We start from the raw sequence: 52,282 nt of genomic DNA, 5'->3' as shown, positions 1-52,282 counted from the left end.
GAAAATACCAATGGTCTTCTGAGGCAGTACTTCCCGAAAGGGATCGATCTGTCGGTCTACTCTCAGGCCAAACTCAACGCCGTGGCAAGAAGGCTGAACGAGCGTCCACGCATGACACTGAATTACGAAACGCCGGCTGAACGGTTTCAGAAAACTATTGCATCGATCGGTTGAATCCGCCGGTCGGTGCGGACGTTTCAGTGCCCGCTGTCAAGCGGTACGTCAACGACCGAAATTGGCCGAGAGCGCCAGATCGATAAACGTTCTACAGAGCTAACGGCCAAGCCGTCCACATCACGTTTTCTCCGACGTACGGCACGAACTTCATTACCAATCTTCTCCAGACGTTCCGGCATACTCGGGCTATCGACGTTTCAGCGGATTGGTATTGAGAGCCGCAACGCGGAACTTAAAAGCTCACCGCGCTGTGCACCACGTACCAGCCGTATCACTCGAACAACGCGATTTTCAACGGCCTGTTTGAACTCGCCAGCCATGTTGACCGCGACAGGATTCGCGTGCTTTGGCAGAACAACTCGACCGGACCGACCCGCATACGCTGCTTGAGCACCCGCAGGCGCGCACCATCGCGCAGCACCCCGCCACATTCCCACTACAAGGTCATGCGCCGCGACGGAACGTCCAACGCGCCGCCGAGCCCGCCTCCACGGGGCCGACCGCCCGGCCAAGAACCCGAGCAGCCGGCCTCTATTCACTGCGCCTATTTCCCGACCGACAACCCCGTATTCAGCGACAGGTTATCCGACGCATCGCCCACCAGCACCTGATACTGTCCGCCCGCCGTCTTCCACTGCTGCGAGGCCGTGTCCCACGTACCGAGCGGATGACTCGCCGCGTTCGGATCGATGACGATCTGCACCGTCTTCTTCTCGCCCGGCGCGAGCATGACCTTCTGGAAGCCGACGAGGCGCTTCGGCGGTTGCCCAAGACCCGCCGGCAAAGACAGATACACCTGCGGCACTTCCGCGCCCGCGATCTTGCCGCTGTTCTCGACATCCACCGACACGGTGACCGGCTTCGTGCCGTCCGACGACTGCGGACTTACCTGCAGGTTCGACATCCTGAAGCTCGTGTACGAAAGACCATGCCCGAACGCGAACAACGGCTTCACGTTCTGCGCGTCATACCAGCGATAGCCGATCTGCAAACCTTCCGAATACGTGACGGTGGGCTGGCCGTTGACGGTCACGCCCGGATATTGCGCTGGCGTGTTCGCGGGCCAGTCGCCCGCCTTCTTCGGGAACGTGACGGGCAGCTTGCCCGATGGATTCGTCATGCCGAACACGAGATTCGCCATGATGTTGCCGTCCTCCTGCCCCGGGAACCAGGTCTCCAGCACGGCGGGCACCTGATCGATCCACGGCATCAGCGCGGACGCGTTGTCCTTCATGACGACCGCCGTGCGCGGATTCGCCGCCGCGACCGCCGCGATGATCGCGTCCTGATTGTTCGACAACTCGATGCTCGGACGGTCGGCGCCCTCCTCCGCGATAGTGCCGGCCAGCACGATCACGACATCGGCTTGCTTTGCGGCATTGACGGCCGCCGCGAGGTTGCTGTTGTCGTCGGCGACGACCGTGAGGCTCGCGCTCGCGGCCGATCCCGCTTGCTTCAGCGCGCTCTGCACGCCTTCGAGCGGCGTGACCGTGTAAAGCGGAATCACGTCCGAGCTGCCGCCGCAGCAGCCCGACACCGCCTTGTTCGCATACGCGGCCTGGCCGATCAGGGCCACGGAGCGAATCGCTTTCGGATCGAAGGGCAGCAAGTTGTTGGTGTTCTTGAGCAGCACCGCGGACTGCTCGCCGATCGCGCGTGCGATCGCGCCGTCGCCTGCCTGATCGATGGCGGTCTGCGTGACGGGTCGATCGAAGATGCCGAGCCGGAACATCTGCGTGTAGCGGCGGCCGAGCGCGGTGTCGATATTCGACTGCGCGATCTGTCCCGCCGAAAGCGCGGCATTGATTTTGGCCGGCGTCCACCAGGTCGTGAGCGGCGCGACGTCGATGCCCGGCATTTCGTTGTCCAGGCCGGCGAGCATAGTGTTCGCCGTGCTGTGCGCCGCGAAGAAGTCGGACTGCACGTAGCCCGTGAAACCCCACTGCCCGCGCAGCACATCGGTGAGGATGTGCTTGTTCTCGCACATCGACGCGCCGTTCACCGAGTTGTACGAGCACATGACGGAAGCCACCCCGCCATCCTTCACTGCCATTTCGAACGGCACCATGTAAAGCTCGTGCAGCGTCTTGTCGTCGATGTTCTCGTTGATCGTCATGCGATTCGTTTCCTGCTCGTTCGCGACCAGATGCTTGGCCATCGCGATCACGCCGTGCGACTGAATCGCCTTGATCTCGGCGACGCCCATCGTGCCGCTCAGGATCGGGTCCTCGCCGAAGTATTCGAAGTTGCGCCCGAGCGTGGGATTGCGCGCGAGGTTCATGCCCGGGCCTTCGAGCACGTGCAGCGCGAGATTGCGCGATTCGCGGCCGATCACGTCGCCGAACTGGCTCGCGACGGCCGTATCGAACGATGCGGCTACCGCCATGCCCGAAGGCAGCGCGGTCGCCTTGGCCGATGCCGGGCTCGACAGCGACGAAAGCGGCAATCCCGGCAGATCGGGCGACACGCAATCGTTCTGCCCGACGCCCACGGGGCCGTTGGTCACGCGCAGCGTGGGAATCTGCAATTCCGGTATGCCGGCGATGTGCCGCGCGCCATAGCACGACGGAATCTCCGGCACCACGCCGGGCGTGCCCGTGAGCTGCGCGATCTTCTGCTGCGGCGTCATCGCGGCGAGCAGGAGCGCGGTGCGCTGCTGCGGCGGCAGCGAGGTATTCATCCACGCACGCGCATTCGACACGGGCGGCGTGCCGCCATTGTCGTCGTGCCCGCCTCCGCAACCCGCGGCGACGAACATCGCCATGACGGCGCTCAGGATCGTACGGTTTCTCATCACTTCGCTCCTCCTGTTGGAATCGATCATTTATCAACCTATTTAATTCGGCATCCTTATCGATTAGACCTCTTTGATCCGCGCATGCGGACCGCTTGATTTACGCCCGCCGAATCTCTATATCTGTATCAGCGCCGTCCGGCGTCGTACACTCGATGCATTCGCGCGGCGCATCCGCGCACGTCTACCCGATTAAACGTTTTCACATGAAAAAACCCTCGGCGACCATCCGCGACGTCGCAGCGCTGTCCGGCGTTTCCGTCGCGACCGTGTCCAAGTACATCAACGGGACGAAACGTTTCACCGAGCCGGTCGAGGCCAAGCTCAAGGCCGCGATCGAACAGCTCGGCTATCAGTCGAATCCGCTCGCCCGTTCGATGGTGACGAAGCAGACTCGCACCATCGGTCTCACCATTCTCGACATCAGCAATCCGCATTTCACCAACGTCGTGAAAGGCGCGAATCGCGTGGCGCTCAGACACGATTACACGCTGCTGCTCGTCGATGTCGAGGAGACCCAGGCGCGCGAACGGCCGCTCGTTGAAGCGCTCGCGCGCCGCGTCGACGGTTTAATCCTCAGCTCGCGCCTGCCCGAGGAGGAGTCGCAATGGCTGCTCGACCTCGACAAACCCGTGGTCCTGCTCAGGCGCAGCGACAAGCTGCCCATTCCGAGCGTCGGCATCGACAACCGACTCGCCACCTTCATGCTCACTCGTCATCTCCTCGATCTCGGTCATCGCAACTTTGCGTATCTGGGCTTCGGGCAGGCGCGCATCAATGACGAGCGCATTGCCGGCGTACGCGATTGCCTCGCCGAAGCCGGGCTCGAACTCGACGTGCACGACGCGCACGCGCCGACCACGCGCGCCGGCGAACACGCGTGTTCTCGCGTGATGCTCGGGCCGCGCCGTCCGCAGGCGGTCATCTGCTACAACGATCTCATCGCGCTCGGCTTCATCAAGGCGGCGACCGCGCTCGGCATCAACGTGCCGCGCGACGTCGCGGTGACCGGCATCGACAACGTGCCCTACGGCGAAATCTCCGCGCCTTCGCTCACGAGCGTCGATACGCAGAGCGAGACCATGGGCGAGATCGCGATGCAAAAGCTCATCGACGCGCTCTCCGGCAAGGAAGAGATCGAGCATGTGACCATTGAGCCGTGCCTGATCGTGCGCGAATCGACGCACGCCGCGTGAGTAATGCGTGAGCGCTTTTTTAAGGCATGAGTCTCTCCGCACGCCTCGCGCGAAGCGCCAGGCGTGTGCATTAGATGAAAAAGGGAAGGTCCCAATATGTGTTTGGGAAAACGGTTACCCAGAGTAACGAGTTTTGAGATAGCTGACTATTTTTTTCTTCTAAGGGGTTTCCCGTAAAGGCGCACTTGCCTCTCGCGTCCTCCGCAGATGACGCAGAACCGGCACCCGCCCTTCCCTGCGCGACGAAAGAACTATCGCGGCCTACCCGACTCGATCGTGTATTTCGCCATCGCCGACCAGTCTCTTTCGCCCATCCCCGCCGCGACCGTTTCGCTCATGCGCCCATGCACCGCATTGAGCATCGGCAACGTGCGGCCTGCGTCCGCGGCCGCTTCGGACGCAAGCCGCAAATCCTTCAACCCGAGGGTCGCCTTGAAGCCCGGTTCGTAGTTCGCATTGGCGATATTCGCCGAGTACACCTGATACGACCGGCTGCCGAACAGCGTATTCAGAATCACATCGAAGAAGCGCTCGCGCGGCAAACCGTTCGCTTCGGTGAGCACGACGGCTTCGGCCATCGCTTCGATCGCCATCGTGATCATCATGTTGCAGGCAAGCTTCGCGGCGTTCGCGGTCGGCGCTTCGTCGCCCATGTCCCAGATGCGTCCGCCGATCACGTCGAGCAGCGGCCGCACCTTTGCGATTGCTTCCGGCGGTCCGGCCGCCAGCACATTGAGTTCGCCTTTCGCCGCGACATCGGGTCGTCCGAGCACGGGAGCGCCCACGTAACCGATGCCCGCCTCCGCATGGGCCGCGACCAACTCGCGTGCGAACGCGACCGAGATCGTCGATGTGACCACATGCACGAGCCCCGCCTTCGCTTGCGCGAGTACGCCGGATGCGATCAGCGTCGAGCGGATCGCGGCGTCGTCGGAAAGCATCGTGAAGACCGCGTCGCCCTGAAATGCTTCCACGGGCGATGCAACCATCGTCACGCCATCCACCAATCCACCCGAGCGGTTCCACGCTTTTACGTCATGTCCCGCGTGCGCGAGGTTGCGTGCCATCTCGCGTCCCATCGCACCCAGTCCGATGATGCCGATTTTCATGGTTCTTCTCCTTGCAACGAATCAGACGATGCGTGATGCATCACAGTCTGACTTGATAAGTCATCCAAATCGTTACTTATAACGGCATCGCGCGTGAGCGATGCGCTGCGAGATCGGTGAAATGCGGAAGGTCGGCCATTACTTCGGCTGCTTCGGGCGAAGCGAACGCCGCATCGACCGATGCCATGTCGCAAAAGCGGCATTCGCAGATGGCGAGCGTTCCCGCCTGCGCCACCGTCGGAAAAAACGCCGCGACACTTCGCAAACCGTATTGCGACCAATGACGCATCACGAGCGGCAGATGATGATCGACGTAATACGCGCGATCGAAACGGGCACCAGGTTCGCCTAGGTAAGTCACGTAGATCGTGACGCCGGATTGCTGAGACATCGTTTCCTCCTCTGTCTGATTGAGCGCGACATCAGCCGATTGTGCCGTGCGCCGCGCGATGAATCGACTCGACGATGCTCTCGTAACCCGTGCATCGACAAAGATTGCCGCTGATGGCGCGCCGAATCTCATCGCGACTCGGCGAAGGATTGTTCTTCAGCAAGTCCGCCGCCGCGACGATCATCCCGCTCGTACAAAAGCCGCACTGAAACCCGTTCTCGGCGATGAACGCCTCCTGCAACGCTTCGATGCCCTCGATGCCTTCGATCGTCCGCACATCGTTACCGCTTATCGACGCGGCCAGCACGAGGCAGGATTTGCGCACCTCGCCATCGATCAGCACCGTGCACGCGCCGCAATCTCCGGTCAGGCAGCCGATGCGCGTGCCCTTCGCGTCCAGCACATCGCGAATCAGTTCGACGAGCAACTGGCGCGAATCCGCCTCTGCGACACGCGGCTCGCCGTTGAGCGTAAGTCGCACCTCGATGGTTCGTTTCATGACTTCGTTCCTGTAAGCACGCTTCGCAGGTGCCGCTTCACCACACCCGGCAGGATCGCGCAGCGGTAACGTCCATCCGCGAGTTCATCGCTCCAGCCAACGCCCACGAGATCCAGCGCGCTCATCGCCGCCTGTTCGATGAAGGCATCGGGCGCACGCAGCGTGGCTTCTTCGATCACGAATCGCCGGTATGCAGGCCGCCGCCCCGCCGCGCCGACCGCGAGCCGCACGCTCACCTGTTCGCCCCGATGCAGCGAACACGCGACCGTCACGATCGGCCACGAACTCGCGCTCGCCTTGTACTTCTGATATTCGCAGGCGACGAGCGTCGCATCGCGCGGCACGCGAATGCCGGTGAGGATTTCGTCGGCCCGCAGTGCGGTGCAAAAGGCGTCCACGAAAAAATCGCATGCCGCGACGTGGCGCACGCCACGCGACGAGCTCAGTTCGAAGATCGTCTCCATCGCCGCGAGACAGCCCGGTGCATCCGACGACGGATTCGCGAAGCTCGCGGCCCCGCCGAGCGTGCCCTGATTCAGAATGGACGCACCACCCGTGACCTGCGCGGTCATCGCGGCGAGCAGCGGCGCATGGGTTGCGACGAGCGGCGAGGCAAGCAAGCGCGCATACGTCGTCATGGCGCCGATATGCAGATGCGTGTCGTCCAGCGCTACCTCGTTCAGGCCGAGCGCCGCGAGACCGATCAGATGCACCGGCTGCGCGAGATTCGCCGACATCGAGGGAACCAGCATCGTGCCGCCGCCGAGCACGGATGCATCGTCACCAAAGCGGGCCAGCAGGGCGCAGGCATCGTCGAGTGTCGCTGGCTGATGAAACTCGAAGCAGTGTCCGATCACGTGCATCGCTCCTTCAGAGCAGCGATGACGCGCGCCGGTGTCGCCGGTACGTGTTCGAGGCGCGCGTCGTCGCCGAGCGCATTCGCCACGGCGTTGCTGACGGCCGCGAGCGCCCCGCCAAGCCCCGATTCCCCCGCGCCCTTCATGCCGAGCGGATGGAACGGATTGAGCGTGACGCGATGCCCGACGCGAATCGGCGGCAGATCGTTCGCACGCGGCAGCAGATAGCTCTTGAAGCGGTCGGTGATCATGCGATGCCGGTCGTCGAATCTGATGAGTTCCCACAACGCGACGCCGATCCCCATGACGATAGCGCCGCGCAGTTGCGCTTCGACGAGCGCGGGGTTGATCATCGCGCCGCAGTCGTGGACGACGGCATAGTCGAGCAGCTTGCTGTTGCCGGTGAGCATGTCGAGTTCGAGCGCCACGGCATGCACGGAATAGGAAAACGTCGGATACGTGGCGATGCGGCCCTGCGCGTCCGGCTCCACGCGCACGTTTTTCGGCGCGAAGCTGCGTGTCACTTCGAGCGGCAGTGTCACGCCCGCCGCCACTGTGAATGGCCGCAGATGCGCACCGAGCGCGAGTTCGGCCACTGCGATATTCGCGCCGTCCGGCACGCGCCACGCGTGGCCGTCACGGAGCACGATATCGCCGGGCGCGCCGCCGAGCATGTTGGCGGCGCATTGCCGGAGCCTGTCGCGCAACTCCTGCGCGGCCAGATACGCGGCGGTCCCGCCGTACATCAGCGCGCGGCTGCTGGCATTGCCGGTGCCGAGCGGCGTCACGTCGGTGTCGCCTTCGATCACGCGTACCTGATCCGCGCGCAATCCCAGTTCGCCCGCGACCATCTGCGCGATGCCGGTGTCGCTGCCGCTGCCGGGCGATGTCACGCCCGTGAGCACCTGCACATCGCCCGAGGGCATCACGCGCACGGTCGATGTCTCGTAGCCGTTGGGAAAGTTGCCGGGCCGCGCGCCGCCTTCCGGCGTCAGTTCGAACGCAACCCCGATGCCGATGCGCCGCTCCGTGTCACGCGCGGCCCGCGAGCGCGCCTGCCATTGCGGATAATCGAACAGGGCCAGCAATTGATCGAGGCCGCCCGGATAGTCGCCGCTATCCACATTGAGCCCCGAGGGCAGCAGACGCGGCAAGGCTTCGCGCGCAACCAGATTGCGCCGCCGCAACTCGACCGGATCGATGCCTGTCTGACGAGCGAGCAGATCGACGGCGCGCTCCAGCACGAGGTTGCCGATCTCCTTGCCGTAACCGCGAATGGCCTGCCACGGCGGCTGGTTGGTGATGGCGAGCGAGCATTCGACATCGCAATGCTCGATGGTATAGACGGTCGGAAACACGGCCGGCGTGACGAGCGCCATCGCCCAGCTGTGACCCGCGCCGATGATGCCTACATCGACCAGCATCCGGTCACGCCAGCCGATCAGCCTGCCATGCTCGTCCGCCGCGATCTCGAAGCTGTGATGTTGCGAGCGCGCGCCCGCGAGCAACGTTTCGCGCCGCTCCTCGACCCACGCAACCGGGCGCTTCGTAATGCGGCTGAACAGCGCCACCAGCACTTCCTCGGGATGCCCCGCCATCTTGAGCCCGAACGTTCCGCCGATGCGCGGCGCGATCACCCGCACCTGCGACTCCTTCACGCGCAGCGCCGCCGCGATCAGCCAGCGGCTCGTATGAGGATTCTGGAAAGTGCCGGTCAGCACGTAACGCTCGCCGCGTGCGTCCCATTCGGCGATATAGCACAGTGTTTCCATCGGCGCGCTCGTCGATGCGCCGATCGTCAGTTCGCCCCGCGCGACGTGCGCCGCGCGCGCGAAGGCGGCATCGGCATCGCCCGCACGGATGCGGTCGCGCACGAGCAGGTTGGTGTCCCAGCCGGGCTGGACGATCGGCGCACCTTCGCGCAAGGCGTCGCGCGCGTTCGCGGTCGGCGCGTGCACTTCGTATTCGACGCGGATCTTCTCGAGCGCCGCCTGCGCATCATGGACCGATGTCGCCACGAGCGCCGCGACCGGCTGCCCGAAGTACGTCGCGTGGCCCAATGCGAGACAGCGGCTCTGCAGCGGACCGCGCGCGCTTTTGGCGGGCAGATCCATCGCGGGCGGCATGGCATCGGAGAGACGCGCGGCGTCTTCGCCCGTTAGCCCCGCCACGACGCCGGGCATGGCGAGCGCACCGGACAGATCGATCGAAACGACGCTCGCGCAGGCGTGAGCGCTGCGCAGGATCGCGAGGTGGAGCGCGCCTTGCGGAATGAGATCGGCGCTGTAGTCCACCCGCCCCGACACGAATCGCGCGCCGTCCAGCCGGGCGACGCTCGCGCCCAGCAGACTTCCCGGCGATGCATCCTTGAAGGTCTGTTCCATGTGTGCCGGCTGCGATTGCGTCTGGTTCGTCGCTTCGTTCGTCATCCGTTTGTCCGTGCTCCGGCGCGCATGCACAGCATGGCGCAGGCGCCGAGTGCGAGCAGCGTCGTCATCAGATAGAGGCCGCTGTTCAGCGTGCCGCTCAGCGTCTTGAGCCAGCCCATCGCGAACGGACTGGCGAAGCCGCCCAGAAGACCCAGGCTGTTGACGAACGCGATGGCAACCGCGGCGGCCGGGGAGCCCGCGAAGTAGTCCGACGCGAGCGACCACAGCAGCGGAATGGTGACGAACACGGTGATCGATGCGATCGTCAGCAGCACGATGGTCGCAGTCAGATCATGCGCCAGAAGCGGCAGCAGCGAAAGCGCGATGGCTCCCGCAAAGGCGGCCAGCGCACCGTGCCAGCGGCGCTCGAGCAGGCGGTCCGAGCTACGGCAGATCAACACCATGCCGATGGCCGCGATGCCGTAAGGAATCGCCGACAGCCAGCCGATGCGCTCCACGCTCGTCGCGCCCGCGGCCTTCAGCACCGTCGGCAGCCAGAAACTCAGCGCATACGTGCCGCAGATGAACGTGAAGTACGCGAAACTCATGAGGTAGACCTTCGGATCCGCGATCACTTGCCGCAACTGGCCGGCATGTCTCGCGCCCGCGTCGTGGGCTTCTTCGCGCAATGCGTGGCGCAAGGTGTCGCGCTCCGGCTCGGTGAGCCATCGGGCGCGCTCGATATCGTCCGACAGCGTAAACCACGTCACGATGCCCAGCAGCACCGCCGGCACCGCTTCGACGATGTACAGCCACTGCCAGCCCGCAAGCCCCGCGATGCCCGCGAGATGCGACATCGCCCATCCTGAAACGGGACCGCCGATCATTCCCGCGATCGGGAAGCCCGTCATGAAGAGACCGAGAATCTGCCCGCGCCGGCTGCGCGGGAACCACTGGCTCAGGAAATAGACCACGCCCGGAAAGAAGCCCGCCTCGAACACACCGAGCAGAAAGCGCAGCACATAGAACGCGCCGGGACTCGATACCGTCGCCATGGCGCAGCCGGTGATCCCCCACAGCACCATGATGCGCGTGATGGTCTTGCGCGCGCCGATACGCTGCAAAAGCAGATTGCTCGGCACTTCGAACAGAAAGTAGCCGATGAAAAATATGCCTGCGCCCAGACCGTACACGGCGTCGCTGAAACCGAGCGCCTCCTGCATCTGCAGCTTGGCGAACCCGACGTTGATGCGGTCGAGATACGCAACCACGTAACACACGATCAGAAACGGCACGAGCCGAACGGCGACCTTGAAATACAGCGCGCGCTGCGTGTCGTCGGGTGTTGTCATTGGAGCGGGGGCGTTGGCGTCGAGAGCGATTTTGCGCGACATGGCGGCCCCTCTCAGTGAAGGTTGGGAAAACGGCGCGTGGACGACGGAAAGCGTTTCATGAAGCTGTCTCCTTGAGCCTGCCGGCGCGCGGCCGGGCCGGCGGCATGGGCTTTTGTCAGGGGCTGCGTGGATCCGGTCGAAGAACAGCGGATCCGCAGGAAACGAAAAACTGATCGATCGAACAGTCAGCACAGTAGCGGACGAGCGAACGGGTGGTCAACCGGAAACGCGGGCGGAATTTCCCTTGTTGACTGATCGATCAGTCAGGACTAGTATCGGCGGCTGAAACCCTTGCCGGCGACATGTCGCACCCGAGCGACCGTCGCCAGCGCGAATCTTCATCGTTAAGCAAAGGACAGAGCCGTGAGCCATTTCGACGAATACGCAGACAAGTTCGAGACCATCCGCATGACGCGCAGCGACGGCGTACTGGAGATGCACTTTCACACGCACGGCGAGCCGCTCGTGTGGAACCTCACGGCTCATCGCGAGTTCGAGCAGGCCTTTCTCGATGTCGGCCGCGACCGCGAAAACGACGTGGTCATCATGACCGGCACGGGCGATGCGTTCAGCGGCCCGGCCATCGCGCCCGGCATGCACCAGAACCGCAATTCGATGACGCCCACGATCTACGATCCGATCTACTGGGAAGCGAAGCATCTGCTCATCAACCTGCTGAATATCGAGGCGCCGGTGATCAGCGTCATCAACGGTCCGGCGGTGCGGCACGCGGAGATTCCGCTGCTCGGCGACATCGTGCTGGCGTCCGACACCGCGACCATTCAGGACACCGCGCATTTTCAGGGCGGCATGGTGCCGGGCGACGGCATGCATCTGATCATGCCGTTGCTGATGGGCCGCGCGCGCGGCCACTATTTTCTGTTGACCGGACAGGAGATCTCCGCCGACGAAGCGCTGAAGATGGGCCTTGTCAACGAAGTGCTGCCGCAGACGGACCTCTTGCCGCGCGCGCGCGAACTCGCGAGGCTGATGCTCAAACAGCCGCGTCTCGTGCGACGCTATACGCGCACCTGCCTGAATCAGGAACTGAAGGCGCGCCTGCATGACGTGCTCGGTTACGGACTCGCGCTCGAAGGCATCGCTCGCATGAAGGAACCGGCTGTTTGAACCATCGAACCCATTTACATCGACAAACCAGGAGGCAGCATGACAGTCAGCAGCATCACGAGACCGATCGACATGGTAGGTTCGGACATCGACGTGGTCGATTCCTCGCCCGACGTGCTCGGCGAATCGATCATCTGGGACGAGAAGACGCAATTGCTGTGGTGGGTGGATGGCATCGGTCAGGCGATTCATCGCCTCGACATTTCGAGCGGCGCCAAGAAAAGCTGGCCGATGCAGGAAGAGATCGGCAGCATCGGCCTGCGCGCCAAAGGCGGCCTGATCGTGGGCATGCGTTCGGGCTTCTATTTTTTCTCGCCCGAGACCGGTGAACTGAGCGAAATCGCGCGTCCGGATGCCGAACGCCCCAGGAACCGTTTCAACGACGGCAAGTGCGATCGTCACGGACGCTACTGGTCCGGCACGGTCGAAGCCGCCGCCTACACGCCGCGCGGGCGCCTGTTCCGTCTCGATCCCGATCTGCAGCCGAAGCTGATCATGGAGGGCATCACTTGTATCAACGGCATCAGTTTCAGCCCCGATAACCGGCTCATGTACATGACCGATTCGTTCAGTTGCCAGATCGACGTATTCGATTACGACTCGGTAGACGGCGCTATCTATAACCGCCGCAAATTCGCGGACGTGCCGCTCGGACGCGGCATTTGCGATGGCTCGACCGTCGATGCCGACGGGTGCTTCTGGAGCGCCAACATGGACGGCTGGTGCGTCACACGCTACGACCCGCGCGGACGAATCGACATGGTCATCAACCTGCCCGTGCGGCGCGTGAGCAGCCTGTGCTTCGGCGGCCCGGATCTCGACACGCTTTTCATCACGACGGCGCGTCGGCGCATGAACGAAAAGGAACTCGCTCAGCAACCGCTCGCGGGCAACGTGCTCGCAGTGCGGCCCGGTGTGAAAGGATTGGCGGAGCCGGAATTCCTCGGCTGACGGCGCTGGCTCATCGGCGGACCGCTGCGCCCTGAGCTACGCGGTTCGAACCGGGCGAGGCACGCCGCATGGCGGTCGCGATATACTGACTGATCGATCGAATAGGACAATGCCGGAGCGTTTGAACATGAAAACATCGCGTGAGAAGAAGCGGTCCGGAAACCCGGGCAACCATGCTCAAGAAACCGAGCGTGCACCTGGCTCGCGCCTCTCCGCGATCCTGAACGCAGCGGAGCGGGTGTTCGGCGAACATGGTTACGCGGGGGCGAGCATGCGCAACATCGCCGACGAGGCCGGTGTAGCGCAGGCGCTCGTCCACTATCACTACGCCAACAAGGACAAACTCTACGAGGCAGTCTTCGAGCGCCGTTCATCGGCGATCAACGATCACCGCGGGAAGCTGCTCGACGCCCTTTTCGAGAGCGACCGTACCGCAACGGTCGAAGACGTGCTGACGATCGCCTTCACACCGTTGTCGGAGATTTTTCACGGTGAGGACGCCGCGAACCTCGCGCTTTACGTTCAACTCGTGGCGTCCGTCAGCCTGGGTAGTGACGAGCGGTCTCGACGTATCCGCGAGACATACTACGATCCCATCGCGGAGCGGATCATCGACGCTCTGCACACGGTCATTCCCGGCATCTCGCGGGAACACGCGACGTGGGCCTATCTTTTTTCCGTCGGTGCCCGGCAGCAGGCGCACGCGCTCAACGGCCGCGCCGAGCGTCTCGGCGCTTCCTCCCGAACGTCGAGGTCTACTGCGCATTATGAGCAGCTCGTCAAATTTGCGGCAGCCGGTATCCGGGCGCTGGTCGGCCCGGCGCCGGGCGGGAAAACGGCGAAGTCTGCAGCGAAAGCCTCGGTGTCCAAACGCTCCCGTCGGGCAGCCAGCGTTCAGCCGGAGTGAATTTGCCCCGGTGCATCTATCTCGCAGTTTTCAAGGTCGTCGTGAGGCACCAATGCGAGGCGCAAAATGCACATCGTTTGAGACCGTTGTGAAGCACATGCAGCAGGTTGTCGGGCCGGCTCTGCGCCACGCTGGTATTGAGGCCCATCAGCGGTCTCACGCCCAGATGCCCGACGCCGCCCGATGCCCCGTGGCACACTGCGCATGCGGTCTCGAAGGTTTTACATCGGACTCCGGCAACCCCAGGACGGCACGACCTCACCGCGCTCCTTCACGACCTTCGTCACGACGTACGTGAAGTAGCGCTCGATGCCGAGACCTTCGGTGAGCAGGCCATCCATGAATCGCTGGTAGTGATCGATGTCGCGGGAAACGACGTGCATGACGTAGTCCAGCCCTCCGCCCGTTGCATCGCATTGCGTGACCTCCGGCGAGCGACGCACGCGATCCTCGAATCGCTGCAGGTCGGCGGCGGTATGGCGCGCAAGCGTAATCTCGACGATGATCCGGCTAGCCTGAACGACGCGGGTCCAGTCCAGAGACGCGTAGTACCCGCGAATGACGCCGGCGGCTTCGAGGCGCCTGACACGCTCCCATGCGGGCGATATCGAGAGATGGATTTCCGCCGCCAGCCGGGATTTCGTCATTCGGCCGTCCCGGGCCAACGCTTTCAGGATCGCGATGTCGAATCGATCCAGTTTCAGCATGACCGGCCCGCATGGAACGCGTCTTCTGTCTGCATGCTCAGTAGCCCCGCACGATATCGACGTTGCCCGGAATGCGTCCCGACAATCGGTACTCCCGGATATTTGCGGCGATGACTCGCGCCGCCGTCTGCTGATCCGTGGGCGCGGAGATATGCGGCAACACCGTCACGTTCGGGTGTTCCCACAGGCCTGAAGTCGTCGGCAGCGGTTCGATGTCGAAGACGTCGAGCACCGCATGCGACAGGTGCCCTCGATCCAGCGCCGCGACGAGATCCTGCATCACGACGATCGGCCCGCGCGAGAAGTTGATGAGTCCCGCGCCCGGCTTCATCGCGTGCAATCGCTTCGCGTCGAGCAGACCGGCCGTCTGCGCCGTCAAAGGCATCAGACTCACGACGACGTCGCTGCTGGCCAGCACTGCATCGAGTCCCGCCTCGCCCGCGAACGTTTCGACGCCCGGCGCCGTCCTGGGCGAGCGACTCCAGCCTCTGACCACGAACCCCGCGTTGACGAGCGCCCGGGCCGCCTCGGTCCCGAGCGCGCCGAGCCCCAGCAGGCCGACAGAGAATTGCGACGGCTTTCGGTACGCGTGCTGCCGCCAGACGCGCATCGACTGCTGTCGCGTATAACGGGGCATGTCGCGATGCAGGTAATACGTCCAGGCGAGCACGGCCTCCGCCATCGTTCGCGACATCTCCGGGTCGACGAGGCGAACGACGGGCGGGCCACCGGCCGGCAGCCCGGCCACCAGTTGCTCCACACCGGCCCACAGGCTCTGTATCCACGCCAGATTCGGCAGTGCCGCGACGTCTTCGGGCGCCGGATTGGCAACGATCGCAATCGTTGTCTCCGTGCGCTGCGCGGGCGTGAGCGCGTGAAGCGGCTGGATCGTTTCCTCCGGCAACGCCGACCGTAGCGACGCGAGATACGGCGTCTGGTATTCGGCGGACATGCGGCTCAAAAAGGCGATGGTCGACGACATGGTGTGTGCAATCTTGGCGGCGGTACTCGAATGACTCGTCAGGCGGATGCCTGGTCGAGGCCCATCTCCTGCATGTCCTGAAAGCGATCGGCGATACGCGGATGCACGCGACCGCCATCGGCAGCGCCGATTGCAAGCAGGATCTCGTCCGCCGACGGCGCGTCGGCCATCTGGAACGTTCCCGTGATGAAGTGCGAGCGCTTGCCTGTCTCCGATTTGTGGATCATGGGCACCGACACCAGCGCGCCGGGACCGACGCGCGTGTTCGTGAAACTCAGGAACGCAGTACCGCTCACGGCATGGCGAAACAGATTGCCGAATCGCAGAGTGTGGATGATCGCCGACGCATGCTCGATCTCGCCGTTGACGCCGACCACGGCAGCCTTGCCGTAAGCCTGCACCTGTTCGCCTGGCATCACTTCCACCAGGCGACGGGTCATGATCTCGCCCAGTTCGGGCGCCACGCGCAGAATTTCGGGGCGCAGGTTCTCGACGAAGCCCTGCCCCGCCCAGGGGTTGCGGATGACAGCGGCAACGATGACGGTCGTGACGGGCGTGTCGGCAGTCTTGCCGCCTTCGCAATAGGTCGTCTCGACGAAAGTGGCGATCTTGCGTACTTCCTTAAGCATGGGCGTCTCCAGATGGCGGACCGGTGGTGGCGAATGACAAGGCATGCGACGTCGAAGAAAGCTGTCGCGCATTCCTGTTGATACCGATGCTAAGGACGCTTCATCGAGCCGTCTTCCTCCGGTTCGACGGAAGATCGTTTTTTTCTTCCATTGCTTTGGTGTAGATTGGCGCGCAGCGGAGGAGACACCGAATGCCCGAACGAAAGCAACGACTGATGGCGTTACGCCACGTCGCCAGTCAGATCAGCTCAGACGAAGACCTCGACGGCCTGCTACGCGACCTCGTGCGTTCCGCAGTGCAGCAAGACGACTGGGACCTTGGATCGGTGATGAGCATCGACCTCGCGCACGGATACGGTCTCGTGGTGACGCGATTCGAGACGAGCATCCTGCCTCAGCACACCGAGGACCGCTGGGAACTGGCGACCAGCCCGTCGTTGATCGCGCTGCAAAAAAACGAGCCCGTCTATATCCGCGACGCGCTCGAATCGACGCAGTTTCCCGGCTATCGGCGTGAAGCGAAGGAGCGCGGTTACCGCACCGTACTGGTTCTGCCGATGTCGTCGAAAGACTCGGAAGGCCGGCCGATGGTCCTCACGGTGGCGTCGCGCTCGGTGCGTGACGTGAGCGAGGAAGATCTCACGTTCATGGCCACCGTCGTGCATCTCGGCTCGATCGCCATCGAGCGTGCGCATCGGCAACGCGCCCAGCACGAATCCCACCTGCGCCTGCAGAACGCGCTCGAAGCCCAGCGGCGTCTGTTGCGGGATGTGCTCGCAGGCGGGTCGGTCGAGCACCTCACGTCGACGCTGGCCGACTTGCTCGGCGGCCCCGTACTGGTCATCGATTTCTTCGCCAACCATCTCGTGGGCGCCGGATCCCCGGCCCCGGCCAGCATGGACGATGCCGAATGGCAACGCTGGCTCGCCGGCGCGTTCGGGCGGGAGACGGTCACGTTGGTGCGGGAGAGCATTCAGCGCTTCCAGCAGACGTCCATCGACATTGCACTGCATCGCGGACTCAACGTGAAAGCCGCCATCGCACCGCTCAAGGTGGACGAGGAACTCGTCGGCGCCCTGCTGACATTTGGCGTCACCGGGTCTGGAGACCTTCACCAGTTGATGCTCGAAAGCGCCCGATTTGCATTGAGCGTGCAGATGATGCGCAGCGTGGTCCGGTTCCGCTTCGAGACCAGAACGCTGACCGAACTTTTCTTCGAGATCGTCGAACGGCGCTGGCGGGACGAGGAAGACATCCTGCAGCGCGGGCGCCGCCTCGGCCTGTCGCTGGTCTCGCCGCTGCGGATGCTGGTGGTCGACTTTCCCGATCAACGTGTTCCCGCAGACGCTGCGCGCGCAGCCAGCAATCTCTCGGTGGAAAGCCACGGCACGGTCGAATTGCTGGCGCGTCAATTGCACGTCCCCATCCATATCGTCACGGTGGGAAGTGGTCTCGTCTGCCTGATCCCGCAAGACGGTCTGCGCGACGTGTCGGCCTTGCCGCGGCTGGCGAAGCGCATCTCCGAGACGCTTGCCCGTTCGCTCGGCCGCGAACCGATCGTGGCGATTGGCGAGGTTTTCCAGGGCATCGAGCCGTTGGCCAGCGAATGGGAGCGCTGCTGGCGAATGATCCGCGTGGCGCGCAAATTCGGGCGAAGCGGGCCGCTGGATATTCAGGGGCTCGGACCCTTGCCCATGTTGATGGGAGCCGCCGACTCGGCCGACGTGCACGGCTTCGTGGACGGCACCATTGGTGGTCTCGTCGACCACGACCGTTCGTCGGGAACGCCGTATCTCGACACGCTTGCGGCCTATCTGCGCTCTGGCTGCCGCAGCCAGCCCTGCGCGGACGCAATGGGTCTGCACGTCACCACGCTGCGCTATCGGCTGTCGCGCATTCAGGAGCTGTTCGGCATCGACGTCGAGTCGCCCGAACGGCGCTTCGCGGTCGAACTCGCCATCCAGCTTCACACCCTGACGAATGCTGGCGCCAACCCGGCTGCATCGAGGAAAACCCTGCCGCGCAATCGAGATTAATTAGCCGATCCTCTCCTACGGATCGCAGGAAGCCGACGCAAAATCGGTCGCCTATCGTTGACCTCAACGTAACGACGTTTCGAGGTGATCGATATGCAACTTCCCGCCCGAGGCGAACTCACCGCCATCGACCCGGTCGCGCTGCGCCGCGCGCTAGGCACATTCGTGACCGGCGTGACGGTGGTGACGACGCGCGACGCAGACGGACGTCCCCGCGGCATGACGGCGAACTCCTTCACGTCGGTGTCTCTGGATCCGCCGCTGCTGCTCGTGTGCATCGGCAAAGGCGCCGCGAGCTATCCGACCTTCCAGGAAGCCGGGCATTTCGCCGTCAATCTGCTGCATGACGGGCAGACGGATGTGTCGAATCTGTTCGCGTCCAAATCCCCGGACAAGTTTTCCGACGTAGGTCACGACACCGTGCACACCGGCGCCCCGGTGCTGACCGACTGCCTGACGTGGTTCGACTGCTCGGTTCACGATCGGGTCGATGCCGGGGATCACACCGTCCTGATCGGCCGCATCCATGCGTTCGGCACGAGTCCCGCCGCACCGCTGGGCTTCTGCCGCGGACGATATGCGAACGTCAAGGACCCGCTGCCGCCGGGCTGGCTGTCGTCTCACGACATGATCGTCGGCTATCTCATCGATGCGAACGGCAGCCTGCTCCTTGCGCAGGACGGCAAGGGCGGCTGGGTACTGCCTACGGCCCCGCGCCGCGTCACGCAGGGACGCCTGCCGTTGCCTGGCGGCGGCGAACTCGCGCTGTTGCCGGACGACACGTTCCTGTACTCCGTGTTCGATACAGCCGAGAACGATCCGGGCTATCTGGTGTACCGGGCCCGGCTGGCCCAGCCGGCGGCACTGGCCACGTTGCCGCCCCGGTTGCGCTTCTTCCCGTTCGATCAACTGCCTTTCGACGACATCCCGTCGCGGGAAATCCGCTCGATGCTGCGTCGCTACGTGCGCGAGACGGGCGGCGGAAATTTCACGATCTACATGGATTCGCACGACGGCGGCCGCATCGCGATGGTCGGCGACGCGCAGCCGTGGGATCAACCCATTCACGTTTGAACTGGAGCAATTCGATGCACACAACGATGCAGTCACTGGAAGGTTCACGCCAACGACACTTCATCGATGGCAAGTTCACCGAGCCGCATGGCGGCGAGTATCTGCAAAGCTTCGATCCGACCACGGGCAAGCCCTGGTATGAATTCGCACTGGGCGATGAAGTCGACGTGGACAGCGCCGTGCGCTCGGCACAAACGGCCTTTGCTAACCCGGCCTGGCGCCGCATGACACAGACCGAGCGCGGCAAACTGGTGCGCCGCCTCGGTGAACTGGTGCTCGAAAACGCCGATGCGCTCGCCGCCATCGAGTGTCGCGACAACGGCAAACTGCTCAAGGAAATGCGCGCCCAGATGCGCGCCATCCCGGATTCGTACTTCTACTTCGCCGGCATGGCCGACAAGCTGCAAGGCGACACGATTCCGGTGAACAAGCTCGACACCCTGAACTTCAACACGCGTGAGCCGCTCGGCGTCGTCGGGATGATCATCCCGTGGAATTCCCCGCTCATGATGCTGACCGGCACGCTTGCGCCGTGTCTCGCCATCGGCAACACCATCGTGGTCAAGCCATCCGAACACGCCACGGCGTCGACGCTGGCGCTCGCCGAACTGGTCATCCAGGCCGGCATTCCGCCCGGCGTGATGAACGTCGTGACCGGTGACGGCAGGAAAACCGGCGACACGCTGACCCAGCACCCGGGCATCGCCAAGTTCGTGTTCACCGGCAGCACCGTCACCGGCCGACGCATCGCGGGCAACGCTGCCCAGAATCTCGTGCCCTGCCAGATGGAACTCGGCGGCAAGTCGCCGCACGTCGTGTTCGGCGATGTCGATATCGAGCGCGCCGTCAACGGTGTGGTCTCGGGCGTGTTCGCAGCCGCCGGACAAACCTGCGTCGCCGGCTCGCGCTGCTTCGTCGAAGCCTCGGTCCACGACCGCTTTGTCGAGGCGCTCGTCGAGCGCACGAATCGCGTGCGCGTCGGCCATCCCACGCACGAAGACACCGACATCGGACCGCTTGCGCTTGCTGCCCAGCTCGACAAGGTGGAGACCTATGTCGCCTCCGGAATCCAGGAAGGCGCGAAGCTCGCCGCTGGCGGGCAACGCCCCGCGCGCAGCGACCTGGCAGGCGGCTGGTACTACGAACCCACCGTGCTGTCGGAGGCGCGCAACGACATGCGCTTCATGCAGGAGGAGATTTTCGGCCCGGTGGTCGGCGTGATGCCGTTCAGCGACGAGAAAGAGCTCATCGAGCTGGCCAACGCCACCCACTACGGCCTCGCGGCCGGCATCTGGACGCGGGACATCGATCGCGCGATGCGCTTCGCCCGGGACGTCGACGCGGGCACGGTGTGGATCAATACCTATCGCTCGGCTGCCTACATGTCGGCCAATGGCGGCATGAAACACAGCGGCTATGGACGTCGCGGCGGATTCGAAGTCATGCGCGAGTTCTCCCGCGTCAAGAACGTCGTCATCGATTACTCGGGTGCGATGCAGGACCCGTTCGTGATCCGCCTGCGTTGAACCATCGCCAACTGAATCCCGGAGATCAACGATGAAGTTCGCAGTTTCGCTCAGCATGGAACGCTTTTCGCCCGACGACTCGATGACACAGGCGAAGCAAAACCTGCTTCATCTGGCCCGCCTTGCCGACCAGGGCGGATTCGAGACGCTCTGGACTGCAGAGCATCACACGATCGAGTGCACGATATCGCCGAATCCGTTCATGACGCTCACGTGGCTGTCCCAGCACACCGAGCGGATCCGCCTCGGTACTGCCACGCTGGTCGCCCCCTACTGGTCGCCGATCCGGCTCGCCGGAGAAGCCGCCATGTGCGATCACCTGACCGGCGGCCGGCTCGACTTCGGCATCGCCCGCGGCGCGTATCAATACGAATTCGATCGCATGGCAGGCGGGATGCCCCAGCAGGAGGGCGTGGCCTATATGAAGGAGCTGGTGCCGGCCGTCAGGAAGCTCTGGGCAGGCGACTACGAGCACGACGGCCATTACTGGAAGTTTCCGCTGGCCACGTCCGTGCCGAAGCCGCTCCAGCAACCGCATCCGCCGATCTGGGTCGCCACGCGCGATCCGGGAAGTTTCGACTGGGCAGTGGGCATCGGCGCCAATATTCTGTCGACACCGCTGTCGGCTCCCGCGTCGGAAATCGCCGTGCTCGGCGAGAAGTTCCGCAAGGCGGTCGCCGACCATCCGGAACGCCCGCGCCCGCGCTTCATGATGCAACGGCGCACGTGCGTGTACGACCGCCCGCAGGATTGGGAAACGGCCGTTCGGCACAGCGTCGACTATGGCCGCTACTTCGAGAACCTGATGCAGAACATCGGCACCGTGCACAACGGCTTCCCGGAGGCCGTTCCGTACGAGGCGGTCGTCAATCGGGGCAGCTACGATCCCGCCGCCATCAGGGAGAACCTTATGTTCGGCACTCCGGACGAGATCATTCGCAAGCTGGAAGTCTACGAAGCGCAGGGCGTCGACCAGTTTTGCCTGGGGCTGTCGTTCAACCTGCCGTTCGAGCTGCAGGCAAGGACGCTTCGGCTGTTCATCGACGAAGTCATGCCGCACTTTGCCGGCCGCGAACGCGCCGAACGCCCCGCGGCGCTCGCCGTCGCCGGGCGCTGAGCCCGGAGGCCCTCGACATGAAGGATTTCCTCGACGATACGATTCAAGTCGGCGATGTCTCGCTGCATTACCGCCTGCAGGGGCGCGGACCGCGACAGCTCGTCTGCATTCACGGCGTCGGTTCCTACCTCGAGGCCTGGGACGATGTCGTCAGCCGGCTTGCCGACGAGTTTCGCGTATTGACGTTCGACCTGCGCGGACACGGGGCATCGTCCCGCGTGCGGGGGCGGTATGAGATCGACGATTTCGTCGGAGACGCCCTCGCGCTCGCCGATCACGTCGGCTTCGACCGGTTCCACCTGGCCGGCTTCTCGCTCGGCGGACTCATCGCGCAGCGCATGGCCCTGTCTCGCTCCGGGCGGCTGCAGCGGCTCGTGCTGCTCGCCACGGTGTCCGGGCGCACCCGCGAGGAACGCGAGCGTGTGCTCACTCGCCTCGCTGCGCTGCAAAACGGCGAGCGCGGGTCTCACTACGACGCATCGTTGTCGCGCTGGCTCACGGAGGACTTCCAGGCACGCAACCCGGAGCAGATCGCGTATCTGCGTCAACGCAACGCACAGAACGATCCTGATTGCTACGCCTCCGCGTATCGCGTGCTCGCCGAGACGGACTTCGGCGGATTCATCGATCAGATCCGCATGCCGACGCTGATCGTCACGGGGGAAGACGATCAAGGATCGAATCCGCGCATGGCGCAGTACATGCACGAATGCATCACCGGATCGCAACTGGAGATTCTGCCCGGCCTGCGTCACTCGATCCTCACGGAGGCGCCGGAGCGCGTGGCATCCCTGCTGCGGGCATTTCTCTCCAACGACGTCCCGGAGGCACGCGCATGATTCTCGAAGAGCGCATCTATCGCATCCGCAACGGCTGCATGGCGCGGTATCTGAAACTCGTCCGGGACAAGGGGCTGGAAATCCAGCAGCCGATCCTCGGACACCTGATCGGCTACTTCACCACCGAGATCGGCGTGCTGAGTCAGGTGACGCATCTGTGGGCCTACCCGAGCCTGGACGAGCGCGCCCGCCGCCGGCAGTGTCTGGCACAGGACTCCCGCTGGCAGTCGTTCCTTCCGCAACTCTCGGAACTCATCGAGCACGCGGAGAACCGCATCCTCGTGCCGACCGATTTTTCCCCAATGACCGCGTTTGCGCCGCTGTCCGGCGCGCATGAGGAGATTCGCCGTGACTGAACGTCTCCGCATCGAAAATTTGTACAAGGTTTTCTCCGACAAACCGGCGCCGGCGCTGGCCATGCTCAAGGCCGGCCGGCGCAAGTCGGACGTGCTCGAAGCGCTCGGCCAGGTCGTAGGGCTCGACGATGTCTCGCTCGGCGTGCCGTCCGGGGCGATCTACATGATCATGGGGCTGTCGGGCTCGGGAAAATCGACCCTCGCACGTTGCATCAATCGCCTGAACGAACCCAGCGCCGGGCGCATCCTGCTCGACGGTGACGATATCTGTGCGCTCGACGAGCCGGGACTTCGCGAAGTGCGGCGCAGTCGCATCTCGATGGTGTTCCAGCACTTCGCGTTGTTGCCGAATCGGCGCGTCATCGAAAACGTCGAGTTCGGCCTGAAACTGCGCGGCATGCCGGCCGCCGAGCGGCGTCGTCGCGCCGAAGAAGTGCTGTCGATCGTCGGGCTCGCGCGCTGGGCGTATCACATGCCGCAGGAATTGAGCGGCGGCATGCGTCAGCGCGTCGGTCTCGCACGTGCACTGGCAACCGAGGCCGACGTGCTGATCATGGACGAGGCGTTCAGCGCGCTCGACCCGCTGATCCGCACCGAAATGCAGGACGAGCTGCTGCGCCTGCAAAAGACGCTCAACAAAACCATCCTCTTCATCACCCACGATTTCCAGGAGGCGCTGCGGCTCGGTACGCGCATCGCCATCATGGCCGACGGCCGCCTCGTTCGCGAAGGCACGCCGCAGAACATCGTGATGGAACCCGGTAGCGACTACGTGGCCGCCTTCACGCGAGACGTGGATCGCGCCCGTCTGTTCGACGCGCGCTCGGTGATGACAGCGCTCGCGCCGTTGTGGCAGGGCCAGGGAAAGGTGGTCATGGCGTCGAACGCCGGCGCGGCCGGCTTTCTGCTGGATGCGCAGGCCCGTGTTCTCGGCACGCTGGACGGCGCCCAGGTCGCGAGCGCGTGCCGGGGTGAAGCCGTACCACAGGCGAACGGACAGTTCACCAGCGTGAGCGCGAGCATGCGGCTCATCGACGTCGCGGGCAGGTGCGGCGGCGAACATCCGATCGGTGTCACCGACGATGACGGCACGCTGATCGGCGTACTGGATGCGAAGCAGGTGCTCGCCCGAATTGGCGCCGGCATCGGCGCAGGAGCTCAACATGTTTAATGCCGACCAACTTGCGGTCTTCCCCTTCGATCAATGGATTCAGGAGGGCGTGCGATGGATGGCCATGCACATGCGGCCGCTCTTCCTGTTGATCAAATGGCCCGTGGAGCGGTTGCTCACGTTCAACGACGGCATCTTCCATGCCGTGCCCTTCCCCGTCATGGTGCTCATCGCGTTCCTGATCTTCTGGCGGCTGGCTAGCCTCGGTGTCGCCGTGTTCAGCGTGGTCGTGTCCGTCGTGATCGCGATGCTCGGCGTCTGGAGCGAAGCCATGACGACGCTGTCGCTGATCATGACCGCGATCCTGTTCTGCGCCCTCATCGGTATTCCGATCGGCGTATGGAGCGCGCGTAGCGAGCGGGTCTGGATGATCGTGCGTCCCCTGCTGGACATCATGCAGACAACGCCGACGTTCGTGTACCTCGTGCCCGTCGTGATGCTGTTCGGTGTGGGAAACGTGCCTGGCGAAGTCGCCGTGGTCACGGCCGCCATGCCGCCGCTGATCCGCTTCACGCATCTCGGCATCCGCATGGTGGAGCACGAGATCGTCGAGGCCGGGCTCGCATTCGGCGCCGACAAGCGGCAACTGCTGTGGGAAGTGCAACTGCCTCTCGCCATCCCGACCATCCTGGGTGGGCTGAACCAGACTGTGCTCACGGCAATGGTCATGTCCGTGGTCGTGGCCATGATCGGCGCCGAAGGCCTGGGGCTCGTGGTGCTCCAGGGGCTGGGACGGCTCGATGTCGGTCGCGCGGCCGTGGGCGGGATCGCCATTGTCCTGCTGGCCATGATGCTGGATCGCTTCACGCAGAAACTCGCCCGCACTCGAGCACGCAATCAGCATACGTTCCGTGCCGTGATGTCCCGCTTTTTCCGCGGCGGACGCGACGTGCCGCAAGCGAGTGGTGACCCAGAACGCGCGCTCTGATATTCGCGCCCGCCCAGCCCTTTTCGACGATGTTCATAGACGGCGCCCGTAGTGGCGCCCCTTCCACCCCACGGTCGTCAGGACCGTGAATACTCCGAAGGGACGAAATGAGAGAACTTCTGAAGTCTGCCGCAATGCTGGCAGTGTCGATGACGATGGCCATGACCGTGAACGCCCAGACGTTGCCGGGCAGCGGGAAAACGATCCGCTACGCGCAGAGCGATAGCTTCGGCGGCAACTATGTCGTCGCGCAGATCGTGAGCAAGGCGTTCAGGATGCTCGGCTACGACGTCAAGCTCAGCACGATGAATACGACGCTGTTCTTTCAGGCGGTTGCCCAGGGCGACGTCGACCTGGCGACCGACGTGAATTTCCCGCAGCGCGAACCGGGTTTCCGTGCCGTCGCCGATCAGGCGACGGTCGTGGGCTCGGGCCTGATCGCCGGAGACGGCATCAACGGCTATCTCATCGACAAGAAAACCGCGCTGGCCTACAACATCACCAGCCTCGAGCAACTGAAGGATCCGAAGATTGCCGCGCTCTTCGGCAAGGATGGCAAGGCGGAGCTGATCAGCTGCGATCCGGGCTGGAGTTGCGGCGACGTAGTGGATTATCAACTGGACAAGTTCGGTCTGAAGCAGACCGTCAAGTCCGTGCGTGGCAAGTATGAGGCGCTGATGGTCGAAGCCGTGACGAAAGTGAAGAGCGGCAAGCCAGCCTTCTTTTACGCCTGGAGTCCGTCGTGGGTGACCAATGCGCTGGTGCCCGGTGTAGACGTGGTCTGGCTCCCGACGCCGGCCGATGCGTTGCCGCCGAACGTTCCCAACAAGGGATCGGCTCTGGTCAAGAACGTCGAGGGATGCGCGGGCGGCGCCAACCCTTGCCACATGGCGATGGCATCGTGGAACTGGGGATCCGTCGCGAACAAGGAATTCATCGCGGCCAATCCGGGCGCCAGGGCGCTTATCGAACAGATTCGTTTTCCGGGTGCGACCTGGTCGCGCTGGGAAGCCATCATCAGCAAGGACGGCGGGTCGCCCGCGCTGGTGTCGAAGCTCTCGGACGAATGGGTCGCGGCGAACAAGGCGGAACTGGACCAATGGGTCGCCACGGCCAGGAAGGCTCACTGATGGAGGACATCATGAACAAGGCGCTTTTCGAAAAGGGGCTGGCCACTCGACGCGAGGTGCTGGGCGCCAGCTATGTCGATGCCGCCATGGCCAATGCCGACCCGTTCAACCTGCCCATGCAGGAACTGGTGACCCGGTATTGCTGGGGCGAGATATGGAACCGCGCCGGGCTCGATCGACGCACGCGCAGTCTCCTGAACCTGAGCATGCTGACTACGCTGAACCGCCCTCATGAACTCAAGCTGCATGTGAAAGGCGCCCTGACAAACGGCGTTACGCGCGACGAGATCTGCGAGGTGTTCCTCCAGGCCGCGATCTACGCGGGTGTTCCCGCAGCCATCGACAGCTTCCGTATCGCCAAAGCCGCATTCGCCGAAATCGACGAGATCACCGAAAAATCATAGGCAAGATGCACTCGTCAATCGCCGGCACGACCACCGCGAGGGTCGCCGGCGGAAGCTGGCTCCGGCCCGCCGCGGCGTCCGACAACGATGTCGAAAGCGCCGGTCGCGGCGCGCCCGTCGTGCAGAACGGCCCGAGAGCACGGAACATCGCCTGGCAGCGTGCTGGCTGAGACACGCCGATCTGCGCTTGTCCTCAAGCCAGCATCATCGCTGCCGATATCCAATTGTCTCCCCCGCAGCGGGATACCCCGATCTTCCGCCCTCGACCGTATGCTCCGATGAAGGACCCGACGATGACGACCAAAAGCATCAACCGACGCACTTTTCTCCTCGGAATGGGGGCATCGGGCCTACTCGCCGCATGCGGAGGCGGTTCGAGTTCGAATCCGGCGTCGGGATCGACGGCGTCGCCGTCCGTGCCGCAGTCGGGCGGCGGGCAATCCACCGCGAAGACGCCGCTGACGCTCGATCTCACGCAGACCGATCTGCCGGCCGGTACGGCCGTGTATGCCTACGTGATCGGCGAGACGAGTCTCGCCTCGGGCGTGACGCAGTACTGGGTGGACTCGACCGGCACGCCCCACGTGATGAGCGCCGCCGACAACACGATCGCCCCGAAGACGTTTCCCGGCTCGTCCGCGCTGCCCGGCAGCGAGGCCGCGGCGCTTGCCGGGACCTATCCGCTCGCATGGGCCGATTACAGCATCGCACTCACTGTCGGTTCGAGCGTCGTACTGGATCTGTCGAAGCTCAACGCGACGAGCATTCCGGGCCTCGGCACCGGGACGGCGGCGTTCAGCGGCCGCATTTATCTGTCCGTCGGCGTGCCGAAACTGCCGTTCACGGCGCTCAGCAGCAGCGCATACACGGCCCCGGTAACCGTCGACGGTCCCGGCTCACTCACTTTGTTCGACTGGATCGAATTCTCCTTCGACAGCGAAGGCAATTTCAATGGCAACACCACGCAGGTCGATCAGTTCGGCTTCCCGCTGTTGCTGAGCGGCACGCCGGGCGGCGCGCAGCAAGGTCGATACGATTCGTCGCGTCCGTCCATCCTCGAGGCGGTATCGAAGTTGCCCGCGGCGTTCTACCTGCCGCAGAGCGTGCCCGCGCCGTCCGCCTTTCCGGCGGGACTCGCGGTCAACGGCAGCGTCACCTTGCGCGCGCTGTCGCCCAAGAGCATCTCGGCGCAGAACCAGTACAGCGGCTCGCTGCTGACGTATTTCGATCAGACCATCGAGAACTGGTATCAGACCTGGGCCACCACGCCGCTGTCGGTTACCGATCTCGCAACGGGCACCTACACCGGCATCGTGCAATCCGGTGTCGGGCTGACGTTCTACGCCGGTTCGACGGCGAGCGGCACGGCCGCGTTCACGGTCGGCGGCGCGGGCACGCCCGGCATCTCCAGCTATGACGTCTGGCAGTGCGCGAACACGCTCGCGACCGGCAGCGCCGCCGCCAAGAACGTGCAGAAGATGCTGGCCGCCGCATTCAATCGCGGCGTGATGTCGAACACGCTCGCCGATGCGACCTGCAGGAACGACGCAGCCACCTTCTATCAGATCGCAAACCCGAACACGCTTGTCTTCAATCCGTGGGCGCAGTTGTTCCATCGACTCAGTTCCAACTCGCTCGCCTACGCCTTCCCCTACGACGACGTCTGCGACCAGAATCCGTCCATCGGGCTGACGGCGACGCAGTCGGTCACGATCACGCTCGGGAAGTTCTTCGGCTGAACTTCGGGTTCGCGGATGCTACGTCATCCGCGACGGGTTCCGTGCGCTCACGTCCATGTTTGTTTCATCGCGCCAGCCCCATGTTTCATTCGTAACCTGAAGCCGCTTTCCTGAAACGCGACCGTAACGGCGCGTCCGCAGAATACATCTCATGCGCTAAACGAAACGCGCCAACCAAACCGGAGAACACATCATGCCGATGCCGTGCTACCTCACCCTCGAAGGCCAAAATCAAGGCAAGATCGAAGGCTCGAACAAAGTCCAGGGTCACGAAGGAAAGATTCTCGTCCAGGCTGTCGATCACACCATCGAAATTCCGAAGAGCCCGCAAACCGGTCTGCCTACGGGCAAGCGCGTGCATGGCGCGATGACCATCACCAAGGAAATCGACAAGTCCTCGCCCAAGCTGTTTCAGGCGCTGACTTCGGGCGAGCAGATGAAAGACGTGTCGCTGGAGTTCTACCGCATCTCGCCGAAGGGCACGGAAGAGAAGTACTACACCGTGAAGCTGTCGAACGCAATCCTCACGAACATGAAGTCGTGGACGCCGAACGCGCTGGACCCGAACAACAAGCAATTGGGCCACATGGAAGATCTCGCCTTCACGTACGAGAAGATCACGTGGACGTACGAGCCGGACGGTATCGAAGCCGAAGATTCGTGGCTTGCGCCGAAGGCTTGATGTTGGGTTGATGAGAGCGGGCCGCCTCTTGATCGAGGTGGCTTTTTTTTCGTTCAGTCGCGGGCGCAGTCAGTCTTTGATTTCATGCCCCTTGCAGAATCTCACTGTGCTCCATCGATACTAGCAGCGCGACGAATTCCTGAAAACTGGATCCACGCCACCTGGCTTTGGCGAGCGCTTCAGAACCGATGCCTCAGGCCGGCCGTCGCTTGAAGCTGAGTGGTCGTGGAAGATGGATTGCTCACCCCGTTTATCCATGCCACGCCCAGCGGCGAACTACCGCTCGGGCTCACGCGCTGCCACGCCCCCTGAATATAGACATCGGTACGCCGCGAGAAGCGGTAATCGGCCATCGCGCTTACCTGGTTCCAATGGGGAATGCCGCCGCCTCCGTTTCCGCCCGCGCGCGAATAGGTGTATGCGCCTGAGAGTTCGACCATCGGCGTGAGCGCATAGCGAAAATTCCCCTCGAAGTTCTGAAAATTCGCGCTCAAGTTCGTCTGAAAAAAACGCGTGAGTTTGCTCTGCGTATATACGAAGCCCGCGACAGCCGGGCCGAACGAGTAGTTCACGCCTGCGCCCAGCGTCTTCTGGCTGTCGGCCAGTACACCGAGCGGCACGGCGCTCGCGGAAAGCACGCCCTGCAGCGACGAGGCGGTGGTATCGGTGACTGCGCCATTCGCGTTCAACTGGCCTGGCGTGCGTGCGGCGCTATTGAGCTGCAAGTAGCCGACACCGAAGTTCCACGGCCCACGGACATACGACATGCCGAAGCTAAAGGCACGATTGTTGGTGAATCCACCTGCCTGATTGGAAAATCCGTACAACGCACCCAGCCTGAAACCGGCGAATTCCGGACTCGTGTACTTCACCGAGTTGTTGATCTGAAATGAATCGTTCAGGTTGTCGATGTCGAACGGATGCGCGAAATGCGTTCCGCCGAATTCCGTGCCGGTCAAGGACAACGGCGCGACGAAGTCGACCATGCCATCGCTCTGACGGCCCAGCGTGACCGTGCCGTAATCGCGGCTAGACACGCCGACATAAGCACGGCGATTGAAGATGCGATTGTCCGACAAGGACTGCCCGTTACTCAGATTGAAACCGCTTTCCAGCGTGAAGATGGCCTTCAGACCCGCGCCCAGATCTTCGGCTCCGCGCAGACCCCATCGGCTGTCCTGGACAGCGCCGCTCGTCATCTGCCAGTTGCTGTGTCCGCCGCGCGAACCGGTGATCTCGTTGCTGGTGTATGTCAGGCCCGCATCGATCAGCCCATAGAGCGCGACGCTGCTTTGCGCCTGCGCCGCGCCGGCCAGCGAGATCATCGTGGCCGCCCCACTCAACAGCAACCTGTTCATTTGTCTGCTCCAGCCAATGCGCAGAGAAGACCTGCTCCCGGAAACGCGGCGTGTGCAAGGGTCAATGCTGAATAACGTGCAGTCATGCGAATCATCATCGGCAAGACGCGCGATGTTCTCTAACACTCTATGCGACTCCAGCAGAAACCGGCAACCTGCAAAAGCGATGAGTCGAACGTGGGGCTCGCGCAAGGCTGGGAAACAAGGCAACGAAACCATCGGCCCAAGCGCATGGTTCATCACGCGCGTGAACAACGGGCGCCGCTTTGTGCATCGAACATCCCTGAAAGATGACTACACTTGAAGCACTCTATTGCACCTCAGCCTGCCCATCTTCTTTCTCGTTCATACGCGCTGCCGAGCAAGCCAGCGCGCCGGTCCGCACGCACAGTTGGTGCGGGAATTTCAATACCCTTTTAATCAAAAGTCAGGAGACGATCATGCAAGCGGTATTAAGAGCCTATTCCGGAACGGGCGCCAAAGAGTTATTCGACGTATTGGAATCGCGCGCGGCGGAAGTCGAGGAGCTATTGCGTAGCGTCAGAGGATTTGTCGGCTACACGCTAGCCCGCAGCGACGATGGCGGATTTTCAGTGACTGTCTGCGACGACCAAGCGGGAGTCGACGAGAGCGTACAAAGGGCAAAGGACTGGATAGCGAAGAACGCCGGGAATACAGGTGCGGCCGCGCCGAAAGTATCGGCGGGCTCGGTCATCGTTCACCTGAAATAGCGCTTGCTCCGCAGCGGACACATGAAGAACCGCGGCGGCGTTGCTCCCGCCGCCAACCATAGCGGAAGAACGGCTATCTCTCGAACGCACGGGCGAGCTTGTCGATCTCAACGATATTCTGTTGCTGCTCATCTAGAGCCGGTGCCTGGTGGTGGCGCGGCACGCCCGAGCGCGTTTCCGTTACAGTGACGGCTCGGCACGCTTCTTCATGACGTCACCTTATGACGAGCTACTTCCACTACGATCTGCATTCGCTGCGGCTTTTCATCGTCGTCGCGGAACTCGGCAGCCTGACGCGCGCCGCCGATCGCACCAGCCTGACGCTATCGGCGGTGAGCAAGCGCATCGCGGACCTCGAGCGCAGCACCGGCTGCACGCTGCTGCTGCGCCAGCCACGCGGCGTCGAACTGACCGCGGCCGGCAAAGGGCTGCTTGCGCACGCGCGGCAAGTGGTCGAACGCGTGAACCGCATGGCCAACGAGATGAGCGACTATGCCGTCGGCGTGCGCGGCCATGTGCGCATGTGGGCAAATACGTCGGCGATCGTGCAGTTTCTTCCGCGCGACGTGCGTGTCTTTCTCGCCGACAATCCGAGCGTCAAGATATCGCTGGAAGAGCGGCTGAGCGGTGATATCGTCGCGGCCGTCTCGAACGGCGATGCGGATATCGGCATTTTCGCGGACAACGTGCCCGCACCGAATATCGACAAGGCAGTGTATCGACAGGACAGGCTCGTCTTGCTCGTGCCGAACGCTCATCCGCTTGCATCACACGAAGAGGTCGCGTTCGTCGATACGCTCGATTACGAATACGTCGGCCTCAACGAAGGAAGCTCTCTGCTCGCGCGTCTGCTCGACGCCGCATTCAGCGCCGAACGCACGCTCAAGGTACGCATTCAGGTCAGCAGTTTCGATGGCATCTGCCGGATGATCGAGCAAGGGCTCGGCATCGGCGTGTTACCGGAGGCGGCGGTACGCACCGAGATCCTCGCGGCAGGGCTTCGTCCTGTTCGTCTCATCGACGATTGGGCGGACCGCACGCTCTGGATCGGCACCCGTTCGCGCGACGCCCTCTCTCCGGAAGCCGCGCGTCTGTTCGACTTCATGTCGGCGCAAACGCAAGCCTGACAAGACCTTCGACGCCTTTCCAAAGCGGAAAGGGTCCTTGAAAATTCATTGATTTTCAGCGCCGCCGCGTTGTCGCACAGTGAGGCATCGATAAAACGACGCTTCACAGGAGACAACCGTGACGAAGCCGCTTGCGGGCATACGTGTGCTCGAAATGGGACAGCTCATCGCCGGTCCCTTCGCTGGAAAGATGCTCGCCGAATTCGGCGCACAGGTCATCAAGATCGAACCGCCCGGCACGGGCGATCCGCTGCGCAAATGGCGTCTGCTTCATGAAGGCACATCGGTGTGGTGGGCAGCGCAATCGCGCAACAAGGAATCGCTGACGCTCGATCTTCGCTCGTTCGAAGGTCAGGACGTTGCGCGCAAGCTCGTCGCGCAAAGCGATGTGCTCATCGAAAACTTCCGCCCCGGCACGCTCGAAGCGTGGGGCCTCGGCTGGGACGAACTGCACACGCTCAATCCCGGTCTCGTGATGCTGCGCGTCTCGGGCTACGGGCAGACAGGTCCGTATCGCGATCGTCCCGGCTTCGGCGTCGTGGCCGAAGCGATGGGCGGGCTGCGGCACCTGAGCGGCGAGCCAGGCCGCACGCCGGTGCGCGTGGGCGTGTCCATCGGCGATTCGCTGTCCGCGCTGCATGGCGTGATCGGCATTCTCCTCGCGCTGCGTCATCGCGATCAGAACGGCGGCGAAGGTCAGATGATCGATGTCGCGCTGTACGAATCGGTCTTCAACATGATGGAGAGCCTCCTCCCCGAATTCTCCGCGTTCGGCGCCGTGCGACAGCCGGCGGGCAGCAGTTTGCCAGGCATCGCGCCTTCGAATGCGTACCGCTGCGCGGACGGCAAGTACGCGCTGATCGCGGGCAACGGCGACAGCATCTTCCGTCGCCTGATGGAGATGATCGGCCGCCGCGATCTCGCCGATGACCCCGCGCTCGCGCAGAACGATGGCCGCGTGAAGCAGGTCGAGCGTATCGATGCCGCGATCGCCGAATGGGCGAATCGTCAGCCGCTCGACGATGTGCTCGCCGCGCTCAACGAAGCGCGCATTCCCGCCGGCAAGATCTACGACGTAGCCGATATCGCGAGCGACCCGCATTATCGCGCGCGCGACATGATCCTCGGTGCGCAACTTCACGACGGCACGCCCGTGCAGGTGCCGGGCATCGTTCCGAAGCTGAGCGCGACGCCCGGCACGATCGACTCGCAAGCGCCCACGCTCGGGCAGCACACGGATGCGGTGCTCGAACGCATCGGCATCGATTCCGCAACCCGCGACGCATGGCGTGCGCGCGGCATCATCTGACAGGAGCGCGTCATGACTGGCAAACGTGTCTATATCCAGGAAGTCGCGACCCGCGACGGCTTCCAGAACGAAGCTCGATTCGTCGATACCGACGCGAAGATCGCGCTGATCGACGACTTGAGCGCGTGCGGCTACGCGAAGATCGAAGTGACGTCGTTCACGTCGCCGAAAGCGATTCCCGCGCTGCGCGATGCCGAAGCGGTGATGCATGGCATCGCGCGGCGCGATGGGATCGTTTATACGGTGCTCGTGCCGAATATTCGCGGCGCCGAGCGCGCGCTGTCGTGCGGCGTCGATGAAGTCAATCTGGTGATGTCGGTGAGCGAAAGCCACAATCGCACGAACCTGCGCATGAGCCGCGAGCAATCGTTCGCGCAATTGCGCGATGTGATCGGCGTCGTGAAGCAGACGCAAGTCGCCATTAACGTGTCGCTGTCCACGGCGATGGGTTGTCCGATGGAAGGCGACATCGCGCAGGAAGACGTGCTCGGCTGGATGCAACGATTCGCCGATCTCGGCGTGCACGGTGTCACGCTCTGCGACACGACAGGCATGGCGTTTCCGTCGCAGGTCGGCGCGTTGTGCGCGGCCGCGCGCGAACGCTTTCCCGTACTCGAACTCACGCTGCACTTTCACAACACGCGCGGCATGGCGCTCGCGAACACGCTCGCCGCGCTCGATGCGGGCGTCGACCGTTTCGATGCGTCGCTTGGCGGGCTCGGCGGTTGTCCGTACGCACCCGGCGCAACGGGCAACGTCTGCACCGAAGAGCTGGTTCACATGCTCGAACTCGATGGCTATGACACGGGCGTCGATCTCGCCGCGCTGTTGTCCGCTTCAGCGCTGCTGCCGGGCTTGATCGGCCACGACGTCCCGAGCCAGTTGCTGAAGGCGGGCCGCCGTCTCGATCTCCACGCGATGCCTTGCACCGCCAGCGACGGGAAACCCGAACAACGCGCCTTCGCGCAAGCAAACTGAAGGAGCGGCGGCATGCAGGGTTTTCCTCTTTCGCGCCATGTCCATGGCTCTTACCGGAGTCTGACATGGACTTGATCGACCATCTCGATCATCTCGTCCTTACCTGTGTCGATGTCGACGCCACGAAGCGCTTCTACACCGAAGTCATGCAGATGCGGCTCGAAACGTTCGGCGAGGGGCGCATTGCGTTCCGATTCGGCAATCAGAAGATCAACGTACATGTTCGCGGCGCCGAGTTCGAGCCGAAAGCGCATCTCCCGGTGGCCGGTGCGCTCGACTTGTGCTTCATTGCGGCGCTTCCGCTGGACGACGTCATCGCGCATCTCGAACGATGCAACTGGCCAATCATCGAAGGTCCCGTACAACGCACGGGCGCCACGCAAAAGATTCGCTCTGTCTATATCCGGGATCCCGATCTGAACCTGATCGAGATATCCGAACTCGTGTAACAGGCGACCCACATCGAGCGGTGAACGGCAGATAAGCCGACCCGCTTCTCAACGAAGCAGCAGGAGACATCTCATGAACATCGCAACGGAAGCGCCCATAGAGGCGCAAGCCATTCCCCGGCCGCGCAAGCGGTGGTTCCAGCATCTGTATATCCAGGTGTTGATCGCGGTCGTGCTCGGCATCCTTCTCGGGCACTTCCATCCTTCTGCCGGAGAAGCGATGAAGCCGCTGGGAGACAACTTCCTGAAGCTCATCAAGCTGATGATCGCGCCGCTGATCTTCTGCACCGTGGTGCACGGTATCGCGAGCATGAACGACATCAAGTCGGTCGGACGTGTCGGCATCAAGTCGCTCATCTACTTCGAGGCGATGACCACGCTTGCGCTCGCCATCGGTCTCGTCGCGGTGAATCTGATGAAACCCGGCAGCGGCATGCACATCGACCCGCGCACGCTCGACGTGTCGTCCATCGCTGCGTACACCAAGGCCGCGCACGACCAGAGCGTCGTCGGATTTCTGTCGCACATCATTCCGACGACGGTGTTCGGCGCGTTCGCGGAAGGCGACATTCTGCAAGTGCTCTTCATCTCGATCATCTTCGCCTTTGCGCTTCAGATGCTCGGCGAACGCAGCAAGCCGCTTCTCTCCGTGATCGACGCCGGCGCGAACACCTTCTTCAACATGGTGCGCATCGTGATGTACGTATCACCGATCGGCGCGTTCGGCGCGATCGCATTCACGATCGGCAAGTACGGCGTCGTGTCGCTCAGCTCGTACGGACAGCTTCTCATGACCTACTACCTGACCGGGCTCGTCTTCGTGTTCGTCGTTCTCGGCGCGGTCTGCAGGCTCGCGGGATTCAGCCTGCTCGCCTTTCTGCGCTATATCCGCGAGGAGTTGCTTCTCGTGCTCGGCACGTCGTCGTCGGAGTCCGCGCTGCCTCGCCTCATGGCGAAGCTCGAAAGACTCGGCTGCGAGAAGTCCGTCGTCGGTCTCGTCGTACCGGCCGGATATTCCTTCAATCTCGATGGCAGTTGCATCAACATGACCGTGCTCGCCATCTTCATCGCGCAGGCGACCGACAGCACGCTCAGCATCGGTCACCAGATCACGCTTCTGCTCGTCCTGCTGCTCACGTCCAAAGGCGCGGCAAGCGTCAGCGGCGGCGCCTTCATCGTGCTGGCCGCAACGCTCAGTTCCGTGCCCGGCATACCTGTCGCGGGCCTCGTTCTGGTGCTCGGCATCTATCGCTTCATCTCGGAAGGCGGCGCGCTGATCAACGTGATCGGCAACGGCATTGCGACGATCGTCGTCGCCAAGTGGGAGAAGGCGCTGGACCGCGACACGTTCAAACGCCAACTCGCCTCGGGGCCGGGTGACGACTAAACACGTGCACTATTTCGTTCGAGCCGACGCGCCGCCTATTGAAGCGCATCATCATCACCGCAGCTTAATGAACCGATAGAACATGACTTCATCATCGCCTGCTCTCCAAGTCGTTTTCCTCGACCGATCCACCATCCCGCCCGATACGCGGCTGAAGGATTTGCCGTTCAGTCACGAACTTCACGTGTTCGAATCCACCAGGCCCGAAGAGGTCCTCGATCGGGTTCGCGATGCCGATATCGTCATCACCAACAAAGTGAAACTCTCCGGCGACGTGATCGCTCAGGCGAAACGCCTGAAACTGATCGCGATCGCCGCGACGGGCACCGATAACGTCGACGCAAGCGCATGCAATGAAATGGGCATATCGGTTTGCAATGTCCGTAACTACGCGGTGCACACGGTTCCCGAGCACACCTTCGCGCTGATCTTCGCGCTTCGACGAAGCCTGACGGCTTATCGTTCGGCAGTACAGGCGGGTCGCTGGCAGGAGTCTGGACAATTCTGCTTCTTCGACTTTCCAATCAAGGACCTGACGGGCTCGACGCTGGGCGTCATCGGTGACGGCGCGTTGGGGAAAGCGACCGCCGATATTGGAAGGGCATTGGGGCTCAAGGTGCTGGTCTCGGCCTTCAAGGGACGCGACGATATGGGAATGCTCTACACCCCGTTCGAGCGCGTGCTCGAAGAGTCCGACATCATCACGCTGCATTGTCCGCTCAACGATCAGACGCGGGACCTCATCGGAGATGCCGAGTTCGCGATGATGAAGCAGCGCCCTCTTCTCATCAACACGGCGCGTGGTGGACTTGTGCACGAAGCCGCACTGGTGCGTGCCGTGAAGGCTGGCTCGATATCCGGCGCGGGTTTCGATGTCGTGACGCAGGAGCCGCTTCCGAAAGCCAATCCGTTGAATGAAATCCTGCATCATCCGGCATTCATTCTCACGCCTCACGTCGCATGGGCGAGTGAAGAGGCGATTCAGGCGCTCGCGGATCAACTGATGGACAACATTGCTGCGTACGTCGCGGGACAGCCGCGAAACATCGTGAACGCGCCGCACGGCAGCAGAGTGACTGCCCAGTAGGAGCACTCTCCGAAGATCAGCGCCTGCGCCGTCGTTGCCCGACATCGTCAGCCGCCGAGTTCAGCCGGCGTCGCGCTGCATCAAGGGCCCGGGAAGATGCACCGCGGTTCGCTGCCGACGCCCGAGCCACTGCGCGATTTCCCCGACGATGCCGCGCCGGAATAGCAGCACGCAAGCGACGAACATCGCCCCGGTCACGATACTGACCGATTCGCCCAGCCCCTGAAACCATGCGACATGCGTCACCTCCGCGAGCCACGTGCCGAACGCGGCGAGCTTCGTCTCCAGACCGACGACAATCACCGCGCCGACCACCGGACCGAGGCGCGTGCCAAGACCGCCGAGCAAGGTCATGAGGATGACAGTGCCCGACATGGTCCAGTGCACGTCCGAGAGGGTGGCAAAGCCGAGCACGAGCGTCTTCATGGCGCCCGCGAGACCCGCGCACGCAGCGGATATAACGAACGCCAGCAGCTTGAAGCGATCGACATCGTAGCCGAGCGAAACCGTGCGCGCCTCGTTCTCCTTCAACGCGCCGAGAATCCGGCCGAACGGCGAATCAATCACGCGGCCGATCAACGCGAACGCCATCGCTCCGATCGCCAGCACGACGTAATAGAGCGTGAGGTCGTCGAGCGCAAGCGCGCCAAACAGCCGCCCGCGCGGCACGCCCTGCATGCCGTCTTCGCCACCAGTGAAGGTCGCCTGAACGCAAAAGAAATAGATCATCTGCGCGAGCGCGAGCGTGACCATCGCAAAGTAAATGCCCTTGCGGCGGATCGCGAGCAATCCCATCACGAACCCGAGCGCCGCACCGACGCCCGCGCCGAGGAGCAATGCGGCTTCGGGCGGCAGGCCGTGATCGCGCAGGGCGCTGCCCGCAACATAGGCCGCGACGCCGAAGAACGCCGCGTGACCGAACGACAGCAAACCGACATAGCCGAGCAGCAAGTTCAGCGATGCGGCGAACAGCGCGAAACACATCAGCTTCATCAGAAAGACCGGATATGCGCCGAGCCACGGCGCGGCGGCCAGCACGGCAAACGCGGCGAAGAATGCAAAGCGGTTATGCATGAGACACCTCACTTCGATTGACCGAACAGCCCGGCGGGACGCACGAGCAGAACCAGCGCCATGACGGCGAACACCACCGTCGCGGACGCTTCCGGATAGAACAGCTTCGTCAGGCTTTCGAGCACGCCGAGCGCAAGGCTCGTCAGCACCGATCCGGCGATCGACCCCATACCGCCGATCACGACGATCGCGAACACGGTGATGATCACGCTCTGCCCCATCAGCGGCGACACCTGCATGACCGGCGCGGCGAGCACGCCCGCGAACGCGGCGATCGCGACGCCGAAGCCGTAGCTCAGCGACACCATGCGCGGCACGTCGACGCCGAACGCCGCAACGAGCCGCGGATTCTCCGTCGCCGCACGCAGCAGCGCGCCGAGCTGCGTGCGCTCTATCGCCCACCACGTCGCTGCGCACACGCCGAGCGATGCGACGACGACCCATGCGCGATACGCCGGCAGCATCATGAAGCCGAGATCGACGACGTGCGCGAGGCTGTCTGGCGCGCCGTACGACATGCCCGAGACGCCGTACACGGAACGCGACGTGCCTTCGAAGATCAGCGTGACGCCGAGCGTGAGCAACAGACCATAGAGATGATCGAGCTTGTAGAGCCGGCGCAGCATCGAACGCTCGACCATTACGCCCACCGCACCCACGGCCAGCGGCGCGATGACGAGCATCAGCCAGTAATCGAAGCCGAAGTAGTTCGTGCCCATCCACGCGAACAGCGCGCCCAGCATGAAGAACGCGCCGTGCGTGAAATTGATCACGTTCAGCAGGCCGAAGATGAGCGAGAGGCCCAGACTCAGTACGGCATAGAAGCAGCCGTTCATCAGCCCGAGGACGAGCTGACCCGATACCGCCTGCAGCGGCATACCGAAGATTTCCATGACGTTCGCTCCGATCAGATGTTGAGCAGCGCTTGCAGCTTGGCCGCTTTTTCCACAAGGCGCGCCGACTCGAAGGCATCGACGATGCGTCCGTGCTCCATCACATAGAAGCGATCGGCGAGCGGCGCGGCGAAGCGGAAGTTCTGCTCGACGAGCAGAATCGTGAAGCCCCGCGCCTTGAGCAGCCTGATGACGCGCGCGAGTGTCTGCACGATCACAGGCGCGAGCCCTTCGGATATCTCGTCGAGCAGGAGGATGTCTGCGCCGGTGCGAAGAATGCGAGCGATCGCGAGCATCTGCTGTTCGCCGCCCGACAGGCGCGTCCCCTGGCTCGCGCGACGCTCGGCAAGGTTCGGAAACATGGCGTAGATCTCTTCGAGCGACATCGGCGTGCCCTTCGCATCGCGCAGACGCGGCGGCAGCAACAGATTCTCTTCGCACGACAGCGCCGCGAAGATGCCGCGTTCCTCCGGACAATAGCCGACACCAAGGCGCGCCACGGTCTGCGGTTGCCCGCTGATCGTCTCATGGCCATCGATGCGGACCGAGCCGCTGCGCGTATCGGTGAGTCCCATGATCGCTTTCAGGGTCGTGCTGCGGCCCGAGCCGTTGCGCCCGAGCAGCGTCACTACTTCGCCGCGCGCCGCACGAAGCTCCACGCCATGCAGGATGTGTGATTCGCCGTACCACGCTTCGAGTCCCGTGACACGCAGCGCGTCTTCGCATGTCGCGGCGACGTTCACATCGTCATGCAGGTCTTCAATGTGCGAGCAATTCATTCTCGGTCCCCATGTACGCCTCCTTCACTTTCGGATTTGCGGAGACGGACGCGTAATCGCCTTCCGCCAGAACCTCGCCGCGCTGAAGCACGGTGATGGTGTCCGCGATGCTCGACACCATCTTCATGTTGTGCTCGACCATCAGGATCGTTCGCCCGCTGGATACCTTCCTGATGAGCGCCGTCACACGATCGACGTCCTCGTGTCCCATGCCCTGCGTCGGCTCGTCGAGCAGCATGAGCACGGGGTCCATTGCGAGCGTCGTCGCGATTTCGAGGGCGCGCTTGTGGCCGTACGACAGCTCCACGGTCTTCACGTCGGCGTATGGGGCAAGGCCGACTTCATCGAGCAGTTCGAGCGCGCGTTCGCGCAGGCGGATGAGCATCGCGCTGCTCTTCCAGAAGCGGAACGACACGCCGAGCGGACGTTGCAAAGCGATCGTCACGTTCTCGACCGGCGTCAGACAGGGGAACACCGCCGAAATCTGAAACGACCGGATCACGCCGCTTCGCGCGATCGCCGCGGGCGCCGCCTTCGTGATCTCATGGCCATCGAAGAAGATCTGTCCCGAGCTCGGCGTGAGGAACTTCGTCAACAGATTGAAGCAGGTGGTCTTGCCCGCGCCGTTGGGCCCGATCAGCGCGTGGATCGTGCCTCGCCGCACGCGCAAGTCGATGCCGTTCACGGCGGTGAAGCCATTGAACTGCCTGGTCAAGCCCTTTGTCTCCAGAATCATGTCTGCATGCGTCATCGCAGCTCTCCTAATAGGGCAATGCAAGGCCTCAACCGGCCACCGGCAAGGTCTCGATTTCATAGACGTGCCGCAGGGCGCGCCCGAGAACCGGGTCTTCGAGCACGGTCTCGAAGCGCTGCGCCGGACGAATTCCGCCGATGGCCGCGAGCGTGCCGCACAGCATCGCGGTGCCGTCCACGAACTCGCCGCCGCGTTGCGCGAACTGATCGAGCAGGTCCTGCGGCGAGCGCATCGCGGTCACCTTGCCTTCCTGATAGAGCACGCGCTCGTCGTCGATCGTCGCGTACGAACGCAGCAGCAATTCGTCCCAGTGAGGGGCCACGTCGCTCAGGCGCCAGAGCGTTCTTGCGCACGGCTTGTCGCACATCTGCTTCGACACGGTGATGCCATAGGCTTCGACCTGCCGGTCCGTGTGGTCCGATGCGACGCCGACAAACACCTCGCCGCCGTCCTTCACCAGCACGAACTCGGCTTCCCCGCTGCTCTCCTCGCCGGTGACCTGCATTGCCGGCGCGGGACCGAAGCGATCCGCCGCGACGCGATAGAAGACCGGCGTAAAAGCGGGCCGCTTGATGCCCAGTTCCTCCAGCTCGCGAATGTGCTTCTCCATCGCTTCGGGGTCGCGTCCGGTCCAGCCTGCGATGACCAGCGTGTCGATTGAAATGGCGCGCTCGATACTGCCGTCGCGGTCTTCGATGTTGAATGTGATGGCTTTCATGATCGGCTCCTTATTTTCCGGCGGTGACGCTTCCCGCAACGAGCGGACAATGGCTCGCGCTGAGCGGCGCATAGGCGTCCTGCGCGGAAATCGTCTGCTTGATCGTGTAGTAATCCCAGGGCTTCTTCGATTGCTCCGGGGTCTTGACCTCGGCGATGTACATGTCGTGCACCATGAGTCCGTCGGCGCGAATCACGCCGTTCTTCGCGAAAAAATCGTTCACGGGTGTCTTGCGCATTTGCGCGAGCACGGCATCGGATGCGTCGGTGCCGCTCGCCTGCACGGCCTTCAGGTAATGCAGCGTCGATGAATAGACGCCCGCCTGGATGAACGTCGGCATCCGGCCGGTCTTCGCGTGGAAGCGCTGCGACCAGGCGCGGCTCGCGTCGTCGCGGTCCCAGTAGAACGGCGTCGTGAGCATCATTCCCTGCGCGGACTTGAGGCCGAGACTGTGGACATCGCTAATGAACATCTGCAGGCCGGCGATCTTCTGCTTGCCCGGCGCATTGATGCCGAACTCACGCGCCGTCTTGATCGCGTTGACCGTATCCGCGCCCGCGTTGGCGAGCCCGATCACTTTCGCGCGCGACGCCTGCGCCTGCAGCAGATTCGATGACAGGTCCGCTGCATGCATCGGATGCTTCGATTCGCCGAGCACTCTTCCGCCCGCCGCGTTCAATGCCGCAACCGAATCGTTCTTCAGCGACGCGCCGAGCGCATAGTCGACGCTCAGGAAGTACCACGAGTCGTCGCCGGCGCGCGCCATCGCCTTGACGAGACTCGTCGTCAGCGCGTAGGTGTCGTACGAGTACTGGATGGTGTACGGCGAACACGCCTCGTTGCTCAGCTTGGTCGTACCCGCGCCGCTCGCGATCGCGATGCGATGCTTCTCCTTCGCCACGTTGGACACCGCGAGCGCAACCGACGACGGCAGCAGGTCCTGCACCATATCGACCTGCTGGTTGTCGAACCACTCGCGCGCAACGGTCGCGGCGACATCCGTCTTGTTCTGGTGGTCCGCGCTGATCACCTTGACGGGCGCGCCGAGCACCTTGCCGCCGAAATCGTCGACGGCCATCTGCGCCGCGACGACCGAGCCCTTTCCCCCGATATCGGAAAAGATCGACGACATGTCGGTGAGCACGCCGATCTTCACTACGCCGTCGCTGATATCGGCCGCGCTGGCCGTCATCGCGACCGCAGCCGACAACGCGGTGCATGCGAGTTGCCTGAACATGGAAGTCTCCTTGATCTGTATTTGAAAGTGCGCTGAATCAATGCGCCCGCACGACTGCCTCGACACCCGCGCCGATAGCGAGCAACTGGCGATCGCTCATGTGCCGCCCTGTCAACATCAGTCCCACGGGCGCGTCGCCGTTCGCGTGACACGGAATCGATACCGAGCACAGGTCGAGCATGTTGGCGATCGACGGATTGCGCAGCAGCAAGCGATTCGTCGACGTGTACGCAGGCTCTTCGTCGAGATCGGCGATGCGCGGCGCGATGATCGGCACCGTCGGGCAGACGATCGCGTCGAAGGGGCGAAGTTCGTCGTCTGCCTGCCGGCATAGCTGCTCACGCAGCGCGCGATTGCGCAGATACTCGGCGGTGCTGTGTTCGCTGCCGAGCCTGATGCGGGAAATCACGCGCGGGTCGTAACTGTCGGCATTGCGCTTGATCAGCCCGACGTGCCACGCCCACGCTTCAGCCGCAACGAGGCCGCCATGCTGGCCGAGCGTCGCGAGATGCTGCCAACTATCGAACGAGACTTCGTGCACGACCGCACCCGCCGCCGTCAATCGTGCGATCGCACGCTCGAACGTGGTGGCGACGTGCGCATCCATGTCGTCGAGCACGATGTGCTTCGGCATCGCGAGCCGCAGTCCGCCCAGCGGCAGCGGAGCGATCGAAGCGGGCTCCGTGTCGCCGGCCATGATCGAATCGAGCACGGCGCAGCACGCCACGCTGGGTGCGATCGAACCGATCGAGTCATAGCTGGACGACAACGGCAGCGCGCCCTTGAGCGGGATGCGCGCGGCAGTCGGCTTGAACCCCGCGAGTCCACATAGTGCTGCGGGAATGCGGCACGACCCGCCGGTATCCGATCCGATCGCCGCGGCGGCCATGCCATCCGTCACCGACACCGCCGCGCCCGACGACGAGCCGCCGGGAATGCGTCCTGAGGGTCTGTCGAACGGATTCGCTGGCGTGCCGTAATGCGGATTGATGCCGAGGCCCGAGTACGCGAACTCAGTCATGTTGGTGCGGCCGACGAACACCGCGCCCGCCGCACGCAATCGCCCGATGGCGAGCGCGTCGCACGTGGCGGCCTGCTCCGGCAGAATCCGGCTGCCGGCGCGCGTGATTTCGCCCTGCACGTCGAAGAGATCCTTCACCGAGACCGGAATGCCCGCGAGCGGACCGGCGACCCCATGTAAGCGCAGCGCATCGCTCGCCGCTGCCTGTGCGTGTGCCGCGGCACTCGCCCCGTATGGAAAGACGCGTCGGCCTTCGCCCGCGTCATCGCCGATTCGTTCGATGCACGACGCGAGAAGCGACGTCGCATCGACACGGCCGTCGGCGAGCCGGGCGCGCAATGTTTCGAGAGCGGGCAGCATGATCAGGCCGGATCGTAGTAATGCACTTCGAGGAGCACGCAGCCTTCGTTCGATTTGAACGGCCCATGCCACGCGCCCGGCGGACGCACCGCATACGTGTAGCCTTCGAAAGGCTTGCCGCCCTCGCCTTTGTCATCGTTGCCGACCGTGAGATCGCCTTCGACAAGAAACACTTCCTCCCAGTAGTCGTGGACGAACGGCTTCGTCGTGTACATCCCCGCGGGCAGGCGCAGAAGACGCGTGCGGCTGCCGCGCTTGTTGTCGGTATCGAGCGCGCCGGACAGAATCAGCTCCTGTGCGCCGGAACCGGGTGCATAGCCTTCCGGCAGTTGCCAGCCGTCGGCCATGTCGAGTCCGTGAAACTCGTCGTGAAGTTTGTTGATAGCCATGTGTTTCTCCTGTGGGAAATCGTGGATTGAGTCGACGGTCTCAGGCAGCCTGGCGCGTCTTGGCCAGTTCGGCTTCGAGCGAGTAGCTCGACAGCATGTTGTCGACGAGACCGGTGGCGCGGCGCCAGTCGTAGCTGCGATACGCATGACCCTTGGTCACGAACGACGCGCCCGCATAGAACAACTCGTATTGGTTGTGACGCGAAGCGAACTCCGAGCCGACCGCGTCCCACGCGAGCTTGAAGAACTTGACGCGTTCTTCGGCGCTGCAGACCGGCGACTTCTGCGTCTTCTCGATGATGCGTGCGAGGTCGGGATGCTCGAAGTCGTGCACGCTCGACGGCAGCATGATCATTCCGCCGCCCGCGAGTTCGCGCAGCGTGGTGAGGATCTTCGAATAGAGCTGCTGGGTGAGCACTTGCGAGCTGTACAGCATGTTGCGATCGGGCACGTAGTAGCCGTTGACGACGCTGCCCTTCGCTTCCATGCCGTACACATAGGCCTCGACCATCGATGCTTCCGAGGCGAGCTGGCCCAGCGTCTCGCGCACCTGCGGAAACGCATTCGTGCCGTTGACTTCGGAGATCTTGAGACCGAGCCCGACAAGGAAGCGCAGCTTCGTCATCAGACGCACCTGACACTGATAGTTCTGGTAGACGTGTGCGGGGGTCGCATGAAACTGCTTCGCGCACATCGAGACATCGCCTGCGACGAAGATCCGCTCCCACGGCACCTTGACGTCGTCGAAATAGAGCACTGCGTCGTTCTCGTCGTAACGGCTCGACAGCGGGTTGTCGAACACCGACTGAGCATGCTCTTCGTACGACTTGCGCGACATCACCTTCATGCCCTTCGCGTTCATTGGAATTGCGAAGGACAGCGCGTACATTTCGTCCCCTTCGCGCAGCGGCTGAATGCAACTGCAAAAGACCTCGTTCGCCATGATGCCGCTCGTCGCGAGCATCTTCGCACCACGCACCGTGATGCCTTCCGCATCCTGATCGACGATGCCCACCGCGAGATATTTGTCTTCCTGCTCATGCGCCGACTTCGACTGATTCGCCTGCGGATTGACGATCACGTAGGTCAGGAAGAGATCGTTGTCGCGGGCATACTTGTAGTAGTCGCGCAGCGCGCCGGCGCGGGCCGGGTCGTATTGCTCGAACAGATCGATGCCCATGACCATGCCCGAGATGCACGACGCGACGTGATCCGGCGAGCGGCCCATGAAGCCGAAATGCAACTCCGTCCACGCTTCGAGCGCGGAGCGCCGCTCGACGAGTTGCTCGTAGGACGTCGGCAGTTCCCAGATGCGGCTCACGCGATTGCCCGAATCCGGCGAAACGAATGTCATCTTCTCGACGTTTTCCGGGCGCGCCTGATAGTCGTAAAGGTTCGCATAGCTGCGAATGGAATTGCGGAATGCGGGGTGCGCGGTGACATCGCCGACTGCCTTGCCGTCGAGATAAACCTGACGTCCGTCGCGCAATGACGCGATGTGTTGAGTGCCGTTCTTGATCATGGTGTTCTCCAGGATGAATTCGTCCGCCGTTTCAGGCCGACGCTGCGTGTACGCCGTTGAGCGTGTGATAGCGGCCGCCGAAGAAAACAAGCGGACGCCCTTGCGAGCGCATCCGATGACGCGTCACGCGGCCGACGAAGATCACGTGGTCACCGCCGTCGTATTGCGCATAGGGCTCGCATTCGAAGGTAGCGAGCGCGTCGGGAAGCAGGACCGGCTCGTCGCCCGGCTCGGTTGCCGCATCGCGCCAGCCCCATTTGTCGCCGTTGGCTTTCGCGAAACGATTCGACATGTCCTGCTGCGATTCTTCAAGCACGTTGACCGCGAAGCTACCGGCCACGCACAGATCGGCGAGGCTGAGGCTTCGCCGGTCCACCGAAAACAGGATCAGCGGCGGATCGAGCGACACCGAATTGAACGACGCGACCGTCATGCCGATCGGCGCTCCTTCGCGCCTCGGCGCCGTGATGACCGCGACACCGGTCGCGAACATGGACAACGCGGACCGGAACTGACGCTGCACTTCCGGATCGCCGCTCGCCCGTACGATGCTGTCTTTCATCTCGTTCTCCTTCGCGCCGCGCTGCCGCGACGCCTTCTTTCGAACACATCAACGTTTGTTTATTAGCTTTGTTGCATAGCTTTTATTTAATGACAATGACCGATGCCATTCAAGCTATCGTTTACCCTCGCTAAAAAAGCTTTGTATGAAAGACAACCCTACGAGGAGAATGGGTGTTGGCCAGAGCTCGCAAGTGTCCGGGCTACACTGCGGCCAACTTTCGCTGCGCGACTCCTCGCGTTGAAGAAGACACTGCACTGGAGCACGATCGATGAACTCACGCCCCATCTACATGGACTACAGCGCGACGACGCCCGTCGATCCGCGCGTGGTCGAGAAAATGGTTCCGTACCTGTACGAGCGCTTCGGCAATCCGGCATCGCGCAGCCACGATTACGGCTGGGAAGCGGAAGAAGCGGTGGAAGCAGCGCGCCGCCATGTGGCCGCGCTGCTGCATGCGGACCCGCGCGAAATCGTCTGGACATCGGGCGCGACCGAAGGGAACAACCTCGCGATCAAGGGCGCGGCGAACTTCTACAAGGCGCGGGGCCGTCACATCGTCACGGTGAAGACAGAGCACAAGGCGGTGCTGGATACGTGCCGCGAGCTGGAGCGGCAAGGGTTCGATCTCACGTATCTGGACGTAGGGCATGACGGATTGCTCGACGTCGCCACAGTGCGCGCGGCGTTACGCGCCGACACGGTGCTCGTGTCCGTCATGATGGTCAACAATGAAACCGGTGTGGTGCAGCCGATTGCCGAAATCGGCGCGATGTGCCGAGAAAAAGGCATCGTGTTTCATTGCGACGCAGTGCAGGCGGCAGGCAAGATCACCATCGATGTCGGCGCGCTGAACGTCGATCTGCTGACGGTCACCGCCCACAAGGTCTACGGTCCGAAAGGCATCGGCGCGCTGTATGTGCGGCGCAAGCCGCGCGTACGCATCGAAGCGCAGATGCACGGCGGCGGTCACGAACGCGGCATGCGCTCGGGCACGCTGCCGACGCATCAGATTGTCGGCATGGGCGAAGCCTTCCGGCTCGCGAGAGAAGAGATGGAAGTGGAAAACCGGCGAGTCGGTGCGTTGCGCGACCGGCTGCTCGCGGGCCTCATGGAACTGGATGAGGTCTATGTCAACGGCGACATGACGCAGCGCATCGCGCACAACCTGAACGTCAGCTTCGCCTTCGTCGAAGGCGAATCGCTCATCATGGGCATCAAGGGTGTCGCGGTGTCGTCGGGGTCGGCGTGCACGTCGGCGTCGCTGGAACCGTCATACGTGTTGCGCGCGCTCGGCCGCAGCGATGAACTGGCGCACAGCTCGATCCGCTTCACGCTCGGCCGCTTCACGACCGAGGCGGAAGTTGACGAAGTGATCCGCCAGGTTCAGGAGACCGTGCTCAGGCTGCGCGCGCTGAGCCCGCTGTGGGACATGCATCTGGAAGGCATCGACCTGAGCACGATCCAGTGGGCCGAGCACTGATCATGCTGGCTGCGGCGCTGTCACGACTTTTCCTGCCGCGCGATCAGATGCGAGAGATCGAGCGTCGCGCGATCGCCATTGGCGACAAGCCGGTCGACGACCGAGCACAACGCCTTGAACTCCGTCTTCGTCACGCCTTCGAACAGCACGTTGTTGATGCGCTGCTGCGTCGCGGCGAGTTCGCGAAGCAGCTTCAGTCCAGCCGATGTCACCGTGAGACGCATCTTGCGTTTGTCGTCGGGGTCCGAGCGTTTATCTATGAAGCCAAGCTTCTTGAGCTTGCCCGTTTCGATCGTGACGAAAGCGCCGCTCAGATGGAGATGATCCGCGAGCCGGTTCACCGTCACCGCCTCGCCGTGCGAAAGATGCGCGACGGAAACGAGCAGCGAATACTGGATGCCGGTCAGGCCGATGAGCGTCCCGAAACCGTCGCGCACGGACAGAAGCCGGGCTGCGAACGGCAGGAGACCGTTGATCAGATGGCGGAATTCCGTGTCCGCCCCGTCGACGAGACACGCTGGATTGGTAATCGTCAGAGCGGATTCGTCGATCTGCTTCGGCATGACACTCGAACTCCCGGATGCTAATCCATTTACCTTTGTAAGATAATTATACGTCAAAGCTTGAAAATGGAGATTTTAGCCATGAACCCTATGATGTCCGCCTCTTCTGTCCGGTCGCTGCTCGAAGGTTACGTCCGCGCGAAGGATCGGAACCAGCCCGAACTGATCCTGGACTGCTTCGCCGCCGATGCCGAACTGACGTTCGACATTGCGACCGACGCAATCGATTTTCCCCGCAGCGTGACCGGCGCCACGGCGATCGCCAGGACGCTGGTCACCGACTTCGGCGAGCGGTTCGAACGTTGCCGGACTTATTACGTGTGTGCCGCGCCGGAAGTGAATGCGGATGGCATCTGCGCGATGCCGTGGCTCGTCGCGATGCGACAGAAGGACAACGGCGCGCTGCGGCTTGGAACAGGCGAATATCGGTGGCGCATCGCACGCATGGGCGATGGGTCCGACAGAATCGCTGGCTTGCACATCGCCATCGAGCGCATGGATACGATCGACGATCCGGGCTCGGCTAGGCTTCGGTCCTTGCAGGACACGTTGAGCTATCCATGGCTTACCCCGACGGAACTGTTGACGCGAATGGACTCGTCGGCGTTGTTCGCAGCGAATGCGACCGTCGCGCGAACTTCCGTAATCGACCCGCTCCGCCGTTCGTGAACGCTGGACTTCCACGTCGGCTTCCGAAGAACATCCGCCACTAAGCAGTTTTTGTCATTGCCGCCCCACTATTATCGTGCCGCCATGTCCGTTGTTCGGTGCGCCGTCACAACGGTCACACCAAAGCACACGCACGGACGCGTAAGCGAACGCAAGATGCGTGGATCATGCTCAGTCAGTCACGACGCCATTCATTCCGACGCAACGAACCTCGGTCCACGTCGCAACCGGATCGGGCCATGAATGCTCGACTCGGGGTCCAATCGCGCCCCTCCTTGCGTGATCAGAATCCGCTCTTCACACGCAAGCCTCGCGGCGACTTGCCTTATGGAGGGCATCAGTGCTCGCCATCCGGTTTCATCGCCAAGTAAAGCGCGCGCGACATCCGATGGACAAATCGAGGCCGTGGTAGCGCGCCTGGCGAGCAATTCCAGCATGCATTTTTCAATGTCGACGCTCGTTACGTTCATGGTTGTCCTGTTCCCGCATGTCTGCCAGCGCCGCTCTGCAGCAGCCTCCAGGAACATGACCGTTTGAAACGATCGAGTCAATCGTGAAGCTCGCCAACAGGTCTTCCGGCATGGCCTTGTGCCCGTCGCCTCATCACAACACTTTCTGATACGACGAATCGATTTATGTACCGTTCGTTTAATTTGTTGCTTTACAATCGCGAATAATTCGCATTTACATGATCCGCTTCAACTCCAACCTGAAAGAGTCTGGTCTTATGTCGCAACGGGGAATGCAACAAAAAACTCATCGGCGCACTGCGGTGTCATGGGCGGTCGACCGCCTGTTCGTCGGGCTGATCGCCGCAACTGCGCTCCAGGCGAGTGCCTACGCGCAGAGCACGACGCCGGGTGACGCTCAGGCCGCTCAATCGGGCACGTCGACCGACGGCGCCGACGGCACCGCGCCGCAATCGACGGCGCTGCCCGCCGTCATGGTCAAGGGCACCGCCGAGGCTGGCGACCTGCCCGCGCCCTACGCGGGCGGACAAGTGGCGCGAGGCGGCAGCATCGGGGTGCTCGGGACAGCGAACGTGATGAACCAGCCGTTCGACACGACCAACTACACCGAGCAGATGATCCGCGATACACAGGCGCGCACCATCGCCGATGTCGTCACCAACAACGCCTCGGTGCGCGCGGAGCAGAGTAGCGGCGGCTTCGGCGATGTCTTCCAGATTCGCGGCTTCGATGTGCAGCCGACCGACGTTGCGCTCAATGGCCTCTACGGCATGGTTTCGGCGGCGCGCGTGCCCGTGAATCTGCTCGAACGCGTGGAAGTGCTCGAAGGCCCGGGCGCGCTGATGTACGGCATGGGACCGGGCGGCAGCGTCGGCGGCGCGATCAACATCGTCACCAAACGCGCCGACGATACGCCGCTCACGCGTCTGACGGCGCTGTATCAGACCAAAGGCCAGTTCGGCGTCGCCGCCGATGTCGGCCGCCGCTTCGGCGACGAAGGCCAGTGGGGCATCCGCTTCAACGGACAGATCAAGGACGGACAGACGGGCATCGCGCACGGCAATCAGCTTCAGGGCGACAGCGCGATCGGGCTGGACTACCGCGGCAAGGAGCTGCGCTGGTCGTTCGACGCCTACAACGTCTCCGAAAACACCGATGAATTCCGTTCGCAGATCGGCTTCGGCACGGCGACTGCCGTGCCGGCCGTGCCGTCGGCGTACAACAACCTCTATCCCGGCTCGAAGCTGAAGCTGCGCGATTCGGCCGTGATGACGCGCGCCGAGTATGACATCAACCAGTACGTGACCGTGTACGGCGCGGCAGGCGAGCACTACGGCACCTCCGAGCAGAACTTCCCGTACGCGAGCGGCATGACGGCTGCGGGCGCCTTCGACGTCGCGAACGGGTACTACGATCAATACACGCGCACGAAGACCGTCGATGCGGGCCTGCGCTTTCACTTCGATACCTTCGGCGTCAGGCACACGCTTGTCACCGGCGTGACGAGCCTGAATCAGGAGATCGGCTATTTCTATGCGCTGTCGTCGGATTCGGTGGCGTCCAATCTCTATACGCCGACGCCGCTCGCACCGGTGGGCGTCCCGCGCGGCGACATGCAACGCAGCAGCCAGACGCGCCTGAACAGCCAGCAGGTCATCGATACGATGTCGTTCCTCAATGACCGCGTGCTGATCACGGGCGGCTTGCGCCGTCAGACGATCGGGCAGGATAACTACGATCCGACCACGGGTGTGCAACAAAGCTCGATCGATCAGCAGGCGATCACGCCGCTCGCGGGCATCGTGGTCAAGCCGCTGTCGAACATTTCGGTGTACGGCAACTTCACGTCGGGTCTGAGCAATGGCGGCACCGCGCCAGCCGGCACCGCAAATGCGGGACAGGCGTTCGCGCCGTACAAGTCGAACCAGTACGAAGCGGGCGTGAAGGCTGACTGGGGCCGCGTGATGACGTCGGCGGCAATCTTCCAGATCTCGCAGCCGAACGCCGTCACCGATCCGACGACGAACATCTACGGGTACAACGGCAAAACGCGCGTGCGCGGGCTCGAACTGGCCGCCTATGGCGAGGTGTTTCGCGGCCTTCGCATGATGGCGAGCGCGACCTTCTATGATCCGAAGGTCTCGGGCACGGCGGGCGGCGCGCAGGACGGCAACGATCCGGGCGGCGTGCCGAAATTCGCCTTCAACCTCGGCGCGGACTACGACCTGCCGTGGGTGGCGGGACTGAGCGTCAATGGCCGGATCATCCAT

General features: G+C 63.1%; 50 protein-coding genes and 1 pseudogene. 27 read left to right on the top strand and 24 right to left on the bottom strand.

Going from position 1 to position 52,282, the window contains the following annotated elements:
- Window positions 1–174: IS30 family transposase (locus AWB80_RS42980; protein ID WP_143328212.1), on the top strand; the 174-nt coding region annotated here is incomplete at its 5' end.
- A 547-nt stretch (window positions 175–721) separates the two neighbouring features.
- Here AWB80_RS42980 and AWB80_RS37425 read toward each other — a convergent pair.
- A complete protein-coding gene (locus AWB80_RS37425) occupies window positions 722–2,971 on the bottom strand; it encodes a beta-glucosidase family protein (RefSeq protein WP_061179667.1) in 2,250 nt (749 codons plus the stop codon).
- Between the two features lie 206 nt (window positions 2,972–3,177).
- Here AWB80_RS37425 and AWB80_RS37420 point away from each other — a divergent pair, with 206 nt between their 5' ends.
- Window positions 3,178–4,167, top strand: a complete 990-nt coding sequence (locus AWB80_RS37420) for a LacI family DNA-binding transcriptional regulator (protein ID WP_061179666.1) — start codon at window positions 3,178–3,180, stop codon at window positions 4,165–4,167.
- Window positions 4,168–4,418: 251 nt separating this feature from the next.
- Here the strand turns inward: AWB80_RS37420 and AWB80_RS37415 are convergent, their stop codons facing one another.
- The 6 genes from AWB80_RS37415 to AWB80_RS37390 form a co-directional block, all read right to left on the bottom strand.
- On the bottom strand, window positions 4,419–5,276 hold the full coding sequence (locus AWB80_RS37415; RefSeq protein WP_061179656.1) for an NAD(P)-dependent oxidoreductase: 858 nt from the start codon (window positions 5,274–5,276) through the stop codon (window positions 4,419–4,421).
- A 76-nt stretch (window positions 5,277–5,352) separates the two neighbouring features.
- Entirely contained in the window at window positions 5,353–5,667 is a 315-nt protein-coding gene (locus AWB80_RS37410) for an EthD family reductase (protein WP_061179655.1), read from the bottom strand.
- A gap of 31 nt (window positions 5,668–5,698) precedes the next feature.
- Entirely contained in the window at window positions 5,699–6,166 is a 468-nt protein-coding gene (locus tag AWB80_RS37405) for a (2Fe-2S)-binding protein (RefSeq protein ID WP_061179654.1), read from the bottom strand.
- Window positions 6,163–7,029, bottom strand: coding sequence for an FAD binding domain-containing protein (locus AWB80_RS37400; RefSeq protein WP_244206950.1), 867 nt, complete (start codon window positions 7,027–7,029; stop codon window positions 6,163–6,165). Before AWB80_RS37400 ends, AWB80_RS37405 begins: the two co-directional genes overlap by 4 nt.
- Entirely contained in the window at window positions 7,020–9,452 is a 2,433-nt protein-coding gene (locus AWB80_RS37395; RefSeq protein WP_244206949.1) for a xanthine dehydrogenase family protein molybdopterin-binding subunit, read from the bottom strand. Before AWB80_RS37395 ends, AWB80_RS37400 begins: the two co-directional genes overlap by 10 nt.
- The gene (locus tag AWB80_RS37390) at window positions 9,449–10,786 is read right to left on the bottom strand and encodes an MFS transporter (RefSeq protein ID WP_061179653.1); all 1,338 of its coding nucleotides are present in this window, start codon (window positions 10,784–10,786) and stop codon (window positions 9,449–9,451) included. Before AWB80_RS37390 ends, AWB80_RS37395 begins: the two co-directional genes overlap by 4 nt.
- A gap of 363 nt (window positions 10,787–11,149) precedes the next feature.
- On the opposite strand from AWB80_RS37390, the gene AWB80_RS37385 reads away from it, so the two are divergent.
- The 3 genes from AWB80_RS37385 (at window position 11,150) to AWB80_RS37375 (ending at window position 13,772) form a co-directional block, all read left to right on the top strand.
- Complete coding sequence (locus AWB80_RS37385; RefSeq protein ID WP_061179652.1) at window positions 11,150–11,914, top strand: enoyl-CoA hydratase/isomerase family protein; 765 nt, start codon at window positions 11,150–11,152, stop codon at window positions 11,912–11,914.
- 39 nt (window positions 11,915–11,953) lie between these two features.
- The gene (locus AWB80_RS37380; protein WP_061179651.1) at window positions 11,954–12,865 is read left to right on the top strand and encodes an SMP-30/gluconolactonase/LRE family protein; all 912 of its coding nucleotides are present in this window, start codon (window positions 11,954–11,956) and stop codon (window positions 12,863–12,865) included.
- Between the two features lie 127 nt (window positions 12,866–12,992).
- Complete coding sequence (locus AWB80_RS37375) at window positions 12,993–13,772, top strand: TetR/AcrR family transcriptional regulator (protein WP_087131911.1); 780 nt, start codon at window positions 12,993–12,995, stop codon at window positions 13,770–13,772.
- A 67-nt stretch (window positions 13,773–13,839) separates the two neighbouring features.
- On the opposite strand, the pseudogene AWB80_RS45670 reads toward AWB80_RS37375, so the two are convergent.
- The 4 genes and pseudogenes from AWB80_RS45670 to AWB80_RS37355 all read right to left on the bottom strand — a co-directional run.
- Window positions 13,840–13,995, bottom strand: a pseudogene (locus AWB80_RS45670) (c-type cytochrome); the annotation flags it as partial.
- Window positions 13,994–14,476, bottom strand: coding sequence for an Lrp/AsnC family transcriptional regulator (locus AWB80_RS37365; RefSeq protein WP_061179663.1), 483 nt, complete (start codon window positions 14,474–14,476; stop codon window positions 13,994–13,996). The pseudogene AWB80_RS45670 and the gene AWB80_RS37365, both read right to left, overlap by 2 nt.
- A gap of 40 nt (window positions 14,477–14,516) precedes the next feature.
- Window positions 14,517–15,461 (bottom strand): 2-hydroxyacid dehydrogenase, encoded by a 945-nt coding sequence (locus AWB80_RS37360; RefSeq protein WP_061179650.1) that lies wholly within the window; start codon window positions 15,459–15,461, stop codon window positions 14,517–14,519.
- 38 nt (window positions 15,462–15,499) lie between these two features.
- Entirely contained in the window at window positions 15,500–16,090 is a 591-nt protein-coding gene (locus AWB80_RS37355; protein WP_061179649.1) for an amino acid synthesis family protein, read from the bottom strand.
- A 191-nt stretch (window positions 16,091–16,281) separates the two neighbouring features.
- Between AWB80_RS37355 and AWB80_RS37350 the strand changes: the two genes are divergently transcribed.
- The 12 genes from AWB80_RS37350 (at window position 16,282) to AWB80_RS37295 (ending at window position 29,092) form a co-directional block, all read left to right on the top strand.
- The gene (locus AWB80_RS37350; RefSeq protein ID WP_061179648.1) at window positions 16,282–18,126 is read left to right on the top strand and encodes a helix-turn-helix domain-containing protein; all 1,845 of its coding nucleotides are present in this window, start codon (window positions 16,282–16,284) and stop codon (window positions 18,124–18,126) included.
- Between the two features lie 93 nt (window positions 18,127–18,219).
- A complete protein-coding gene (locus AWB80_RS37345; protein ID WP_061179662.1) occupies window positions 18,220–19,200 on the top strand; it encodes a flavin reductase family protein in 981 nt (326 codons plus the stop codon).
- Between the two features lie 14 nt (window positions 19,201–19,214).
- Window positions 19,215–20,726 carry an aldehyde dehydrogenase gene (locus AWB80_RS37340; RefSeq protein ID WP_061179661.1) on the top strand — a complete coding sequence of 504 codons (1,512 nt, stop codon included), beginning with the start codon at window positions 19,215–19,217 and terminating at the stop codon, window positions 20,724–20,726.
- A 31-nt stretch (window positions 20,727–20,757) separates the two neighbouring features.
- Entirely contained in the window at window positions 20,758–21,843 is a 1,086-nt protein-coding gene (locus AWB80_RS37335; protein ID WP_061179647.1) for an LLM class flavin-dependent oxidoreductase, read from the top strand.
- A 17-nt stretch (window positions 21,844–21,860) separates the two neighbouring features.
- Window positions 21,861–22,682, top strand: a complete 822-nt coding sequence (locus AWB80_RS37330; protein ID WP_061179646.1) for an alpha/beta fold hydrolase — start codon at window positions 21,861–21,863, stop codon at window positions 22,680–22,682.
- Window positions 22,679–23,038 carry an NIPSNAP family protein gene (locus AWB80_RS37325; RefSeq protein WP_061179645.1) on the top strand — a complete coding sequence of 120 codons (360 nt, stop codon included), beginning with the start codon at window positions 22,679–22,681 and terminating at the stop codon, window positions 23,036–23,038. Before AWB80_RS37330 ends, AWB80_RS37325 begins: the two co-directional genes overlap by 4 nt.
- Window positions 23,031–24,209: a quaternary amine ABC transporter ATP-binding protein gene (locus AWB80_RS37320; RefSeq protein ID WP_061179644.1), complete on the top strand. Its 1,179-nt coding sequence runs from the start codon at window positions 23,031–23,033 to the stop codon at window positions 24,207–24,209. The genes AWB80_RS37325 and AWB80_RS37320 overlap by 8 nt, the downstream gene beginning before the upstream one ends.
- On the top strand, window positions 24,202–25,137 hold the full coding sequence (locus tag AWB80_RS37315; RefSeq protein ID WP_061179660.1) for an ABC transporter permease: 936 nt from the start codon (window positions 24,202–24,204) through the stop codon (window positions 25,135–25,137). The genes AWB80_RS37320 and AWB80_RS37315 overlap by 8 nt, the downstream gene beginning before the upstream one ends.
- Before the next feature lie 107 nt (window positions 25,138–25,244).
- A complete protein-coding gene (gene proX, locus AWB80_RS37310) occupies window positions 25,245–26,267 on the top strand; it encodes a glycine betaine/L-proline ABC transporter substrate-binding protein ProX (RefSeq protein WP_061179643.1) in 1,023 nt (340 codons plus the stop codon).
- A gap of 11 nt (window positions 26,268–26,278) precedes the next feature.
- Entirely contained in the window at window positions 26,279–26,671 is a 393-nt protein-coding gene (locus tag AWB80_RS37305) for a carboxymuconolactone decarboxylase family protein (RefSeq protein WP_061179659.1), read from the top strand.
- Window positions 26,672–26,964: 293 nt separating this feature from the next.
- On the top strand, window positions 26,965–28,410 hold the full coding sequence (locus AWB80_RS37300) for a beta-1,3-glucanase family protein (RefSeq protein ID WP_061179658.1): 1,446 nt from the start codon (window positions 26,965–26,967) through the stop codon (window positions 28,408–28,410).
- 193 nt (window positions 28,411–28,603) lie between these two features.
- Complete coding sequence (locus tag AWB80_RS37295; protein ID WP_061179642.1) at window positions 28,604–29,092, top strand: Hcp family type VI secretion system effector; 489 nt, start codon at window positions 28,604–28,606, stop codon at window positions 29,090–29,092.
- Between the two features lie 179 nt (window positions 29,093–29,271).
- Here AWB80_RS37295 and AWB80_RS37290 read toward each other — a convergent pair whose 3' ends face one another.
- A complete protein-coding gene (locus AWB80_RS37290) occupies window positions 29,272–30,450 on the bottom strand; it encodes a porin (RefSeq protein ID WP_061179641.1) in 1,179 nt (392 codons plus the stop codon).
- Window positions 30,451–30,890: 440 nt separating this feature from the next.
- On the opposite strand from AWB80_RS37290, the gene AWB80_RS37285 reads away from it, so the two are divergent.
- The 7 genes from AWB80_RS37285 to AWB80_RS37255 all read left to right on the top strand — a co-directional run bounded on the left by AWB80_RS37285 (window position 30,891) and on the right by AWB80_RS37255 (window position 37,518).
- Window positions 30,891–31,181 carry a hypothetical protein gene (locus tag AWB80_RS37285; RefSeq protein WP_061179640.1) on the top strand — a complete coding sequence of 97 codons (291 nt, stop codon included), beginning with the start codon at window positions 30,891–30,893 and terminating at the stop codon, window positions 31,179–31,181.
- A gap of 221 nt (window positions 31,182–31,402) precedes the next feature.
- Window positions 31,403–32,308, top strand: coding sequence for a LysR family transcriptional regulator (locus AWB80_RS37280; protein ID WP_061179639.1), 906 nt, complete (start codon window positions 31,403–31,405; stop codon window positions 32,306–32,308).
- Window positions 32,309–32,426: 118 nt separating this feature from the next.
- On the top strand, window positions 32,427–33,617 hold the full coding sequence (locus AWB80_RS37275; RefSeq protein WP_061179638.1) for a CaiB/BaiF CoA transferase family protein: 1,191 nt from the start codon (window positions 32,427–32,429) through the stop codon (window positions 33,615–33,617).
- A gap of 12 nt (window positions 33,618–33,629) precedes the next feature.
- Window positions 33,630–34,595: a hydroxymethylglutaryl-CoA lyase gene (locus AWB80_RS37270; RefSeq protein ID WP_061179637.1), complete on the top strand. Its 966-nt coding sequence runs from the start codon at window positions 33,630–33,632 to the stop codon at window positions 34,593–34,595.
- Window positions 34,596–34,660: 65 nt separating this feature from the next.
- Complete coding sequence (locus AWB80_RS37265) at window positions 34,661–35,044, top strand: VOC family protein (RefSeq protein ID WP_061179636.1); 384 nt, start codon at window positions 34,661–34,663, stop codon at window positions 35,042–35,044.
- Between the two features lie 73 nt (window positions 35,045–35,117).
- On the top strand, window positions 35,118–36,431 hold the full coding sequence (locus AWB80_RS37260) for a dicarboxylate/amino acid:cation symporter (protein ID WP_061179635.1): 1,314 nt from the start codon (window positions 35,118–35,120) through the stop codon (window positions 36,429–36,431).
- A gap of 82 nt (window positions 36,432–36,513) precedes the next feature.
- The gene (locus AWB80_RS37255) at window positions 36,514–37,518 is read left to right on the top strand and encodes a D-2-hydroxyacid dehydrogenase (RefSeq protein WP_061179634.1); all 1,005 of its coding nucleotides are present in this window, start codon (window positions 36,514–36,516) and stop codon (window positions 37,516–37,518) included.
- A 60-nt stretch (window positions 37,519–37,578) separates the two neighbouring features.
- Here the strand turns inward: AWB80_RS37255 and AWB80_RS37250 are convergent, their stop codons facing one another.
- Genes AWB80_RS37250 through AWB80_RS37205 form a run of 10 tightly spaced genes read right to left on the bottom strand, consistent with a single transcriptional unit; the run spans window position 37,579 to window position 46,827 of the window.
- Window positions 37,579–38,592, bottom strand: a complete 1,014-nt coding sequence (locus AWB80_RS37250) for a branched-chain amino acid ABC transporter permease (RefSeq protein WP_061179633.1) — start codon at window positions 38,590–38,592, stop codon at window positions 37,579–37,581.
- Between the two features lie 8 nt (window positions 38,593–38,600).
- The gene (locus AWB80_RS37245; protein WP_061179632.1) at window positions 38,601–39,485 is read right to left on the bottom strand and encodes a branched-chain amino acid ABC transporter permease; all 885 of its coding nucleotides are present in this window, start codon (window positions 39,483–39,485) and stop codon (window positions 38,601–38,603) included.
- Between the two features lie 14 nt (window positions 39,486–39,499).
- The gene (locus AWB80_RS37240) at window positions 39,500–40,264 is read right to left on the bottom strand and encodes an ABC transporter ATP-binding protein (protein ID WP_061179631.1); all 765 of its coding nucleotides are present in this window, start codon (window positions 40,262–40,264) and stop codon (window positions 39,500–39,502) included.
- Window positions 40,245–41,015 carry an ABC transporter ATP-binding protein gene (locus AWB80_RS37235; protein ID WP_061179630.1) on the bottom strand — a complete coding sequence of 257 codons (771 nt, stop codon included), beginning with the start codon at window positions 41,013–41,015 and terminating at the stop codon, window positions 40,245–40,247. The genes AWB80_RS37240 and AWB80_RS37235 overlap by 20 nt, the downstream gene beginning before the upstream one ends.
- A 31-nt stretch (window positions 41,016–41,046) precedes the next feature.
- Window positions 41,047–41,736 (bottom strand): DUF2848 domain-containing protein, encoded by a 690-nt coding sequence (locus tag AWB80_RS37230; protein WP_061179629.1) that lies wholly within the window; start codon window positions 41,734–41,736, stop codon window positions 41,047–41,049.
- Window positions 41,737–41,746: 10 nt separating this feature from the next.
- Window positions 41,747–42,973, bottom strand: a complete 1,227-nt coding sequence (locus tag AWB80_RS37225; protein WP_061179628.1) for an ABC transporter substrate-binding protein — start codon at window positions 42,971–42,973, stop codon at window positions 41,747–41,749.
- Between the two features lie 37 nt (window positions 42,974–43,010).
- Window positions 43,011–44,354, bottom strand: coding sequence for an amidase (locus AWB80_RS37220; RefSeq protein ID WP_061179627.1), 1,344 nt, complete (start codon window positions 44,352–44,354; stop codon window positions 43,011–43,013).
- A 2-nt stretch (window positions 44,355–44,356) separates the two neighbouring features.
- Complete coding sequence (locus AWB80_RS37215; protein WP_061179626.1) at window positions 44,357–44,743, bottom strand: cupin domain-containing protein; 387 nt, start codon at window positions 44,741–44,743, stop codon at window positions 44,357–44,359.
- A 40-nt stretch (window positions 44,744–44,783) separates the two neighbouring features.
- Window positions 44,784–46,265, bottom strand: coding sequence for a 4-hydroxyphenylacetate 3-hydroxylase family protein (locus AWB80_RS37210; protein ID WP_061179625.1), 1,482 nt, complete (start codon window positions 46,263–46,265; stop codon window positions 44,784–44,786).
- A 31-nt stretch (window positions 46,266–46,296) separates the two neighbouring features.
- Window positions 46,297–46,827 (bottom strand): flavin reductase family protein, encoded by a 531-nt coding sequence (locus AWB80_RS37205; RefSeq protein WP_061179624.1) that lies wholly within the window; start codon window positions 46,825–46,827, stop codon window positions 46,297–46,299.
- 271 nt (window positions 46,828–47,098) lie between these two features.
- Between AWB80_RS37205 and AWB80_RS37200 the strand changes: the two genes are divergently transcribed.
- Window positions 47,099–48,310 (top strand): IscS subfamily cysteine desulfurase, encoded by a 1,212-nt coding sequence (locus AWB80_RS37200; protein WP_061179623.1) that lies wholly within the window; start codon window positions 47,099–47,101, stop codon window positions 48,308–48,310.
- Window positions 48,311–48,330: 20 nt separating this feature from the next.
- Here the strand turns inward: AWB80_RS37200 and AWB80_RS37195 are convergent, their stop codons facing one another.
- Window positions 48,331–48,873 carry a MarR family winged helix-turn-helix transcriptional regulator gene (locus tag AWB80_RS37195; RefSeq protein WP_061179622.1) on the bottom strand — a complete coding sequence of 181 codons (543 nt, stop codon included), beginning with the start codon at window positions 48,871–48,873 and terminating at the stop codon, window positions 48,331–48,333.
- 66 nt (window positions 48,874–48,939) lie between these two features.
- Here AWB80_RS37195 and AWB80_RS37190 point away from each other — a divergent pair, with 66 nt between their 5' ends.
- The gene (locus AWB80_RS37190; RefSeq protein ID WP_244206951.1) at window positions 48,940–49,542 is read left to right on the top strand and encodes a nuclear transport factor 2 family protein; all 603 of its coding nucleotides are present in this window, start codon (window positions 48,940–48,942) and stop codon (window positions 49,540–49,542) included.
- Between the two features lie 191 nt (window positions 49,543–49,733).
- On the opposite strand, the gene AWB80_RS45665 is transcribed toward AWB80_RS37190, so the two are convergent.
- Window positions 49,734–50,012, bottom strand: coding sequence for a DUF3253 domain-containing protein (locus AWB80_RS45665; RefSeq protein WP_061179657.1), 279 nt, complete (start codon window positions 50,010–50,012; stop codon window positions 49,734–49,736).
- Between the two features lie 272 nt (window positions 50,013–50,284).
- On the opposite strand from AWB80_RS45665, the gene AWB80_RS37180 reads away from it, so the two are divergent.
- Window positions 50,285–52,282: TonB-dependent receptor (locus tag AWB80_RS37180; RefSeq protein ID WP_244206945.1), on the top strand; the 1,998-nt coding region annotated here is incomplete at its 3' end.

It is taken from the genome of Caballeronia pedi, assembly GCF_001544915.2.
Classification (GTDB): domain Bacteria; phylum Pseudomonadota; class Gammaproteobacteria; order Burkholderiales; family Burkholderiaceae; genus Caballeronia; species Caballeronia pedi.
Note: the sequence above shows the minus strand (reverse complement) of the source record. Positions and strands in the feature narration are given on the sequence as shown.

What these genes read in the sequence shown, in the direction of transcription:
- AWB80_RS37425 (WP_061179667.1), bottom strand. Translation starts at nt 2,971, where the DNA reads ATGAGAAACCGTACGATCCTGAGCGCCGTCATGGCGATGTTCGTCGCC.
- AWB80_RS37420 (WP_061179666.1), top strand. Translation starts at nt 3,178, where the DNA reads ATGAAAAAACCCTCGGCGACCATCCGCGACGTCGCAGCGCTGTCCGGC.
- AWB80_RS37415 (WP_061179656.1), bottom strand. Translation starts at nt 5,276, where the DNA reads ATGAAAATCGGCATCATCGGACTGGGTGCGATGGGACGCGAGATGGCA.
- AWB80_RS37410 (WP_061179655.1), bottom strand. Translation starts at nt 5,667, where the DNA reads ATGTCTCAGCAATCCGGCGTCACGATCTACGTGACTTACCTAGGCGAA.
- AWB80_RS37405 (WP_061179654.1), bottom strand. Translation starts at nt 6,166, where the DNA reads ATGAAACGAACCATCGAGGTGCGACTTACGCTCAACGGCGAGCCGCGT.
- AWB80_RS37400 (WP_244206950.1), bottom strand. Translation starts at nt 7,029, where the DNA reads ATGCACGTGATCGGACACTGCTTCGAGTTTCATCAGCCAGCGACACTC.
- AWB80_RS37395 (WP_244206949.1), bottom strand. Translation starts at nt 9,452, where the DNA reads ATGACGAACGAAGCGACGAACCAGACGCAATCGCAGCCGGCACACATG.
- AWB80_RS37390 (WP_061179653.1), bottom strand. Translation starts at nt 10,786, where the DNA reads ATGTCGCGCAAAATCGCTCTCGACGCCAACGCCCCCGCTCCAATGACA.
- AWB80_RS37380 (WP_061179651.1), top strand. Translation starts at nt 11,954, where the DNA reads ATGACAGTCAGCAGCATCACGAGACCGATCGACATGGTAGGTTCGGAC.
- AWB80_RS37375 (WP_087131911.1), top strand. Translation starts at nt 12,993, where the DNA reads ATGAAAACATCGCGTGAGAAGAAGCGGTCCGGAAACCCGGGCAACCAT.
- AWB80_RS37360 (WP_061179650.1), bottom strand. Translation starts at nt 15,461, where the DNA reads ATGTCGTCGACCATCGCCTTTTTGAGCCGCATGTCCGCCGAATACCAG.
- AWB80_RS37355 (WP_061179649.1), bottom strand. Translation starts at nt 16,090, where the DNA reads ATGCTTAAGGAAGTACGCAAGATCGCCACTTTCGTCGAGACGACCTAT.
- AWB80_RS37350 (WP_061179648.1), top strand. Translation starts at nt 16,282, where the DNA reads ATGCCCGAACGAAAGCAACGACTGATGGCGTTACGCCACGTCGCCAGT.
- AWB80_RS37345 (WP_061179662.1), top strand. Translation starts at nt 18,220, where the DNA reads ATGCAACTTCCCGCCCGAGGCGAACTCACCGCCATCGACCCGGTCGCG.
- AWB80_RS37340 (WP_061179661.1), top strand. Translation starts at nt 19,215, where the DNA reads ATGCACACAACGATGCAGTCACTGGAAGGTTCACGCCAACGACACTTC.
- AWB80_RS37335 (WP_061179647.1), top strand. Translation starts at nt 20,758, where the DNA reads ATGAAGTTCGCAGTTTCGCTCAGCATGGAACGCTTTTCGCCCGACGAC.
- AWB80_RS37330 (WP_061179646.1), top strand. Translation starts at nt 21,861, where the DNA reads ATGAAGGATTTCCTCGACGATACGATTCAAGTCGGCGATGTCTCGCTG.
- AWB80_RS37325 (WP_061179645.1), top strand. Translation starts at nt 22,679, where the DNA reads ATGATTCTCGAAGAGCGCATCTATCGCATCCGCAACGGCTGCATGGCG.
- AWB80_RS37315 (WP_061179660.1), top strand. Translation starts at nt 24,202, where the DNA reads ATGTTTAATGCCGACCAACTTGCGGTCTTCCCCTTCGATCAATGGATT.
- proX (WP_061179643.1), top strand. Translation starts at nt 25,245, where the DNA reads ATGAGAGAACTTCTGAAGTCTGCCGCAATGCTGGCAGTGTCGATGACG.
- AWB80_RS37305 (WP_061179659.1), top strand. Translation starts at nt 26,279, where the DNA reads ATGAACAAGGCGCTTTTCGAAAAGGGGCTGGCCACTCGACGCGAGGTG.
- AWB80_RS37300 (WP_061179658.1), top strand. Translation starts at nt 26,965, where the DNA reads ATGACGACCAAAAGCATCAACCGACGCACTTTTCTCCTCGGAATGGGG.
- AWB80_RS37295 (WP_061179642.1), top strand. Translation starts at nt 28,604, where the DNA reads ATGCCGATGCCGTGCTACCTCACCCTCGAAGGCCAAAATCAAGGCAAG.
- AWB80_RS37290 (WP_061179641.1), bottom strand. Translation starts at nt 30,450, where the DNA reads ATGAACAGGTTGCTGTTGAGTGGGGCGGCCACGATGATCTCGCTGGCC.
- AWB80_RS37285 (WP_061179640.1), top strand. Translation starts at nt 30,891, where the DNA reads ATGCAAGCGGTATTAAGAGCCTATTCCGGAACGGGCGCCAAAGAGTTA.
- AWB80_RS37280 (WP_061179639.1), top strand. Translation starts at nt 31,403, where the DNA reads ATGACGAGCTACTTCCACTACGATCTGCATTCGCTGCGGCTTTTCATC.
- AWB80_RS37270 (WP_061179637.1), top strand. Translation starts at nt 33,630, where the DNA reads ATGACTGGCAAACGTGTCTATATCCAGGAAGTCGCGACCCGCGACGGC.
- AWB80_RS37265 (WP_061179636.1), top strand. Translation starts at nt 34,661, where the DNA reads ATGGACTTGATCGACCATCTCGATCATCTCGTCCTTACCTGTGTCGAT.
- AWB80_RS37260 (WP_061179635.1), top strand. Translation starts at nt 35,118, where the DNA reads ATGAACATCGCAACGGAAGCGCCCATAGAGGCGCAAGCCATTCCCCGG.
- AWB80_RS37255 (WP_061179634.1), top strand. Translation starts at nt 36,514, where the DNA reads ATGACTTCATCATCGCCTGCTCTCCAAGTCGTTTTCCTCGACCGATCC.
- AWB80_RS37250 (WP_061179633.1), bottom strand. Translation starts at nt 38,592, where the DNA reads ATGCATAACCGCTTTGCATTCTTCGCCGCGTTTGCCGTGCTGGCCGCC.
- AWB80_RS37245 (WP_061179632.1), bottom strand. Translation starts at nt 39,485, where the DNA reads ATGGAAATCTTCGGTATGCCGCTGCAGGCGGTATCGGGTCAGCTCGTC.
- AWB80_RS37240 (WP_061179631.1), bottom strand. Translation starts at nt 40,264, where the DNA reads ATGAATTGCTCGCACATTGAAGACCTGCATGACGATGTGAACGTCGCC.
- AWB80_RS37235 (WP_061179630.1), bottom strand. Translation starts at nt 41,015, where the DNA reads ATGACGCATGCAGACATGATTCTGGAGACAAAGGGCTTGACCAGGCAG.
- AWB80_RS37230 (WP_061179629.1), bottom strand. Translation starts at nt 41,736, where the DNA reads ATGAAAGCCATCACATTCAACATCGAAGACCGCGACGGCAGTATCGAG.
- AWB80_RS37225 (WP_061179628.1), bottom strand. Translation starts at nt 42,973, where the DNA reads ATGTTCAGGCAACTCGCATGCACCGCGTTGTCGGCTGCGGTCGCGATG.
- AWB80_RS37220 (WP_061179627.1), bottom strand. Translation starts at nt 44,354, where the DNA reads ATGCTGCCCGCTCTCGAAACATTGCGCGCCCGGCTCGCCGACGGCCGT.
- AWB80_RS37215 (WP_061179626.1), bottom strand. Translation starts at nt 44,743, where the DNA reads ATGGCTATCAACAAACTTCACGACGAGTTTCACGGACTCGACATGGCC.
- AWB80_RS37210 (WP_061179625.1), bottom strand. Translation starts at nt 46,265, where the DNA reads ATGATCAAGAACGGCACTCAACACATCGCGTCATTGCGCGACGGACGT.
- AWB80_RS37205 (WP_061179624.1), bottom strand. Translation starts at nt 46,827, where the DNA reads ATGAAAGACAGCATCGTACGGGCGAGCGGCGATCCGGAAGTGCAGCGT.
- AWB80_RS37200 (WP_061179623.1), top strand. Translation starts at nt 47,099, where the DNA reads ATGAACTCACGCCCCATCTACATGGACTACAGCGCGACGACGCCCGTC.
- AWB80_RS37195 (WP_061179622.1), bottom strand. Translation starts at nt 48,873, where the DNA reads ATGCCGAAGCAGATCGACGAATCCGCTCTGACGATTACCAATCCAGCG.
- AWB80_RS37190 (WP_244206951.1), top strand. Translation starts at nt 48,940, where the DNA reads ATGGAGATTTTAGCCATGAACCCTATGATGTCCGCCTCTTCTGTCCGG.
- AWB80_RS45665 (WP_061179657.1), bottom strand. Translation starts at nt 50,012, where the DNA reads ATGAACGTAACGAGCGTCGACATTGAAAAATGCATGCTGGAATTGCTC.